This is a genomic window from Aequorivita flava (genome assembly GCF_038742595.1).
Taxonomy (GTDB): Bacteria; Bacteroidota; Bacteroidia; order Flavobacteriales; family Flavobacteriaceae; genus Aequorivita; species Aequorivita marisscotiae.
Genome location: NZ_JBANCF010000004.1, coordinates 115344 through 173014, shown reverse-complemented (window position 1 = coordinate 173014; position 57671 = coordinate 115344). Strand labels below are relative to the sequence as shown.

The following is a 57671-nucleotide window of genomic DNA, read 5'->3' as shown; positions in this document are numbered from 1 at the left end:
ATTTACAAACGCAACGCTATGGCAAGCCGCAATAGCTGCAGTTTCTGTACGTAACCTACTTTTGCCTAAAGTAACGGGTATAAAACCGTGGCGTTTTGCAAGTACAACTTCTTCGGTCGAAAAATCGCCTTCGGGGCCAATTAAAATTGTTACACGCTGTTTAGGAAGCAGTAGTGATTTTAACGATTTTCTATCGGTTTCTTCGCAATGCGCTATACATTTTAAGCCTTTTGATTTACTTTCTAAAATCATAAAATCTTTAAATGAAACTGCCGGGTTTAATAGCGGCAAGTATGCTTTAAGCGATTGTTTGGCAGCACTTTGAACAATTTTTTCATAACGTTCTGGTTTAATTACTTTCCGTTCGCTGTGGTCGCAAATAATTGGCGTAATTTCACTAATGCCAATTTCAGTTGCTTTTTCCAGAAACCATTCGTAGCGATCGTTGAGTTTTGTAGGAGCCACTGCCAAATGGAGTTGATAGGGTAAAGGTTGTTGTTTTTCTTCTGACAGAATTTTCACCAGACATCCCTTTGGATTCGCATTTAGGATTTCAGCATTAAAAAAAGATCCCTTACCATTGGTTATTTTAAATGTATGGCCCACTTTCATCCGCAATACTTTAACGATATGGCGACTTTCCTCCTTATCGAAAATTATCTCGTTTGATTTTTGGAAGGTTTCGGAATCTAAAATATCTGGATTATAAAAAAGTTGCATCTACTTTAATTTGCGTTTAAAACTTCATCCGTGCCGATGCCACTACATTATTTTCGGCAAAATTTTGGGCTTGGTATTTTAATTGACCCACTATGGCAATCATTGCTGCATTATCAGTGCAAAACTCAAATTTTGGAATATGGGTTTTCCATCCATATTTTGTTTCAGCTTCTTTTAAAGCATACCTGATACCGCTATTGGCTGAGACTCCACCCCCGATAGCAATTTCGTTAATCCCCGTTTTTTTTACAGCATTTTTTAGTTTATCCATTAAGTAATCTACAATTGTAAACTGAATACTGGCACAGATATCGGCCATGTTTTCGTGTATAAAATTGGGGTTTTTTTCCACTTCCTTTTGCACAAAATAAAGCACCGAAGTTTTCAATCCGCTAAAACTGAAATCCAATGGCGCAACTTTTGGTTTTGGAAATTTAAAGGCTTTTGGATTCCCTTTTTGTGCGTAGGTATCAATCAAGGGGCCACCTGGATAGGGAAGACCAAGAATTTTCGCGCTTTTATCAAAAGCTTCGCCTACGGCATCGTCAATGGTTTGGCCTATTATTTCCATCTCAAAATAATCGGTAACTTTTACTATCTGCGTATGGCCGCCACTTATGGTCATTGCTAAAAACGGAAAGTTTGGAGCTACTTGTCCTTCGGCTTTTATAAAATGTGCTAAAATATGCGCTTGCATGTGGTTTACATCAATTAACGGAATACCCAATCCTAAGGCCAAAGATTTTGAAAATGAGGTGCCTACAAGTAGCGACCCCATAAGCCCAGGTCCACGGGTAAAAGCGATGGCAGATAACTGTTTTTTATCGATATTTGCTCTTTGTAAAGCTTGGTGAACCACCGGCACAATATTTTGTTGGTGGGCGCGCGAGGCAAGCTCTGGCACCACGCCGCCATATTGTTCGTGAATTGCTTGTGTAGCAACAACATTGCTCAATATTTTACCGTTGTTAATTACGGCGGCAGCAGTGTCATCGCAGGAAGATTCAATACCGAGGATGTAGCAGTTTTTTTGGATCAAAGTGAAAGAGGTATATTTATTGGTTGTAAAAATAAAACATTAAAAGCGTATCAAAAAACTTCGCAAAATAATAGTTCGCTCCTTCGCAATCATTGTATTGCTGCTCGTGCTTTTAATAATTATTTTTTCCATTCCAGCAGTTCAAACTAAAGTAGCGAAAAAAGTAACTGATAATCTAAACGAAACATACGGCACCGATATACATATTGAACGTCTTGGCCTTAATTGGAAAGGTGAAGTAGATATCAGAGAGGTTTTTATTGCCGATCACCATAACGATACACTTATTTATAGCAAGGAAGTTCAGACCAATATTGTAAACTTTCAAAATTTAATCAATGGTGATCTCGGTTTTGGGGATATTGCTTTAAATCACGCAAAACTCTACGTTAAAACATATAAAAACGAAGAAACAGACAACCTATCCATTTTCGCAGATAAGTTTGATACCGGAAAGCCCAGCACCACGCCCTTTTCACTTTTTAGCAACGATGTACAATTATCTAATAGCCGCGTAAAAATAACAAATGAGAATCTGGAAAATCCAGAGATTTTTATTTTGGATAACGTAAACATTACTGCCAACAATCTTAAAATTTACGGACCAGAAGTAACCACCAATATTGAAAGTCTGTCTTTAGTTGCGTCACGAGGTTTTGTGATTAAAGACCTGCAAACAGATTTTGCCTATACCCGTACCAATATTATATTAAAGGATTTGTACCTTAAAACAACCGAATCTGAGATTAAAGGTGAAATAGACCTAGATTTTTCAAAAAATGGAATGGCAGATTTTGAAAATGATGTATTAATTACTGCACGCATTCAAGATTCAAAAATTGCCACTAACGATCTAAACGGATTTTATGATGAATTTGGTCCCGATCAAGTAATAGCATTGGATACCGAACTAAAAGGCACGTTGAATAATTTTTCTGCAACGAATGTGAAATTTGAAACTAGCGCTACAAATATTCAAGGAGAATATACTTTTCTGAACGTTTTAGATGCCGAAAAAAACTACGCCATAACCGCCAAAAACCATTATATAGCAACAAATTATTTCGACTTAAGAAGATTTATGCCTCGCGTTTTAGGCGATGTAGTTCCTGTGGAATTGAAGGAACTTAAAAACTTTTCCCTTACTGGAAACACTTCAATTATTGGCGACGAGTTAAATACCAAAAGTAATTTACAAAGTGCAATTGGGCAGGCAAAAGTAGATTTAAAGGTGGGAAATATCAATAATATTGATAACGCCTATTACAAAGGAAATGTAGTGTTAACAAATTTTAATTTGGGTAAAATTGCTAAAACTACTTCCCTCGGAAAAATGACAGCCAACCTAAATTTTGACGGTCGGGGCTTCGATAAAAACACGATAAACACTGAAGTTTCGGGAAAAGTGTCTTCTTTTAACTTTGAAGGTTATAACTATAAAAACATCGTTGTTTCCGGTAATCTTAAAAATCCACTTTTCAATGGTGAACTTTCCATAGACGATCCTAACTTAAAACTGGATTTTAAAGGGTTAATAGACGCTTCGGCCGAAACAAACCACTTAGATTTTGAAGCAGACGTAGCGTATTCAGATTTAAACAAATTAAATCTTATTACGCGCGATAGTATTTCTGTTTTTACGGGAAAAGTGGTTGTGGATATGGATGGAAAAACTATTGACGATGTGGTGGGTACCATAAATTTCAGTCAGACGTTTTATCAAAACGAACGAGACTATTACTATTTCGACGATTTTACGGTAACCTCCAGTTTTCGGGATTCTGTTAGGACCATTGAAATTAATTCGCCAGATATAATGAATGGCAAGATTACAGGTGAATTTTTAATTGAAGATATTCCCAATCTTTTTCAAAATGGTATTGCGAGTATTTATGCCAATTACATTCCACAGGAAGTAACTACAAACCAATACATAGATTATGAATTTGTAGTTTACAATAAAATTGTTGATGTTTTTGTGCCGCAATTAAAATTGGGTGATAATACCCGTATTAAAGGTTCTGTATATTCGGATGAATCTAAATTTGAACTCGATTTTCGCTCCCCGGAAATCCTTCTTTTTAATAATTACATAGGTAAACTAAATATTCAAGTAGATAATGATAATCCACTGTACAATACATATATAGCCGCAGATTCTATCTATACTGGGTTTTATAATCTTAAAGATTTAAATGTAATTAATAAAACTTTGAATGATACAATGTACGTACGTTCAGAATTTGCTGGGGGACCAAAGAAACAGGACCTATTTAATCTTTCACTTTATCATACCATAAATAAAGAAGGAAAATCGGTGATTGGGGTTAAAAAATCAGACATAACATATAAAGGAAACGTTTGGTATTTAAACGAAAATAACAACAGATTAAACAAAGTTGTTTTCGACGATAACTTTAGGGAAGTACGTATAGATTCGTTGGTGTTAAGCCACAATGACGAATTAATTCAGATGGCGGGCACGCTCCGGGATTCTACATATAAAGATTTAAAAGTTCGTTTTAGGGATGTAAATATCGGTAATATTACACCCGAGATTGACAGCCTACGACTTAAGGGTAATGTAAATGGCAAGTTCGATTTTATTCAGAAAAATGGAGCGTATTATCCCAATAGCTCCGTAACTATAGATGGTGTAGAAATTAACGAAATACCTTTTGGCGATTTAACTTTAAAAATTGATGGCAACGAAGACCTCACAAAATACCGTATTAATTCGTCGCTTGTAAATAACAAGATAAAATCTATTAATGCCGTGGGCGAGATTGATGTTTCACCCAAAAACCCTCAAATACAGCTTAATGTAGATTTAAATCAGTTTAATTTACAGGCATTTAATCCGTTTGGCGCCGATGTAATTTCAGATATTCGTGGGTTTATTACCGGGAATGCCCGGGTTTCTGGCAGTTACAAATCGCCAGATATTTTGGGGCGGTTTACCTTAGAGAATAGCGGGTTAAAGATCCCATATCTGAACACAGATTTCAATCTAGAAAATAATGCCCAAATTACGGTTACAAAAAATAAAATTGAAATAGAACGAACTAATATTAAAGACACCAAATTTGAAACATCTGGTATTCTTTATGGATACGCTTCACATACTAATTTTGACAAATGGGAACTAAATCTTCATATTGAAGCCCCCGAAAGGTTGGTGGCTTTAAACACACCTCCCGAAGAAGATGCCCTGTATTACGGAACGGCATTTATTAGTGGAAGAGCAGATATCTTGGGCCCTATAGATGAATTGGTAATTAATGTTGATGCTACGACAGAAGAAGGAACTACATTTAAAATTCCTATAAGCGATACAGAATCAATTGGCGACGATTCCTTTGTACATTTTCTTTCTCCAAAAGAAAAGGAGGCAAGAGTGAACGGTGAATCGGTAATTACAAATAACTCAAAAGGATTGTCGCTTAATTTTGAATTAGATATAAATAAAAATGCCGAAGTAGAAGTAGTTGTGGACCAAGAAAACAATTCAACATTGAAAGGTCGCGGTGCCGGAATTCTTCTAATTGAAATAAATACAAACGGTAAATTTCAAATGTATGGCGATTTTCAGGTTTACGAAGGAGAATACGATTTTAGATACGGCGGTATCATCCAGCGAAATATTGGGGTTGTTCCAGGGGGTAACATTACTTGGGATGGCGCTCCCGAACGAGCTAACTTAAGCTTGAGTGCGGTTTATAAAACGCAGGCAAATCCTTCGGTGTTATTAGACAATCCGTCTGTTAACACAAAGATTCCGGTTGAAGTTTACGTAGATTTGGAGGGTGAATTAGCACATCCCGAACTTAGCTTTAACATTGACTTTCCGCGTGTAAGTTCAACCTTAAAGAGTGAATTGCAATACAAATTGCAAAATCAGGAGCAGATGCAGAACCAAGCTCTCTTTTTATTGGCCTCCAATTCGTTTGTCAGTGAAAATTATGCGGGTTCAAATGCTTTTGCAGGCACGGTTGCCGACAGAGTTTCTGGCTTGGTAAATAACTTATTTGCAGATCAAGATGGTAAATTTCGCGTAGGTTTAGATTATTCAATCGGAAATAAAAGTCCCAATCAAGAAACTGCAGATCGTTTTGGAATCACTCTTTCCACACAAATCAATGAGCGTATTTTAATAAACGGAAAGGTTGGAGTGCCGGTAGGTGGCGCAAATGAAACTTCGGTTGCAGGAGACATTGAAGTGCAATGGTTAATAAATGAAGATGGTAGTTTGCGAATGAAATTTTTTAATCGCCAAGCCGATTTGCAATTTATTGGTGAAGATCAAATATTTGAGCAAGGGACCGGGATTTCATATTCTGTAGATTTTAATACATTTCAGGAACTATACAGAAAACTATTTAATAAAAAAGTAACCGTAGAAACCGAGCTGCCTGTAATTCCGGACGATAATAGTTATCCAGTAGATTTTAAACCACAAGGTGTAAATACGGAAGATGAAGAATAGCTATTTTATGCACTTCTAACTAGCATTATTTTTTTGAAAAAACAATTTTAAAGAGTGTCCGAAACCTGTAAACCGTAAAGTCTTTCGGCCAACGTTGCATCTAGCACAAACGGATTTGGTTTCCCCGATTGGTAAGATGCAATGCTATGGGTTCGCTCCAGCTCTAAAGCATCTACAGGATCTTGCTTATGCCAAATTAATAGAGTTTCTCGTTGCAATTCAAAAAATGACGCATCGGCTAAATTGGCCTCTTCTCGGTACATTGTATAAAAGTAAAATACAGCTCGTGCCACATTGCCCTTAAAGCTGTCCTGTGGTTCAAATTTGCCATTTCCCTCTTTTGCACAAATGGCATCCGTTTTGTCGGGTTTAGATTTGTATTTTTCGTGAGCAGTGTACCAAACATCGCATTCAGTATCTTGTACATTGCCAAACGGATGATTGTACCTAGAAACATTTACGCCCAGCCGCACGGGAAATAAATGGTGCATATCGCTTTTTGCGTTGCCACTACTGGCGCCTTTACTCTTAGGATAGCTGTGCTCAGCAATTATACTATTGAATACATTAAGTTTTAATAACTGTAAAACAGGCTTTTTTTCACTTTTAGAAAGTGGCAATTTGTATCCAGAATACATACAGCTTACAGAATCGTTTATGTTGTAAATTTGAGTGTACATAACCGCTCGGGCTTCGTCATAATTTAAAACCTGCTTTGGTTTATAATTTTCAACTAAGTTTTTTAACGGAATTGTATCCGAGGCAACAGCAACGGTTTTAAATACTGAAATTTTCTTTGTAAAAACTACTGAATCTACATCACACCTAAAACTTACATTATACTTGCAACACGCAGCCAGTGCTACGTTTCCGAAGAATAGGAAAGAAAATAATAGTAAGGGAATTTTATAAAGGGGTTTACTTTTCTTCAACTTGTAATTTTAAAAAACCTTTAAAAGGGCATCTAATTCTGAAGGACCTTTTAATTTTTTCTTTTTTAAACTTTTTTTCATCGCTACGGTAACCTGATCTAAAGTGGCATAAAACTGACGAATAAAAAATTCAAGCTCTGCTTTTCTATTTGCCATAGATTCCTGCTCATTTACCGAATATCTTTCTAGTAATGCTGCAACATCGCGTTCTTCCTGAGCGCGAAGTTGTTTTACATCATTAAACTTTATGTGCTGTTTTGCTTCAACAACAATTTGTTTGGCTTCTAACTCTTCAAAAATCTTTTTATACGCAGCAACTAATTCTGGCGCATCTTCAATAAAAATACCATTGTTGGTATCCATCATATAACTTCTAAATTCTGCATTCGCCGATCCTATGTAAATTGCGTCACCAAAAATTATAACTTTGGTATGAAGTGAAAATGAACTTATTTCTTCTTTAACGCTGCTCTGGTTTAAAAAATTGTCTATAACCTCTTGGGTTAACCTGTCTTTGTTGTATTCATAGTATTGAAACCTATCGGTATTGAACTCATTATTTTTTTGAAGTAAATATTGCATTTGTCTTCTTCCAATAAAATTTATAGGTGTTAAATCGGTAGTGCCAATAGAATTGGTATAAATTTTAAGCGTAACGTTGGGGCAGATGTTGCTGTTCATAAGTTTGTTCATTTCGTGAACTACCCCTTCAGTGGGCGAAAAATAACCTTGATGAATAATAACCTCTACGGGCTTATTTGTAACATTGCTTTTAGCGCAAGCGGCTTGAAAGGCGTCTTCCCATAACTTTTGAATCATTTTTCCATGTTCAATTTCTTGGTCATATTTAGAGCCAAATTTTCTGTCTTTTAAGTTTCCGCGTTTAAGAATAGTTAAATTATAAGGTACATTTTGAACGTAAAACATGGGTTGGTTCGTCAATGGAATTGCGTTTACTGAATGTAATGTGTTGCTTAAGGTGTTGTTTTGAATATAGCCGTTATTCGAGTCGAAAAGCGTCTCCAATTGCGTCCACTGTTTTGCGTTTGTGCTTTTATCTAAATAATTATCTTGATATGATTGCAAGTACTTTTCGTATTTAGCTCCCCATTCATTTTGCTTTTCTGCAACAAGTCCTTCGGTTCCGGATTCCATTAACTGCACAAAAATTTGAAGTGCACATCCTTGTTTTTCCAAATCGCTTAGATTCTTGGGGCAAGAAGCTTCCGCCATTTTTGTAGCTTTATTTATTAGGTATAAATAACCAATGGGAGCGTGTTTTTCAATGCTCGCAGTAGTGGCGACCATGGTAGTATAGTTCCAAAGTTCATCGTATGTTTTTTGCATAATATCGCCACCTCGGGTGTCTAAATCCATAAAAACATCGGTATCCATAAAAATATATTTCTTTTCCAAATTGTTTGGATGCATATGGTATGCATTTGCACAATTTCGGCCGCCCAATTGCGCTACCTCATTATCCGCCAAAATTAATTTATGGTGCGAATAATCGGTTATATAATCAATTTCGGGGTTGGTCATTAAAGGGCTATTGTCTAAATCCTTAAGTGAAAAAGGCAAAATTGTTTCCAAACCGTTTATAAAAGGTTTTAATTGTTCGCCGTAAAATAAGCCCATAATTGAAAGTTGAATTTGCGCTTTAATGCGTTCAGCGTTATTTCCCGTTTTGGCTGTCCAATACAATTTCATTACTTTCTTTAAGTTTTCCTTTACATCCTCAGTCATAGTAGGCGTTGAAGATGAGTTTTCTGCGAGGTTTTGCAATTCTCTTGCATACCCTAACTGAGTTGCAAACAAAAGCCCATTTGGATCTTTGGAATAAAACCCGGCCAAAAATATTTTAGCTTCCAAACTCATCTCCGCTTCGGCTTCTGGCAATAGTAAACTGTTGTATTTATTGAGATATCTCTGTTTTTCATCGGCGCAGTTTGGCGTTTTTCCGTTAATTCCGATTGTATCTCCGGCACAGCCAATTGTCATAAATTCGGCAAACTTTATTACTGAAACGGCAGGCCTGTTGTAAAACCGAACTTCAATTTGTTGAATTCCGTTCGGTTGTTGGTTTTCCATCCATCTAAAAAAATCGAGATTCTTATAATTCCATTGATAATCTACCAATAGCTTAACTCTGAAATCTGAATCGGCCTTAATTTTTTCCAAGAGTGCATGCGTCATAAAGGCTGTAGTTTCATCTAAATCGTAGATATAATATACCAGGCGCAATTCGTTTTTAGCATTTTTAATTATATCAATTTTTGAAGCAAAGGCCAGGTCGTTATCTTTTAGTACGAATGCTTTTTTAGCTGTAAATGCATTTTGTTTTAAATAATCTGGCGTAACGGCCAAAGGCGAAGTAATCAGTAATTTTTTACTACAACCAATAAAGGTGAGAGCCAATAGAAAAAGAAGTGTGAATCTGTAATTTAAAGCTGGTTGGGAGAACAATATTTTTCTTCGCATAAGAGGGTCTTTTAAAAATTAATAAACCTAGCTTTATTAGAAATTAATTCAATATTTCAGGACGTTACATAAATGCGTACAAACAAACACCTCTCTGTAGAGCGTAACCTTGAAAATTTTGAAATTAAATATATTGGGGAGACTCAAATATAACTAAAATGCGTTGTATATGAGCGAAATAGAATTGAAAATACCGAATGCCAAATAATAAATTACCAAATGCACAAAAATGATAATTTCACTTCACACGCAACCTAAGTATATTTGGCAATAAATAGACAATCTTTACAAGCCGAACGCTATGGTAACTTCACATTTTAAACAAAAAAGTTTTATAACGAAATTTAATTAATAAAGCCCAGACTCACTTAAAATATCGTAGAATAACTTTTATAACCTCTTTAAAGTGAAGCGATCACCGAAATCTCCACATTTACAAATTTTGGAAGGTTTGCCACTTCAACTGTTTCGCGGGCGGGAGCAGTGGCTTCGTTAAAATAGGTAGCGTACACCTCATTGATTTGGCTAAAATTATTCATATCGCTAATGAATATACTGGATTTCAAGACGTTTTCAAAAGTCATTCCCGCTTCGGTTAAAATTGCTTTTAAATTTTCCATCACCAGTTTGGTTTCGGTTTTAATATTGTCTGTTATTAAATTTCCAGTTTTTGGATCTATGGCAATTTGGCCGGAAGTATAAAGCATATTTCCTTTTAAAACGGCTTGGTTATAAGGTCCGATTGGAGCAGGGGCGTGGACAGTAGAAATTATCTTTTTCATAGGTTTTTGTTTTTAATAATTATAAATCGCAAGTAAAACGCTGTAGTTCGGCAGTTTATGGGTTTTAATATTTCCGAATTTTTATGCCTAACTTATTTAAAATATAAATTTACTATTAAATATATTACAACCTCTTATCGCTTTCTCTTCGTTTATCGTATTTAATATCGCTAAGCACCGAAGATTTTATTCCTATAAAGAAATACCACGCGGTGTTTATACTACCAATGGGCGTCCAGTTAAAACTCATCTGCCAGCTTTCGAGGTCGCGCTGAAAACGGAATTGCGTTAAGGTAACGCCTTTGTTCTTAAAATCGTAGCCCGAAGATACCCCAACGGTCCAACGCGGCGCCAATTCCATATTGGTGCTAACCATTAGCGATTGACTGGAAATTTCATTCTGCCGCTGACTATTGCCATAAGTAATGGTGTACGCCAACCGCATATCCCACGGAATAGAGTAATTATACCACTCTACATTTGTTTTATCTAATTCTTGGTCGTCGTCTTCGTTGTAAATTTGCCCGTCGTAAATATCGGTAGCCTCTCCAAAAAGATCGTCAGGACGCCCCCCGTTTCGAAAGGTTTCATTATCTATTCTATCTAAATCTTTTTTTCCGCTACCGTCAAAATCCTTGCTGGAGAACGAATAATTTATACTCACGTTGGCATTTGTTAATCTGAAGAGACTTCCGCCGTTGTTAATATTAAAAACGTCTATTTTATTATTGTTGTTGTCTAATGCATACGGATCTAAACTTCCGCTGAAGTTAAAATCCAACTTTGGAATTATAGGAATACTGCCCGTAAATTGAAGCGGACTCCATTGTAGGGAATCGCCTGCGAGATTATAAGCTGTTGAAAAGTTTAAATTGTTTAATAAGGTTACTTTTTTTGGCTCCACGGCAGTAGTATCGCGATCGCGCATTTTTGCTTCAAAAGTATTGCTAAGCGACATCCCGATGCTGCTGGAGTAAATCTTGCTCGGAGCGCCATAAAGCGTATTTTCAAACCGTGAATACTCCACTACTTGTGCAGCTTCATCGGCGGTTTGCGGGATTATAAATTCGTCGTAATACCTGTCAAAAGCAGGGTTAATGTTATAACCAATTGATGGGCGAACTACGTGGCGAATGGCTTGAATTTTTTTATCGTTTCCAAAGTTAAAAAGACCGTATAGCGTAGTTCCTAGACTGGTGGAAAAATTATAGGTTCTGTAGCTTTCAAATCCGGCAACTGTATCTTGTACAACGCCTCCCAAACCATTGTTTATAGTTTCGTCAAATCGTTTCCGAGTGCTTTTTAATACCCAGGTTTCACGGTAATTAGTTCCCGCGGAAGCACTTAAATACTTAAAAATTTTAAAATTGGTCGTCAACGGAATATTGTGCTGTGCCCCAATTTGCGCACTGTTGAACATTTCGGGTTTAAAGAAAAGTGAATCGGTAGTCTGAATTCTATTTTCGGCCGTTACATCGTACTGAAAATTGATGTTTTCAATAATTCCTTTTTTGGTGCCATCTTTTGGTGCGAAAGGATAAATTCGTGATACATTTACATTTAAATTGGGCAAAGACATTGATATAGCCTGCGTTTTTGTATTCTGCGAATGTGTTGCGGCCAGCGAAAGATTAACCTGTGGCTCGCCTTCAAAGGTTTTGGAATATGAAACAGAAGAACTCAAAGTGTTTACCAAAGCACTGGCATTATTGGTTTGGTTAATAGATTCTGAAAAATATTTACTGCTACCAATATTTACCGAAGCCGAAAAACGAGAGTTAGGGCTACTCTTCGGATCCTGTGAATGCGACCATCTAATGTTGTAAATACTTCGTTCGCCAAAACCGGGAAAACCTCTTTCTTCGTCTATTAGTTTTTCAAATCGCGCACTAACGTTTCCTCTAAATTTATAACGCAAGGAATACGAGGTTTCTCCCCGCAGCGCGTAACTTCCGTTTGTGTAATAATCTCCCAGCAAGCTAAAGTCTAAATATTCACTTATAGCAAAATAATATCCACCATTTTGAAGAAAAAAGCCCCTGCTGTTATTATCTCCAAAGGAAGGAATGATAAAACCCGAGGTTCGGTCTTCAGTTAGCGGAAAATAGGCAAAAGGCAGACCTACAGGCGTAGGAACATCTGCAATAAACATGTTGGTAAGACCCGTAACAATTTTCTTTTTAGGAACAAATTTTGCTTTTCGAGTATAGAAATAATATTCGGGATCGTCTATGTTTTTTGAGGTAGTAAACTTCACATTACGCAAATAAACAACCGAATCATTTACTTTTTTGGTGACTTCGGAAATTACTCTAAAACCATTCTGATCTGTTCGGCTATTAAACACCAAAGCTTTTTCCGAATCAAAATTATAGCGAATGGAATCTGGTTCTACCTTGTTTGTTGCCTGAACAAAAACGGGACGTTGGCTGTAAACGCCAGCACTGTCTATTCCTTTGGCATAAACTTCGTTTTTGTTGTAATCCAGAATTATTAATCCTGCATCAATGCGCATATCACCGTAGATTATATAAGCATTGTTATACATATATACTTTGTTTTCCTTTCGGTTCAGCAATACGTAATCTTCGCCGTAATAATCTACAATATTCGTTAATGTTTCTTTTGGCGGTTTTATAGAATCGGTCTTTACAGTATCCTGTACCAATTCATTAGCTTCTTCTAAAACAGGTTTTAAATTTACTTTAAGAGTGTCTTCCGGAGTAGTTTTTGGAAGGTTGGCCTCATTCTTCGGCGGAATGTCCTGCGCATGCAAAACTGCACTGCAAAGTAGCAGTATTGTTAAAAAGATTGTTAAGTAATGCCCGTTGGTCTGCAATGCGCTGATGCTATTATTTTGTAGATTTGGCTCAATATTTGAAACGGTCAAAAATAAACATATTTTTTCGGGTACGTTTTTTTAAATGACATTTTTGAGAAAAAGGATATAGCGAAATTAATAATTGGAACTAAACCGAAACTTTAGGACAATAAATTAACAGTATTTGTAGCTGTAATTTTTGTTTAAAAAGAAATTTTCACAAAGTTTCGTATCGCTGAAACATTAGTTTTCAGGGTTCGTTTTAAAATACTATTCACTAACAACAATCGTTAAAACATATATGTACACAAAACTTTTTGCTTCACTTTTAGTAATAGGAACCTTTTTACTTTTTTCCCTGAAAACAACTGCTGCAGAAAATCCTACAAAACCATTTGTAGTTGTATTGGATGCTGGTCACGGTGGGCACGATCACGGAAATAAAGGGAACGGGTATAAAGAATCGGAAATATCGTTAAACATTGTTTTAAAAGTAGGAGCGGAGTTAGAAAAGTTACCAAACGTAAAAGTAATCTATACCCGAAAAACCGATGTTTTTATTGAATTACGCGAACGTGCGGCCATTGCAAATAGGGCAGATGCCGATCTATTTGTATCTGTACATTGCAATGCCCATCACTCGAATGCCTATGGCGCTGAAACTTTTGTTTTGGGGCTTCATAAAAGCCAAGCAAACTTTGAAGTAGCCAAAAAAGAAAACGAGGTAATTTACTTAGAAGATAACTATCAAGAAAAATACGGTGGTTTTGACCCCAATGCACCAGAATCGCTGATAGGAATGGTTTTAATGCAGGAAGAGTATCTAGACCAAAGTATTTTATTGGCTAGCTTGGTTCAGAATAATGTAATTAACAACTTAAAACGAAAAGATAGAAGTGTAAAACAGGCGGGTTTTTGGGTGCTTCACAATACCTATATGCCCAGCGTTTTGATTGAAACGGGTTTTCTTACCAACAAAACTGAAGGTGCTTATCTAAATTCTGCCAAAGGACAAACCGAAATGGCTCGCGAAATAGGCAATGCTATAAAATCGTACATTAGTAGTCTCTCCATTTCCACCGAAAAAATTAGAGATCCACAAATTGAACAGATTCAAGTAGAAAAAACGATTGAAACTACAAAAGAAGATATTTACGAAAACGTAACCTTTAAGGTTCAATTGGCTGCAAGTGGTAAAAAACTGGATCCTAAGCCGCAGAACTTTAAAGGGCTTAACGATGTAACTCGCGAAAAGGAGGACGGACTTTTTAAATATTACTACGGTGAAACATCAGATTATAACAAAATTCAGGTAATGAAAACCTTTGTGCAGCAAAAAGGATATCCTTCGGCATACATTGTAGCTTTTAAAAAAGGAAGAAAAGTTAATCTACCGGAAGTGTTAAAATCGAAAGCCAATTAGCGTGCATTCTTTATATTTATCACTTAAATTTGTTCACAATCTAAAAATATACACTTGAAACTATCGAAAGAAGTTAAAACCGGAATTCTTGCCATTGGCGCTATCTTGCTGCTAATCTTTGGCTACAGCTTTTTAAAAGGCACAAATCTGCTCGAAAAAAATCGCGAATTCTATGTAAAATACGATAATGTAGAAGGTCTTGCCCAAGCTGCTCCGGTAACAATAAACGGACTTACAGTCGGAAAGGTTCAAAATATTTCTTTTGCCAATACCAAAGGTAGCTTGGTTGTAAAGTTTACTGTAGAAAAAGATTTCGATTTTTCAAAAAACAGCATCGTTAGAATTTACAGTACTGGATTAATTGGTGGGAAAGCATTGGGGATTTTTCCGCAATACGACGCTAATGTAGCCAAAAGTGGCGATACACTTCGCGGCGATGTTGAAGATGGTATGCTTACAGCGGTTTCAAAAGCATTGGGACCTTTGGAACGGAAAGTGAATAACACATTGGCAACTGTAGATACCTTATTGCTAAGCATAAATGCAATTATAGATGAAGACACACGCCGAAACCTCCAACAATCTATTGCAAATTTAAACACAACGCTAAATTCTTTTGCAGGGGTTTCAGAGAATTTAAATCAAATTTTGTCAAAAAATACCGGCAAACTGGACAATACGTTTACAAATTTAGACAAAACAGCGGGCAACCTTTCAAAACTTACCGATTCGCTTGCGCAACTTGAAACAGGTAAACTGGTTACCGACCTACAGAGCGTGGTAGATAAAATGGATAAAATAGTCTCTGGCGTTGAAAATGGCGATGGATCTATGGGAAAACTTTTAAAAGACGACAAACTTTATGAAAATTTAGAAGGCGCTTCAAAACAACTGGAGCAGCTACTTCAGGACCTAAAACTAAACCCGAAACGCTACGTGCATTTTTCAGTGTTCGGCAAAAAGAACAAAGAGTACGATCCACCAGCCAACCCAGACCAATAAACCATCATGCAGTACATTCCAAACATTTTATTTTTAATAGCACTTATAGCAGGTATTGGTTTTTTTACAATCAATATCCGCAAAATTATCCGCAATATTAAACTAGGTCAAAAGGTTGATGCCTCAGACCACAAAGGCGAGCGATGGGGCAATGTGTTTCGCATTGCATTAGGCCAATCTAAAATGGTTGTACGTCCCATTTCTGGGTTTTTGCATATAGTTGTGTACCTCGGTTTTATAATTATAAATATTGAAGTACTCGAAATTATAATTGACGGTATTTTCGGAACACACCGGATCTTCTCTTTTCTAGGAGGTTTCTACGGATTTTTAATTGGTTCGTTTGAAATTTTAGCCCTATTGGTTTTTGTATCGGTAACAATTTTTTGGTTGCGAAGAAACGCCTTAAAATTGCAACGTTTCTGGAAACCTGAAATGAAAGGCTGGCCAAAAAATGACGGAAATATCATTCTTTATTTCGAAATGGTTTTAATGGGGCTGTTCCTAATTATGAATGCTACAGACATTCCTTTTCAGGAAATGAATAACGGTAATATCGTTTCGGGATATATAGCTAATTGGTTCAGCAGTACTTCAGAAAGTACGCTTCATATTATTGAGCGAACCGCTTGGTGGCTGCATATTTTGGGAATACTTGTATTTCTTAACTATTTGTATTTTTCAAAACATCTGCATATTATGTTGGCCTTTCCGAATGTATACTTCGGAAAAGTGGTTCCTAAAGGAAAATTTAAAAATCTGGAATCAGTTACCAACGAAGTGAAAATGATGATGGATCCAAACGCAGATCCCTTTGCCGCACCTGCCGAAGGAGCCACAGAAGCCCCTGCCAAGTTTGGAGCCAGTGATGTAATGGATTTGAGCAGAATTCAGCTATTAAACGCATATACTTGTACGGAATGTGGCCGTTGCACAGACGAATGTCCTGCAAATAATACCCGTAAAAAACTCTCGCCACGTAAAATTATGATGGATACTCGCGATCGTTTGGAAGAAATTGGAAAAAACATAGATAAAAATGGCGAGTTTAAACCCGACGGCAAACAATTGTTAGACGATTATATTACGCGGGAAGAGCTTTGGGCGTGCACCACTTGCAACGCCTGTGTAGAAGCCTGCCCGGTAAGTATTGATCCGCTTTCTATTATTATGGATATGCGCCAATATTTGGTAATGGAACAATCGGCTGCTCCAACAGAACTGAATGTTGCAATGACAAATATTGAAAACAATGGCGCACCATGGCCCTACAATCAAATGGATAGATTAAATTGGAAAGATGAAAACTAAATAACTGAGCCTGGCGTTTTTTAACCCCAGCTGTATTCGTGTTCAAAAAAGTAGCGTATTATGAAAAAAGAAGAAGTAGAAAAAATGTTGCACGATAAAGTAGAAAAAGGCGAGCACGTTAGCCCAATTTTACCCGAAGGAATAAAAAACTACTTAATAGATATAGACGGAACCATAACCGAAGACATACCCAATGAAGAGCCAGAGCGAATGGCAACGTGTAAACCCTTTCCAGATGCACTAAAAACGTTGAATAAATGGTATGACGAAGGGCATATAATTTGCTTTTTTACTTCCCGCACCGAGGCCCACCGCCAAGTAACCGAAACGTGGTTGAGCAAACACGGATTTAAATACCATAGTATGCTTATGGAAAAACCCCGCGGCGGCAATTACCATTGGGTAGATAATCATTTGGTAAAAGCAACGCGCTACAAAGGAAAATTTACCGATTTGGTAGAAAAAGAAGTGACAATTGAAGTGTTTGAAGATTAAACCGAAAAAATAATAAGCACCCTGCGTATTCTATAAGGGGTGAAACCAGAAATAATAGCAAAATGAGTGAACCAATAAAAGTACCAACAATGGCCGAATATGCGGCCCAAGGCAAAATACCCGAAGTTCTTTTTTTCGTGGGTTGTGCAGGAAGCTTTGACGATCGCGCTAAAAAAATAACCAAAGCCTTTGTGAAATTGCTTCACAAAGCAAACATAGATTTTGCCGTGTTAGGAACCGAAGAAAGTTGCAATGGAGATCCAGCTAAAAGAGCCGGAAATGAATTTTTGTTTCAAATGCAAGCCATGACCAATATTGAAATACTAAACGGTTACGGCATAAAAAAAATAGTAACTACTTGTCCGCACTGTTTTAATACCATCGGTAACGAATATCCAGAACTTGGCGGAAAATACGAAATAATGCATCATACCCAATTTTTAAAAGCATTATTAGATGAAGGAAGATTAAAAGTAGAAGGCGGCAAATTCAAGGGTAAAAAAATAACCTTTCACGACCCCTGCTATTTAGGGAGAGCAAATAACGAATACGAAGCGCCAAGAAATTTACTCGAAAAATTAGAGGGCGAACTCGTTGAAATGCGTCGAAATAAAAAACACGGTATGTGTTGCGGTGCGGGTGGTGCGCAAATGTTTAAAGAACCCGAACCAGGTAATAAAGACGTAAACGTAGCACGCACCGAACAAGCTATGGAGGTTTCCGCAGATATAATTGCTACTGGTTGCCCATTTTGTATGGTAATGATGACCGATGGAGTAAAAGCTAAAAATGCTGAAGACAATGTTCAAGTAATGGACGTTGCAGAAATGATTGCAAATGCAGAAGATTTATAAATAATGTTGACAGAATTTAAAAACCTGCCCGATGATTCAAGAGTTTGGGTTTATCAGGCCAATAGAAAACTAAGTAACGACGAAGTTGCCGAAATTACAGAACTAACAAACGATTTTTTAACCAAATGGACCGCCCATGGTGCCGAGCTCGAGGCCGCTGCAGAAATAAAATACAATAGGTTTATTGTTATTGGGTTAAACCAAGCCAATGCCTCTGCATCTGGCTGTAGTATTGATGCTTCGGTACATTTTATTCAGTCACTGCAAGAAAAATTTGACGTGGATTTGCTAGACAAAATGAACGTTACTTTTTATACCGGCGAATATATAGCTTATAAACCTTTGACCGATTTTAGAAAAATGGCCAAGGATAAATCGGTTTCAAAAAACACCATTGTTTTTAATAATCTCGTAAACACCAAAGCAGAATATCTGGAAAATTGGGAAGTACCCGCACATGAAAGTTGGCACAATAGATTTTTATCATAAATAATGAATACTTATGAAAAATTTGTTGCTCACCTTCGTATTAGCGTTATTTTCAATCGCTGCCTTTTCACAAGATAGAAACCCACTAATTGTAAAGAAAGATTTTCAAAACCAAAAAAAATGGGTTGATAGTATTTTTGACTCCATGACTTTGGAAGAAAAAATGGGCCAGCTTTTTATGGTCGATATTTTTTCCAGCGATCCCAAAACCAAGACAGACAAAATAAAAGACCTAATTGCCAATTATCACATTGGTGGCGTTATCTTTTCAAAAGGAGGTCCCGTGCGCCAAGCAAAATTAAATAACGAATTTCAAGACCTTGCGAAAGTTCCATTAATGATTGGGATGGATGCCGAATGGGGACTGGCCATGCGGCTGGATTCTACCTATGCTTTTCCATGGAATATGACTTTGGGTGCTATTACTGACAATAAAATTGTTGAAAAAGTTGGCCGTAGAATTGGCGAACAATCTAAACGCCTGGGAGTGCATATTAATTTTGCACCTGTGGTAGATATTAATACCAACCCTAAGAATCCAATAATCGGCAACCGCTCTTTTGGGGAAGACAAAGAAAATGTTACCCAAAAAGCCCTCGCTTTTATGAAAGGTATGCAAAGCGCTGGCATTATGGGAAGTGCAAAACATTTTCCAGGCCATGGCGATACCGATATGGATAGCCACAAAACCTTACCAACCATTGATTTTTCTAGGGAGCGCTTAGATTCATTAGAATTGTATCCTTATAAAAAATTAATAAACGAAGGGCTTAATAGTGTTATGGTTGCTCATTTAAATGTTCCCGCTTTGGAAATTCAAATGAATTATCCTTCTTCGCTCTCTTCAAATATTGTAACCGATCTGTTAAAAGATGAACTCGGTTTTAACGGACTTATTTTTACCGATGCCCTAAATATGAAAGGGGCTTCTAATTTTAAAAATCCAGGCGAGATTGAACTAGCTGCATTTTTGGCAGGAAATGATGTTTTGTTAATTCCAGAAAATGTGCCTAAAGCAATGGATTTTCTTATTAATACGTATAACGACAAAATTATTACCGAAAAACGATTAGCCTATTCCGTAAAGAAAATCCTTTACGCTAAATATAAAGTTGGGCTAAGCAACTATACCCCTGTAAATATTAACTATTTATATGAAGATTTAAATTCGGTTTACGACAATTCGCTATACGAAGAAGCCATGGATAATGCACTAACGGTAATTAAAAACGACCGGGCCATTCTACCTATAAAAGATCTTCAAGAAAAAAAGATAGCCTATATAAATTTTGGTGATGATTCTGGCGAAGTTTTTTTAAACGAATTGAAAAAATATGGTGATGTAGATTGGGTAAAAGCAAACAGCCTTGACGATTATGTGCAAAAGTTGAAAAATTATAACTATGTAATTATTGGCTTCCACAAAAGCAACGAAAACCCTTGGAAAAAGTTTGAATTTTCTCAAAATGAAATTGTATGGCTTTATGAAATTGCACGGACCAATACAGTTATTTTAGACGTTTTTGCTAGGCCCTATGCGATGTTAGATTTAAAGACCACCGCCAATTTTGAAGGGGTAATTATGTCGTACCAAAACAGTGAAATTTCACAAAAACTCTCTGCACAACTTATATTTGGCGCCCGGGAAGCTAAAGGAAAGTTGCCAGTTTCATTAGGCGAAGATTTTCCGTTAAACACAAGTTATAAAACAAAATCGTTGCGAAGACTGCAATATGGCACCCCCGAAAGTGTGGGCGTAAATAGTTATAAATTAAGAAAAATAGACTCACTCGTAAATTTAGGGATGACCCAAGGTATGTTTCCCGGAGCGCAGGTCCTAGTCGCCAGAAAAGGGAAAGTTATTTATCAAAAGAATTTTGGATTCCACGAATACAATAAAAATATTGAAGTTAAAGACAGTACCATGTACGACCTCGCTTCACTGACGAAGATTTTGGCTTCGCTGCCCCTTGTAATGCAACTTGTAGATAACAAGGAATTGAGCTTAAATACCAAACTTTCTGAAATGTTACCCGCGTATAAAAACTCGAACAAAGCGAATATTACTTTAAAGGAAATGCTCTCGCACTACGCACGTTTAAAGGCTTGGATTCCATTTTATCGCTATACATTAAATGAATCAAAAACAAATGTTTCATCAAAATACTATTCTGATGTTGCGGGAAAAGACTTCAACGTACATGTGGCAGAAAACCTGTACATGCGTAGAGATTATATGGACACCATTTATAAAACCATTCGCGAAAGTGAACTCAATTCCAGATTAGAATACAAATACAGCGATTTGCCCTATTATATTCTAAAAAAATATTTTGAACAAAAGTTTAGCAAACCAATGGAAACAGTGGTTCAGGATAAAATTTATGAATCTTTGGGCGCCAATTATACTACCTATTTACCCTTGTCAAAATTTACTAAAGACAATATTACACCAACGGAGCAGGATAATATTTTTAGAAAACAGAAAGTACAAGGGTATGTTCACGACCAAGGGGCTGCAATGCTTGGTGGCGTTAGTGGTCATGCTGGATTGTTCAGTAATGCTAATGATGTAGCTAAAATTATGCAAATGTACCTCTGGAAAGGCTTTTACGGAGGTACACGGTATTTTAATCCCGACGTACTCGACCTTTTTAACACTTGCTATTATTGCAATAAAAACGTGCGAAGAGGAGTAGGATTCGACAAACCCCAATTAGGCACCTCAGGGCCAACCTGTGGTTGTGTGTCTATGACAAGTTTTGGGCACAGTGGTTTTACCGGAACGCTTGCTTGGGCAGACCCAGACGAAGAAATTGTATATGTTTTTCTGTCTAACAGAACTTTTCCGGATGCAGAAAACCGCAAGTTAATTAGAAGCGATCTGCGAAGTAAAATACAAGAAGCCATTTACGATGCTATAGATTATTGAGAGCATATTCATAAAAAATAAAAGAATGAAAATAGCAATAGTATGTTATCCAACCTTTGGAGGGAGCGGAGTAGTGGCCACTGAATTAGGTTTAGCCTTGGCAGAAGAAGGACACGAAATTCATTTTATAACCTACAAACAGCCCGTTCGTTTAGAACTGCTGTCAAAAAACATTCACTTCCACGAAGTTTCGGTACCTGTATATCCACTTTTTCACTATCAACCTTATGAACTTGCGCTTTCCAGCAAATTAGTAGATATGGTAAAGCTTCATAAAATTGAAGTGCTGCACGTTCATTATGCAATTCCCCACGCTTATGCGGGTTATATGGCTAAAAAAATGCTTGAGGAAGAAAATATCCATATACCCATGGTAACCACACTTCATGGAACAGATATTACCTTAGTAGGAAATCATCCCTTTTATAAGCCAGCGGTTACTTTTAGTATAAATAATAGCGATGTAGTTACGTCCGTATCAAAGAGTTTAAAGGAAGATACCCTTCACCTGTTCGATATAAAAAAGGAAATTCATGTTGTTCCCAATTTTATTGATATTCCAAAAAAAATAAATACATTTACTGAGTGCCAACGCGACTTAATGGCTAAACCCGAAGAACGTATTGTTACCCATGTAAGTAATCTTCGGCCTGTAAAACGCATTAAGGATGTAATTGAAATTTTTGATAACATTCAGAAAAAAATTCCTGCTAAATTAATTATCGTAGGCGAAGGTCCCGAACGCGAAGCTTCTGAACAACTTTGTACCGAAAAAGGAATTGAAGAAAAGGTGTTGTTTGTTGGCAATAGTAACGAAGTTGATAAAATATTGTGCTTTACTGATCTTTTTATTCTTCCTTCTGAAAAAGAAAGCTTTGGGCTCGCGGCTTTGGAAGCTATGGCGTGCGGAGTTCCAGTAATTTCAAGTAATGCGGGTGGATTGCCAGAAGTAAATATTGATGGGGTTAGCGGATTTTTAAGCAATGTTGGAAATGTTACTGAAATGGCTGAAAATGCTTTAAAGATTTTGGAAACCGATGAAACGTTAGCAAGGTTTAAAAAGCAAGCAATTGAAGCTGCAATGGTTTACGACACCAAAAGAATTGTTCCTATTTATGAAAAATTATACCAAGAAGCTATATTGCAAATTCGCTAAAGGATTTTTCTTTTTTATGGCCATCACTTTAGTATTTTCCTGTAAACCCACAGCTTATAAAAATAGTAAGTTGCAGAAAAATATTTCCTTCGAGGTGCTACTTAGTAATTCCCAAAGCAATATTGTAAAACAAAAGAATGTAATTCTTCAAACTTCAGAAGAATTAAAACAGATATTCAATTCTATTAACGCCACGCGAACCCCACATATTCCTATTCCGAAAGTAGATTTTAAAACGGAAATAGTTGCTTTTATAAATATAGGCGAAACCTCTACCGGAGGTCATTCTGTTGCCGTAAAAGAAATTATTGAAAAAGAAAATACGCTAGTAGTTTTTTACGAAGGTAATAGTCCGAAACCCGGTGAAAACGCCACGATGGTAATAACTACGCCTTTTACAATGGTTAAATTTAAAAAACAACCAAAATCTATAATCTTTAAAAGGGTTGTAAAATAGTTCTAAAACTTTTTAATAGTTCCTTTTTATAAATTCCATGGCATTTTCATGCATTACCCGTTCAACTATACTTTCGGCGCTTATTCTATTATAGGCATTTAGCTGGTTTATATTTTTTGATATATAATCGTTGGCGTGATTTAGCATTTCTTCGGCCAAATCTTTCATGTTTTCTGCGGTCCATAAACCGTTTATAGGATTTACGATACCGTCAAAATCACTTCCAATAGATTGTATTCCCCAGCAAAAGAGACCTTTGTTATCAAGCACTTCGGCAATATGCTGCACTTGCCGCCATACTAAAAGTGCCTTTTTTCGCAATTGTTTACGTTTGTTCGGGAAGTATATTTTACTTTTATTAATCGCCCTTTTGCTCCCAATACGGCGTTCATCCAGCTGAATTCCAAAGATTCCGTTGCTCCGCGCAATTCGTATTAATTCGTCGTCATATAGGTTAATATCAATATTGCAAAACCAATCTTCATGTGCACTAATACCGGTTTGTTGCCACTGTTCTATTGCGCGTTTGCCGTTACAGGCACCGTGGCTGGCAATAATTGGAATGTTTTCATTGCCGTACTTTGTTTCGAGTAAGTTGTAATAAGCCTTCCTGGAAGTTGTGCTTAAATGTTTTATATCTATTAAAATACGTTTATTATCGGTATTGTCTAACAGCAAATCTATTGCTTCTACTCCTAAATCCGTGAGACCCGAATTTAAACCCCGATTTTGATTTTTCTTTAATATTCCAATGGAAATGCTACTTGCATGTCCCGCAAGTTCATTGTAAAAATGGTGGGCAAGTGTTATAAAAAGTGGGCGATGTTCCCAATTTTTAATAACGTTAATGTTACCGATAACTTCTGTGCGGCTAGCCATATCCTTATCCATATCTAAGCCTGTATTAAAGCTATGCCCGCCTTCAATAGTTAGAATAATATTTATAATTTTTTTGGAATCTGTTTCCTGCGAAAAGTTGTCATCAATATCCTGAAAATTGCTTACCAAACGGTAGGTGTAGAATTTGCCGTCAATTTTTTCAACTTGATTGTGAAGCTGCTGAAAGTATTTATACTCATCCATTAAATCGGCGAAATAGTCGTAATTGCTACGTATATAATCCATACGCGATTGGCTGATACTCGCTGCTAGATTAACCAAAACATCGGTTACTCCTTTGATGCCAATTACCTCTTTTCCGAAAAAATGCTTTTCAAAAGGATAAAGGGCAACCACTACAACTTTTGCTTTAGATTTTGCCAGTGCGGTTAAATCAGTTTGCGTAAATTTTGTAAGGGTAACAATTCGGTTAACAAGCTTCTCTAAAAAATTTGGAGGACTGTAATGCCAAATAGAATTTTTTCTATTAGGATCTATATCATTGATTTTTCGGGGCTTGTATTTAAAACTTTTACTGAAAGGCTTTAATGAGGGATGGCAATGCAGATCTACATAATGCTTTTCCATTTTCGTGGTTTTTGTGAATTTTTAGTAAATACTATAAAATTGCACAAAATAATTTTCTTAAAAAACAGGGTTTTTCCTGTTTTTTATAAAGGAAAATGCCCCATAAAACTATGAGGCATGTATTACAAAAATTATGTTGTAATAATTAAAATTGATATCGCGCGCTTAATCCAACATCAAAACTTACATCGTCTCTATAGCCTAAATTAAATTGCGGTCGCATATCTAAAGAAAGGATAAGTGGTATGTCAAAATTATATTCAATACCTATATCGCCAGTAATAAACGCAAATACGTCTGTTTCGTTATCTCTAAACGGTGGGACGTCATCGTAGTCATAGCTCACAAATCCAATTCCCGCACCGGGACCTGCATACCAGTTAAAGCCGCCGTCTATGTTCCAAACCCATTGGTAAATACCAGTAAGTTTTACTGCGTTCCAATCGCTCTTACTGTGCCAGGCTAAACCCAATTCCAGCCTGTTGTTGTCGCCCAAATGTCTTTGATAATTAATCTCCGGTCCAAAACCATCACTATCTCCAAAGCGAAGTCCGATGGCATTTTTAGAAATTTCCTGCGAATTTGCCTGCCAAGTAAGGGCAGAAATGATGGTAAATAAAAAAATGACTTTTTTCATGATTTGAGTTTTAGTTAATACGAAGGTAAAAATACTTGTATTAACAGTAGCTTGTAGTTAAAGCAATGCCAATCTATACACCGTATTTTAAAATTTTATGTTAAGAAGTTTTTTACCTTTACACATGCTACTATGAAACACACATTACACAAATTCAAGGAAAATTTTAAAGGCGAATTATTTTCCGATCCCCTACATACAGCAATCTATGCTACAGACGCTTCGGTTTACCGAAAAGTGCCGCTAGCAGTGGCTTATCCTCAAAATAGTGAGGCAATTAAGCAACTTGTTCAATTCGCTGTAAAAAACAACACCTCGCTCATTCCACGAACAGCGGGCACTTCGCTCGCCGGACAATGTGTAGGCGATGGTATTGTAGTTGATGTTTCAAAACACTTTACCGATATAATTTCTTTAGATATTGAAAATAGAACCGTTACAGTACAACCCGGTGTTATTCGGGATGAATTGAACGCTTATTTAAAGCCCTACAGACTTTTTTTCGGACCCAATACTTCTACAAGTAATCGTTGTATGATCGGAGGTATGGTTGGCAATAACAGCAGTGGTACCACTTCAATCCAGTACGGCGTAACCCGCGATAAGGTCTTAAAGCTAAAAACTATCCTCTCTAACGGCGAAGAAGTTGTTTTTGAACCTCTTTCAAAAGAAGTGTTTTTAGAAAAAACCGCGCTGAATTCTCTGGAAGGAAAAATTTATAAAACTCTTTATAATGAATTAATTTCCGATGAAACACAGCAGGAAATTTGGAGGGAATTTCCAAAGCCGGAAATCCATCGTAGAAATACGGGCTACGCCGTTGACAGCCTGTTAAACACAACGGTTTTTGGCGATTTTAATGATGAATTAAATATTTGCAAATTGCTCTGTGGAAGTGAAGGAACCCTGGCATTTACAACCGAAATTACACTACAGTTAGATCCGTTGCCTCCAGCGTTTACTGCAATGGTAGCTACGCATTATCCAACCTTAGAGGCGTGCTTGCAGGATGTTGTAGTGGCTATGCAGCATAATTTACACACCTGTGAAATGATGGACGATCTAATTTTAGATTGCACAAGAAAAAGTAAAACATACGAACCGTACCGTTTTTTTGTACAAGGCAATCCGAAAGCCATTTTACTTCTTGAATTAAAAAGTGAATCTGAAGAAGATCTACAGCTGCAAATTTCATCACTATTAAAATCGATTTCTCTTTCAAAATATAGTTATCACAGTCCAATATTACGTGGAGAAGAAATAGAAATGGCTCTGGAACTGCGTAAAGCGGGACTGGGTTTGCTGGGCAATATGGTGGGCGACCAAAAAGCAGTTGCGTGTATTGAAGACACTGCAGTTGCTTTAGACGATTTGCCTAACTACATTCTAGAGTTTTCGGCACTGATGAAAAAATACAACCAACAAGCGGTGTATTACGCACATGCTGGAGCTGGGGAATTGCATTTACGGCCAATACTAAATTTAAAGGACGGAGAAGGTGTTGCCTACTTTCGAAAAATTACAACAGATGTAGCCAAACTTTGCAAAAAATACAAGGGTTCGTTTAGCGGCGAGCACGGTGATGGTATTGTACGGGCAGAATTTATTGCGCTGATGATAGGCGATAAAAATTATGAATTATTAAAACGAATTAAAACAACTTTCGATCCCCACAATATTTTCAATCCGGGCAAAATTGTGGATGCGTTTAAAATGGACAAATCCCTTCGTTATAAAACCAATAGAACGGAGCCAAAGATTGAAACGCTGATGGATTTTAGCGATTACCAAGGAATACTTCGGCTTGCCGAAAACTGTAATGGCAGCGGCGATTGTAGAAAAACAGCAGATGCCGCCGGAGCAATGTGCCCAAGTTATCACGCTACAAAAAACGAAAAAGATACAACTCGCGCACGTGCAAATGCGCTGCGCGAGGTTTTAACCAATAACGAAGCGGTAAATAAATTTAATTCGAAGGAATTAAAAGAAGTTTTCGACCTCTGTATAAGTTGTAAAGCGTGCGCCAGCGAATGCCCGAGCAATGTAGATATAAGCACCGCAAAAGCCGAATTTTTGTACCAATACAACAAAACTAATGGCGTATCTTTTTCAAATAAATTATTTGGAAAAAGCACTCAATTAAATAAAACGGCATCGGCCTTTCCAAAGGTTTCCAATTGGTTTTTTACCAACGGTTTTACTTCATCAATTATTAAAAAATTTGCTGGAGTTCATCAAAATAGAACGCTGCCAAAGGTTTCAATTAAAAGTTTTAATAATAGCGTTAAACATATTAAAAATGAAACAGATATAAATTATTCACCTAAAGAAAATTACCGTAAAAATGTATTGCTTTTTGTGGATGAATTTAGCAATTATTTAGATGTTGAAATCGCCGTGGATGCATTTGAGCTGCTAACGAAATTAAACTACCAAGTTACCGTAATTAATAATTTAGACAGCGGAAGGGCGCTACTGTCTAAAGGGTTTTTAGAAGAAGCCAAACTAGAGGTTGAAAAAAACATTTCATTTTTAAAAGAAAAGGTGTCTGAAAACAATGTTCTCGTAGGTATTGAACCTTCCGCAATTCTTTCGTTTCGTGACGAATATCTTCGACTGGCAGATGATAAACCTTCAGCAGAAGCCATTGCACAACACACTTTTTTAATTGAAGAATTTTTAGCAGCCGAAATTGAAAATGGAACTATTTCGGCGGCACAGTTTACCTTAGAAGAAAAAGCTATTAAAATTCATTCCCACTGCCATCAAAAATCATTGAGCAATCAAAAAGTAACTTTTACAATATTAAACCTTCCCAAAAACTACAAACCTACCATTATTACAACCGGCTGTTGCGGAATGGCTGGCAGCTTTGGTTATGAAAAGGAACATTATGAAGTGAGCATGAAAATAGGGGAGTTAAAGTTATTTCCGGCTGTTCGCAAAGCGTCGGCAGATACTGTTATTTCTGCTAACGGCACGAGTTGCAGACATCAAATACTCGATGGTACAGGGCGTGATGCACTACATCCGGTTACGATTCTTAAAAATGCACTTCTGTAGTTTTAACAGTTAGAACAGCCAAACGCTTTTAGGAACGATATACAAATGTGGCCTTTTCAGATTTTGCTTATTTTCTAATTATAAGCCAAAAAGTCTTTATTTTAAAGCATTCTTGTCCGATAAAAGTAATGACTAACTCTGGAAAACCCCATATTATATGTAGTTCCTACGGGACTAGGAATTGACGGGACTCTATTTTTTTACCCATATTTAATGCCTAACGGCATACTGCTCCAGCTGGGCAAAATATTGGTAATCAAGAGATCGCACCTAAACAAATGTCCCGTAGGGGAAAAACATGATTTTTAATCGGACAATACTGATTTTAAAGCTAAAAAAGTTCGTAGAACATTTTAGTTGTATTTCAAATTTCTTTTAAAAACTTGTTTCCGATTCGTTTTAATAGTTGTTTCGACTAATATTTTTGAAATATAAACTTTGAATATTTAAACCCGAAAGTTTACATTTGTTCAAAACACATGTATGGCGGGCAATTCCTTCGGCAAAATTTTTAAACTTACCACTTTTGGTGAATCTCATGGGATAGCTATCGGTGGAATTATAGACGGCTGTCCTGCAGGACTTTCCCTGGATTTTGATGCGATAAATACCGAAATGCAGCGCCGAAAACCCGGACAATCTGCAATTGTTACCCAACGAAAAGAAGAAGACCAAATAAAATTTCTCTCCGGAATTTTCGAAGGAAAAACTACAGGCACTCCTATTGGTTTTACAATTGAAAATACCGATCAAAAAAGTAAGGATTACAGCCATATAAAAGATATTTACCGTCCGTCTCATGCCGATTTCACCTACGATAAAAAATATGGAATTCGTGATTATCGCGGTGGCGGGCGATCCTCTGCTCGCGAAACAGCCTGCAGGGTTGTGGCAGGCGCTATTGCAAAACAATTACTGCAAAACTTACAAATTACTGCTTATGTTTCTTCCGTTGGTGAAATAAATCTCAATAAATCGTATTCAGAAGTAGATTTTTCCGAAATTGAAAAAAATCCAGTCCGTTGTCCCGATCCACAAATGGCGAAGAAAATGGAGGAATATATAAAATCAATTAAAAAGCAGGGAGATACTGTAGGTGGAATTATTACGTGTGTAATTAAAAATATGCCCGTGGGTTTGGGAGATCCAGTTTTTGATAAACTTCACGCCCAATTAGGCAAAGCTATGTTGTCTATTAACGCTGTAAAAGGTTTTGAATTTGGAAGTGGTTTTGCCGGCACGGCCATGAAAGGTAGCGAACATAACGATACTATCAATCCAGATGAAACCACGAAATCCAATTATAGCGGTGGTATTCAAGGTGGTATAAGTAACGGGGAAGATATCTACTTTAATGTTGCTTTTAAACCCGTAGCAACCATTATGCAAAAGCAGAAAACTATAGACAGTAAAGGAAACAAAGCAATAGCCGAAGGAAAGGGCCGTCACGATCCGTGTGTTGTACCCAGAGCCGTACCCATCGTAGAGGCAATGGCCGCCTTGGTCTTGGCTGATTTTTGGCTGTTGAATAAAATAACAAAACTTTAAATCTAATATCTCAAATCTAAGTATGAAAAAACTCGCACTACACTGGAAAATTATAATAGGATTAGTTTTAGGAATAGTTTGGGCTTTACTATCCAGTAAGTTAGGTTGGAGCGAGTTTACTATAGATTGGATTGCGCCCTTTGGAACAATTTTTATCAATTTATTAAAATTAATTGCGGTTCCCCTTGTTTTGGTTTCTATTATTACCGGGGTTGCTAATATTGGAGATCCCTCGAGCTTAGGTAGAATGGGAGGGAAGACGCTTCTCGCATATTTAATTACAACCTTATTTGCGGTTAGTCTTGGTTTAATTTTGGTTAATGTAATCCAACCGGGGAAACTTATTGACGAGCAGAGTAGAATAGACAACCGAATTAGCTACGAAATCTGGGCTTCCAATAATGGACACCCGCCAAAAGACGGAATTAGCTATTTGCAGGATCCTGCTTTTTTTGAACGTGCTAAAAAAATTACCGACCTGTCAAAAAGTGATTTAAAAGACGCCGCTGTTTCGGAAAAAATGCAGACTGCCGAAAAAACAAAGGACGCGACCCCGCTGCAACCTCTAGTAGATATTGTTCCCGAAAACTTTTTCTTTTCCTTGAGCAACAATGGTTTAATGCTTCAGATTATTTTCTTCGGAATATTTTTCGGGGTATGCCTACTTTTAATTCCGAATGAAAAATCGAAACCTGTTACGGACTTTATGGATAGCGCCATGGAGGTTTTTCTAAAAATGGTAGATTTGGTAATGCAGGCGGCTCCCTTCTTTGTATTTGCCTTGTTGGCTGGGGTGGTAAGCAAAATGGCAGGAGATGATATCGGGAAGGTATATGAAATTTTCAAAGGTTTGAGTTGGTATTCACTTACCGTATTTGCTGGATTAATGTTGATGATTTTTATTATCTATCCGCTATTTATGAAGTTGTTCGTAAAAAAAATTCCGTATAAAGGATTTTTTAAAGCTATGGCACCTGCGCAAACATTGGCATTTTCAACTTCCAGTAGTGCGGCTACTTTGCCGGTTACTATGGAATGCGTGGAAGAAAATCTTGGGGTCGATAAAAAAATTACCAGCTTTGTGTTGCCCATCGGAGCCACAGTAAATATGGATGGAACTTGTCTTTACCAAGCGGTAGCGGTGGTTTTTCTGGCACAACTTCATATGATCGATTTAACCTTAGGTCAACAATTAACTATAGTAATAACAGCCACCTTAGCTTCAATTGGCTCTGCTGCAGTTCCAAGTGCGGGATTGGTTATGCTAATTATAGTATTGGAATCGGTTGGATTAAACCCCGCTTGGATTGCCATCATTTTTCCTGTAGATAGAATTTTAGATATGTTCCGAACCATCGTTAATGTTACGGGAGATGCCACTGTATGCTCTATTATTGCAAAAGGCGAAAACATGCTGAATTATGAGCCACATGACAACCCATCACAAACTTTCGATATAGATTCTTAAAAGAATGTCTTTTTTGTTAATATTATAGAACATATTTTAATTGAACGAGATAAAAGTGTAGATTATTTATTTTTTTGGCTAAAAAGATTATTTTTATTAAATTAGAGCCCTCCCCGTTAAAGTATTCATATAAACTATTTTGAATAAGTTACTCCCCAGCTGTGTAAATACATAGTTATGAGAAATTTATTTTTACTTTTTGGAGCTACGTTCTTTATTACAAGTATGTATGGCCAAGTAGGTATTGGCACCACTAGTCCCTCTTCGGCATCAATGTTGGAAATTAGCAGCACCTCGGACGAAGGCGTCACCTACAAAGGATTGATGCCACCACGCGTGCCCAGCATCGCCGCCCGCAATGCAATTGTTCCCAATATTTCGGATGTTGGATTATTGGTTTTTGTAATGAATAAAGGAAATGGCGAAGCCGGTCTTCAAATATGGAATGGCGAAGGCTGGATTGAAATTATCTCCATTACCATTCCCTCTCCTGAAATTTGGATAAATGAATTTCACTATGACAATGCAGGAACTGATATAGGCGAATTTATTGAGATTGCAGGACCAGCCGGACTTAATTTAAATAACTTTTCACTTGAGTTATATAATGGAACTACAGGTACCAATTATAATACCGTACAATTAAGTGGTATTATTCCAAATGATATGAATGGCTTTGGAATCCTATCATTTGATATCTCGGGTATTCAGAACGGACCCAAGGATGGCATCGCTGTTGTAAAGAATGGGGTGGTAATTCAATTTTTAAGCTACGAGGGCACATTTACAGCAACCGGAAGCAATGCTAACGGAATAACCTCAACAGATATTGGTGAGTACGAACCCGAATCTAATCCTGTAGGCTATTCACTCCAACTTACAGGAACGGGAAATTCGTATAACGATTTTTTATGGAATGCTCCGTCCGTAGATACTCCCGGAGCTTTAAACACAGGCCAAATATTCAATTAACTACAAAAACTTCTTCTTTAAATCTGGAGTTGGAATCATACACTCATCCCTTTTACCAAACCATTTATAGCGGTTTTTGGCGATATAATCATAGACTGCATTTCTGATGAATTTTGGCACAACCATAAATCCAAAAAGTAGGGGATAAGCGCCTGAAAGGTATTTGGCTATACGAAGCGCCGCGGAAGATTTCTCGTAGTGTTTTTCGCCATCAATAAGAATGATGGAATCTACTTTTGAAGTATCTATATTGAATTTTGAAATTAGCTTTTGTCCAATTTCACTTTGAAGCGCAGCGAATTTGAAAACGTTCCTTTTATCACGCTCTATAATAAAAGTAACCGCGCCGTTACAAAGATTGCAAACGCCGTCAAAGAGTATTATTTTGTGATTGTTATTCATATTCTTTAAAAAAGCACCAAAAAACAAATCCCAAATAATACTCAATTTTGAAAAATTTAAAGGATTGAAGTTTATTTTGTTTTTTTCTTTTTTGAAATTTCAATTTTGTTTTTTATTTGGAATTTAGTGTTTGTGATTTGGAATTTTAAAAGCTATACTTTTTCCAGTTCCTCCAAACTTACATTTGTAGTAAACATCCCGTAATTCACGATTGCTTTATTCTTCTCAATAGTATCAATCGTTCCGATAGCTCGACCATCAATCATACGTACTCGGTCGCCAATTTTAAGGATAACTTTCGGTTTTGGTGGGGGTAACTTTTTAGCCTTTTCTTTTTCCTCTTTCTTTCGTTCGCGAATTACTTCCACCTTTTTTTCAACTTCCTGTATTACCTTTTTTTCTTTGGCTTTTACAGCTTTTTTAACCTTAGGTGCCAGCTTTTTGCGTTTGCTGTTCTCAATCATCACTAATCTCATCAATTCATCAATCAGCTGCTTTTTCTGCTTGTTGTTGAAATATTTTTCAGAAAGCACATCTACTTTTTTACCCAAACTGATTAGCTTTTGGTTGGCATCAAACAATTCCTGATAGCTTTCCAGTTTTTCTTGAACACGCGCATTAATTTCCTCCAACTGCTTACTCTCTATTCGTGCCTTTTGTTCTTCCGTTTTTAGCGATTCCGAGGTTTTTCGAAGATTAGATCGCTCTTTTTGAAGATTCGCGATAGTCTTGTCAAAACGTACTTTGCCGCGTTCAATTTTCTTTTTTGCCTTATTGATCAAACTGTACGGGATACCATTTTTTTGTGCAACTTCAAAGGTGTAACTGCTTCCGGCTTCCCCGAGATGCAGCTGGTACAATGGTTCCAACGATTTATTGTCAAACTGCATATTCGCATTTATAGCGTGCGGCAGCTCGTTTGCCAATAATTTTAAATTTGTATAATGGGTCGTGATTATTCCAAACGCTTCGCGCTCATAAAAAACCTCTAAAAATGTTTCAGCCAAGGCACCACCGAGTTCGGGATCGCTACCGGTTCCAAATTCGTCAATTAAAAAAAGTGTTTTTTTGTCGCACTTCTTTAAAAATTGATTCATCTTTTTTAACCGGTAACTGTAAGTACTCAAATGGTTTTCGATAGATTGATTATCACCAATATCTGTTAAAACCCTTTTAAAAAAACACATTTCACTTTGCGGTTCTGCCGAAATCAATAAACCGCTCTGCAACATTACCTGCAACAAACCTACCGTTTTTAAAGTAATACTCTTACCGCCTGCATTGGGTCCAGAAATCACAATAATTCGCTTCTCAGGCAATAACTCAATATGCTGCGGAAATGTTTTTTCTTTTCGTTTGTTATTTGAAACCAACAATAGTGGATGATACGCCTTTAAGAGCGAAATCTTCTTCTCTGAGACCAAAATTGGTAAAACGCCGTTTATTTTTAAAGCATATCTCGCCTTGGCGTAAAGTACATCCATCGTTATCAAATATTCCTGATAGCTTGCTAAAAGTGAAGCGTGCGGACGTACAAATTCGGTCATTGCCTTTAAAATTCGCTTTATTTCTTCATCTTCCTCGTAAATTAGGTTGCTTAATTCGTTTGCATAATCCAGTGTTTCCTGTGGTTCAATATAAACAATGCTTCCTGTTTTTGAACTGCCCAGAACTGCGCCTCTTACTTTTTTTCGATGCATTGCCTTAACTGCCAAAACGCGTCTATTTTCAACAACAGACTCACGAATTTCGTCTAAATAATCGTTTTGGGAATACTGTGAGAGCGCCTTGGTGAACGACGAATTTATCTTGCCTTTAACCACGTTCAACCTTCTGCGAATGGCGCCGAGCTCGGTAGAAGCTTCGTCTTTAATCTCACCGTACTTATCTACGCGTTTGTTTATTTCCTCAGAAAAAATTGATGTGTAATTTACTTCTTCAGAAAAAGAATTTAAATGGACATAAAACTCTTCATATTTTTTAAAGAATTTCAATAAAATACGCGTAGTTTCTGAAATTGACAGAATTTTTCGAAATCCGGAAACTTCCAAGGTACTGTTTTCTATATCCAACATTCGAAGTTCACGAAAAATAGGTTCGAAACCGTGATTTGGAATATGATTATCTCCCTCAAACGAAGCTGTAAATTCTTTAACGCGTTGTAATTCTGGCGCAATCTCATCAAAATTCCGAAAAGGTGTAATTGTAAAAACCTTTTCACGTCCAGGTTCGGTTACGCAAAATTCGGCAACCTGTTTTAGCACGGAGGGAAATTCCAGATCTTCTAAAGTTTTATTGTCTATACGGGCTTTCCGCTTTATTTCCATTAATTTTACTTTTTTCAGCAATCATGCAAAAGTAAGGATAATGAAGCTAACAATTGAGCCCGAGTGGCGGGCTATTTTAACAGAGGAATTTGAGAAACCATATTTTAAAAATTTAATTGAATTTGTAACAGCAGAATATGCTGCGGCAACCTGCTTTCCTCCAATCAATCAGATATTTTCAGCCTTTAACTACATGTCTTTTCAGGAAGTAAAAGTTGTGATAATAGGGCAGGACCCATATCACGGTTTCGGGCAAGCCCATGGTTTGTGTTTTTCTGTGGGTGAAAATGTAAAAATTCCGCCGTCCCTAAAAAATATTTTTGAAGAAATAAGAAGCGACATCGGCACACCTGTGCCAGAAAATGGACACTTGGTGCGTTGGGCAAAACAAGGTGTTTTAATGCTTAATGCAACTTTAACGGTTCGGGAAGGACATGCCGGAAGCCATCAAAAAAAAGGTTGGGAGAAATTTACAGATGCCGTTATAGAAAAACTTTCAGAAGAGAGAAGCGGTTTGGTGTTCTTGCTTTGGGGTGGCCCTGCCAAAAAGAAAGGCGCTAAAATAGATACCTCAAAACATTTGGTGCTGAGTAGTGGGCACCCGTCGCCATTGGCCGCTAATAGAGGCTATTGGTTTGGGAACAAACACTTCAGCAAAACAAATGAATTTTTAAAAAATAAAGGAGATACTCCAATTGAGTGGTAAATAGTAAGAAAAGAAATGGGGATATTTCTTGTTCTTATTCTTCTTCTGGAATTTCGGACTCTGTAGCATCGTTACAGCTAAACTGCAACAACAAAAAATTTGTGACTAACAACGCCCCCAGAACGATTAAAAAAGTAGTCATAATAGTTGTTTTTATATAAACAAGATGCAATTATACAGCTAGGGTTGCGTAAATATTAAGATATTTTTTAGAATTGATGTAAGATGCTGGTTTCCTGAATATTATTTTCAATTAAATCTAATTCAACGAGTTTTTCTTGAATATTTTCCAGTTCTTCTGAAGTTAATTGGGTGTTGCTCCACGAGGTAAGTGACAACCATTCCCGAACGTCTTCAAGTTTTTGGCCGTATCGTTCTGCAATCATTTCATCTATTTGTGGAATTTGTTTAAAGGTTTTGGTGGTTTTATTTATAATTTCCAAAATAGCCTGTACGCTTTCTTCATTTTCCAGTAAAACCTCATTGTGCACGGCGATAACAAAACTAGGCCAGGGCGTGGGAGATTCGCCAATTAAACGAAAAGTGCCATTATCTACGTGTGGTTTGGTCATAAACTTTTCCCACATAAAATAATCGCCTTTTCCTTTTGGCAGCCCTTCCAAAGCGCCTTCCAAATCCTGAATTACTTCAAACTTTAAATCGGTTTTTAAATTCCAATCGTGGTTTTCGGCATTTACATACGCCATTAAATGCGAGCCAGACCCGTAGCGACTAATGGCTGCGTTTGTACCCTTTAAGTCTAAAACCGCTTCAAAATCTGAATTGGCAGCAACGTGAATTCCCCATAACAAAGGCGATTTTACAAAAACCTGAACTATTTTACTATCGTTGCCATTAATGATGTCGCGTACAATTCCTTCGGTGAGAATTACGGCCATATCAATTTCCCTGTTGCGCAAAGCATGCGCCATTGCACCGGTTCCGCCGGGATAATCCTTCCAACGGAGGTTAATACCTTCTTTTTGAAATTCCTTATTGCGCAACGCGATATACCAAGGAAGGTTAAAATGTTCGGGGACACCACCAATTAAAAAATTCCTCATTCTGAAATTTTTCGAAGTGTGTATTGAATAAGGGCATCAATGGTTCTAGGGGCATTTTCGCTAAAGGTTCCCGATGCCCGATTAGCCACAATGGCATTCATAGAAATTGCTCGATGGCCCAATAGTTTTGCCATTCCGTACATGGTGGCGGTTTCCATTTCTAAATTTGTTATTCTTTTCTTTTTGTATCTAAAGGAGCTAAGTTTTTCGTTTAGATTTTCATCTTTCAATTTTGCGCGAAGCACGCGGCCCTGCGGTCCATAAAACCCCACATTGGTAATAGTTATACCCTGAAGTGTTTTTTGTTCCTCTCCATCCGTTGTTGAGGAACTAAGTTTTTTAAGCAAGCTTTTATCTGCTTCCACTGCGTACGGCACCGAATTATCTGGGTTCCATTGGGTATGATCTATAAAAGACTGGGCAAAATCGCGATTAAAAATTTTGTCTGTTTTATCGTAATAATGCATCACATTATCCAAACCAATTCCCAAAGTACTGATTAAAAAGCGATCAACTTCTACTTCGGGCGTTAAACCACCCGAGGTACCTATTCTGATAATATCAAGCGATGTAAGTTTTTTTTTGATTTGCCGTTTTTCAAAATCTATATTCACCAACGCATCAAGCTCGTTAAAAACAATGTCAATATTGTCGGGACCAATTCCCGTGGAAATAACACTTATTCGCTTTCCCCTATACGTTCCTGTATGTGTTTTAAATTCACGGTGTTGGGCGGTACATTCAATAGTGTCAAAATATTTTGAAACCATTTTTACCCGGTCGGGATCGCCAACGGTTATAATAGTTGGGGCCAATTGCGAAGGTGCAAGATCTAGATGGTATATTTTACCTTCGGGCGTTAATATTAGCTCACTTTGTTTGATTGTATGTCTCAAATTTATCTAATTTTTTAGCAGAAACGAATTGCAACAATTCCCGTCATATTATCCGCCAACCCGTTTCACTTTAAATCCTTTATCCTTTAAAAATTGCATGATTTTATCGCGATAATCGCCTTGAATAATAATTTGTTCATTTTTAAAACTGCCACCAACACTAAGCAACTGTTTTATTTCTTTTGAAAGTATTTTAAAATCGTGGTCCGCACCATTATATCCCTCTATAATTGTTATGGGCTTACCTTTTCTTTTTTCGTATTTACAAAGCAAAGGTTCGTCTTGAAGCCAAATTGAAGGTTCCTTCTTTTCAACAGGAACTTCACTCGGTTCGTGATCGGGAAAAAGATTTTTTAATTGGTCTTCTAAAGAATTCAATGTGTGTTTATTTTGAAGGTTTAATTCGAACGTGCCCTATCAGCAGTGGTTTTAAGGTGAATCTACTGTTTACTTTTTAATTAGTCCTATCTCTACCAATCGCTGGTGCAAAAATTGGCCTGCGGTTATATCTTCATACGCTTTAGGATGTTCATCGTCTATACATTCTGCTAAGCAGTTTAATTTCATATCGCTACGAGGGTGCATAAAAAATGGAATGGAATAGCGCGGGCTGCCCCATTGTTCGCGGGGTGGATTTACCACGCGGTGCACAGTAGATCGGAGTTTATTGTTCGTGAGTCTTTCTAGCATATCGCCAACGTTTATAACCAGTTCATCTTCGTTCGGAATTGCATCTATCCATTCCCCATCCTTTCTCAAAACTTGAAGTCCGCCGGCAGAAGCCCCCATTAATAAGGTAATAAGATTTATATCTCCGTGCGCTCCAGCACGCATGGCACCTTTAGGTTCTTCGGTAATTGGCGGATAGTGAATAGGTCGTAAAATACTGTTGCCATTTGCAGCCCAGTGGTCAAAATAAAACTCGTCTAAACCTATATATAGTGCCAAGGCACGTAGTACATAAACTCCGGTTTTTTCGAGCATTCTATAGGCCTCCATCCCCGTACTGTTAAAGTCCGGGAGTTCCTCTACTATTACATTGTCAGGATATTTTTCAGATAAATTGGCATCATCTGATGCCTCTTGCCCAAAATGCCAAAATTCTTTTAAATCGCCTTCTTTTTTGCCCTTGGCATGTTCCTTTCCAAAAGACACATAACCGCGTTGGCCTCCAAGACCGGGAATTTCATATTTTTCTTTGGTTTCAACCGAGAGCGCAAAAAAAGCTTTTATTTCTTTGTACAACTCTTCTACCAATTGCTCACTGAGAAAATGATTTTTAAGCGACACAAAACCAATATCTTCGTAGGCGGCGCCAATTTCATCAACAAACTTTTGCTTCCTTTTTGGATCATCAGAAATAAAATCGGCTAAATTTACACTGGGTATATTATTCATGGTTTGAATTTTAGTTTACAAATATACCAAATTACCAAAGTTTTTCCGAAGATAAAATTTCCTTTAATAATCCTTGTTACAATGGGTTTTTTTCTACTTTTGATACAGCAAATTTTTTATGATGAAACCAGACACTTCCCCCCAAATTTTCTTCGATTATAATCGAAAAGACCTTGATGACGACACTTTACTAAAACTGTATCGCGGTATGTTGAAGCCTAGGCTAATAGAAGAAAAAATGCTTATACTTCTGCGCCAAGGAAAGGTTTCAAAATGGTTTAGCGGAATTGGGCAAGAGGCCATTTCAGTGGGGATAACAGCTGTTTTAGAAAAAGACGAGTACATTTTACCAATGCATCGAAATCTTGGTGTTTTTACAATGCGCGATATCCCGTTGCACCGACTGTTTTCGCAATGGCAAGGAAAAGCAAACGGTTTTACGAAAGGACGCGACAGAAGTTTTCACTTTGGAACGCAGGAATTTCATATCGTAGGAATGATTTCGCATTTAGGGCCCCAGTTTGGCGTGGCAGATGGAATAGCACTGGGAAACAAATTAAAAGAAAACAATAAAGTATGCGCCGTATTTACGGGGGAAGGAGGAACGAGTGAAGGCGATATTCACGAAGCTTTAAACGTGGCTTCGGTATGGCAATTACCGGTGCTCTTTTGTGTAGAAAACAATGGGTATGGTCTCTCAACGCCTACTAATGAGCAATACAACTGCGAAAATATTGCAGACCGCGGAATAGGCTATGGCATGGAATCCCATATTATTGAAGGAAATAATATCCTGGAAGTTTATACCAGATTAAAAGATTTGGTTGAGAGTATGCGTACCAATCCACGGCCTATTCTTTTGGAGTTTAAAACATTTAGAATGCGTGGCCATGAAGAGGCTAGTGGTACTAAATATGTACCAACTAACTTAATAGATGAATGGGGCTTGCGCGATCCGCTCACAAATTTCGAAAATTATTTGTTAGATGAAGGGGTGCTTTCCGAAGTAAAGATTGAAACTTTTAAAACCGAATTTAAAAACGAAATTGATAAAAACCTCGACATTGCATTTTCTGAACCAGCGATTGAATTTAACAAAACAATCGAATTAAATGATGTTTACAAACCTTTTGAATATCAGGAAATTGCAGAAAAACAAAATAAAGAAAACATTCGATTAATCGATGCTATTTCCCAAGGATTAAAACAATCTATGGAGCGCCATGACAACCTTATAATTATGGGGCAGGATGTGGCAGAATACGGCGGGGTATTTAAAATTACAGAAGGTTTCGTGGAGCAATTTGGAAAAGAGCGCGTTCGTAATACACCAATTTGCGAATCGGCCATAATATCCACTGGAATGGGGCTTTCAATAAACGGATTTAAAGCCGTTGTAGAAATGCAGTTTGCAGATTTTGTTACTTCTGGTTTTAATCCTATAATTAATTATTTGGCAAAAAGTCATTACCGTTGGAACGAAAATGCCGATGTGGTAGTTCGTATGCCTTGCGGTGCTGGAGTAGGAGCGGGGCCATTTCACAGCCAAACCAACGAAGCTTGGTTTACGCATACTCCAGGTTTAAAAGTGGTTTATCCAGCCTTTCCGTATGACGCAAAAGGATTATTGGCTACAAGTATTGAGGATCCTAACCCGGTTCTGTTTTTTGAGCACAAGGCCTTGTATAGAAGTATAAGGCAGGATGTACCTACAGATTATTTCACCTTACCCCTTGGAAAAGCTTCACTTTTAAAGCAAGGGGAAGCTATAACTATCATATCATACGGTGCTGGGGTACATTGGGCTTTGGAAACTTTAGAGCAACAACCAGAAATTAAAGCAGACCTCATAGATTTGCGAACACTAATGCCATTAGATACAGAAGCTATATACAAATCTGTTAAAAAAACAGGGAAGGTAATTATACTTCAGGAAGACTCGATGTTTGGTAGTATGGCTTCAGATATATCGGCCTTAATTATGGAAAATTGCTTCGAGTATTTAGACGCTCCTGTTAAGCGAGTAGGCAGCTTGGAAACGCCTATTCCTTTTGCAGCAAATTTAGAAGCAGGCTATCTTCCTAAGGAAAAATTCAAAGAAATTCTACTGGATTTATTGTCTTACTAATAATTTAACATTCCTTGTTAAACTTTAGATAAAGGCTAATGCTAGCATAGAATAGTTATTTAATTTAGTGCCATACTAATCATTAAAACCATTAACTATGTTACGTTGGATCGTTATTTTTCTAGTCATTGCAATTATTGCAGCAGTTTTTGGATTTGGAGGCATCGCAGAAGGTGCAGCCGATATCGCAAAAATCATTTTTTACATTTTTATAGTGCTATTGGTACTTTCACTTCTATCTAGACTTTTTAGAAGATAGGCACTACTTAACCAATTTTAAAAAAATCAAAACTTATGAAAAAACTCCTCATTTTGGCTGTTATTGCAGCCACAACATTCGCTTGCGGTACACCGAAAACCGTACAGGAATCTCGAAAAGTAATTAAAGGATATTGGTCCTTAGACAATATTTCGTACGACTCATCGGGTACGTTTAATGTAACCCTATTTAACGATACCTCTGTGGAGTGTATGGAAGGTAGCTCTTGGAGATTTATTCCAAATAACAATACCGGTAATTACACTATTAATAATTCTAACTGTCCTACAGGGGAACGTAATTTTATATTTACAATTCAAGAAATTGACCCTGCTTCCGGACTGTATGATTTTCTTTTAAAACCTACAAATGCCAAAGGAAAATCCGAAACCAATGCCGGGTATAGATTGCGTTTAGCTCAGCTAGGCGAATCCTCAATGCGTTGGGAACAAACGGTAAGTTTAGACGGCAAGCCTTTTAAAATTAATATGAACTTCTCTAAAATACAGGAATAATAATTATGAAAACATTTAAAAATATTATAACAGTAGCCTTAGCTTTTACCTTTGTAGTAAGCTTAACAAGTTGCGAAGCCACTAGAAATGCTAATAACAAGCAAAAGGGCGCCGTGATTGGAGCCGCAGGTGGTGCCGTTTTGGGAGCCATACTTGGTAACAACGTTGGTAAAGGTGGTAATGGCGAAATTGGTGCCGTTATTGGCGGTGTAGTTGGAGGTACGGCTGGAGTACTTATCGGAGCCAAAATGGATAAGCAAGCGCAGCAAATTGAGCAAGAAATTCCAGGTGCTCAAGTAGAACGTGTTGACGATGGTATTGTAGTAACTTTTGACGAAAATAGTGGTGTTTATTTTGATACCGCGAAATACAATATTAATGCCAATTCACAAGCCACATTAGATAAATTGGCCAATGTTCTTAAAGAGTACAAAGACACCAATGTATTGGTGGTTGGGCATACTGATAGCGTAGGTGCAGATGAAATGAACATGACGCTTTCTAAAAACAGAGCCCAATCTGTTACTAATTACTTTGTTCAAACCAAAGGATTAAGCGCAAGTAGATTTACAACAAACTGGTATGGAGAAACCGCACCGGTAGCCGATAATTCTACTGCCGAAGGACGTGCCAAAAACCGTCGCGTAAACCTTGCTATTGTACCCAATGAAAAAATGAAGCAAGAAGCTCAACAGGAAGCTGGCGAGTAATAATAAATTTAATTTAAAAAGATCCCGTACCATTTTTGGACGGGATTTTTTATTTAGCTTTAAACCTAGATGGCTAAAATGAATAAATGGGACGTAATTATAATCGGTGGAGGACTTGCAGGCCTAACTACAGCACTTCACCTTGCCAATAATAATTGCGCTGTTTGCTTGGTTGAAAAAAACGAATACCCAAATCATAAGGTTTGTGGCGAATATGTGAGCAACGAAATTTTGCCGTATTTAAAAACATTAGGCGTGAATCCGTTTTCCGTTGGCGCGAAAAAAATTTCACAGTTTAAAATTACGGACGTTGATGGAAATTCCATTGCAGCTTCTTTACCTCTCGGTGGGTTTGGCATTAGCAGATATACGTTTGACGATCTGCTTTATTCGGCTATAAAAAGTAAAGTTCAAGTGCTGCTTGATACAGTTGAAACAGTTAATTTTAAAGAAAACCATTTCAAAATTACCACAAAAACAAAACAAATCTTAACAGCAGATTTCGTTGTAGGTGCCTATGGAAAACGTTCTAATCTCGATTCATTTTTAAATAGAAAATTTATGCGGCAAAGTTCGCCATGGCTGGCGGTGAAAGCGCATTACAATTATGATTTTCCGGAAGATACCGTGGCACTGCACAATTTTAACGGCGGCTATTGCGGCTTAAGCAAAACTGAAAGCAATGCTGTAAACGCCTGTTATTTAACAACTTTTAAATCGTTTAAAAAATATAAGAACATAGATGATTTTCAAAAATTGGAAATGTCGAAAAATCCGTGTTTACATAATTTTTTTACCCGTGCAACCCCACTGTTTAAAAAGCCTTTGACTATTAGCCAAATAGCATTTCACAAAAAGAATCCGGTTGAAAACCATATTTTTATGGTTGGCGATAGCGCTGGGCTTATCCATCCACTTTGCGGTAACGGAATGGCGATGGCAATAAAAAGTGCAAAAATTTTTTCTGAAATCTTTTTGAAATATTATCGAAAAAATAATTTCAATCGCCGTGATATTGAAATTGCATACGCCAAATGTTGGAAGCGCGAATTTGAAAGCAGACTTACCGCCGGAAGAACCATTCAACGAATTTTAATGAATCCAGTTGCTTCAAAAATAGGGTTTGCAGCAGCCAAGGCACTTCCGCAATTGCTGCCATTAATTATTAAAAAAACGCACGGAAAAACAATTACATGATAACTTTCAGCAATAAATATAGATCGCAGCAACCAGAGGTAATGGATAGTCTCGATTTTAGAGGTCCCAAAATGAAGGATCTCTTAAACGATTTAAAAATGGTAAACAAGTGGTTGGGAGGCAACAAAATCACCATAGACGCCCTACATATATTATTGCGAAATCGTGACAAAACGGCAAAAATCACCATAGTAGATTTGGGTTGCGGCGATGGTACAATACTTCGAAAATGCTCCGATTTTGGCAAAAAGTACAACTTCAACTTTGACTGTATAGGTTTAGACTTTAACGAAAACATCCTCCAGTTTGCCAAACAGCACAGTAAAAATTATACAAATATAAAATATCTAAAAGTTGATGTTTTTTCAGAAGAAAATTTAATTCCAAATTGCGATATTGCAATGTGCACACTATTTCTGCACCATTTCAGCAACAATAAAATTGAATACCTCTTAAAAACCCTATTAAATAAAGCGCAAATTGGTTTAATAGTGAACGATTTGCACAGAAGTAAGCAGGCCTTTACACTGTTTAAAATAGCGAGTAAAGTGTTTTTAAAAACGAAAACAGCCCGACACGACGGCTTAGTTTCGGTTGCAAGAGGCTTTAAAAAGGAAGAATTAAAACGGATTTCAAAAAATATTCCAAACCAGCAAAGTAGTATTCACTGGCGATGGGCTTACCGCTATCAATGGATACTCAAAAAAGAACTATGAGCGTAAAAATAGTAAAAGTTGCAAAACAACTACCTAAATACAGTCGGGAAACCGCAGAGATAATTCCGTTTGTAGAACAATGGATGCAGCATAAAGACAGGCGATTTCAAAGAAAAGTGATAAAAATTTTTGAAGGTGCAAACGTAGATAAACGCTATTCTATCATGGATCCGCTGGAAGTTTTTACCAACCCGAGTTTTGAAGCCCGAAACGATATTTATATTCGTGAAATTACGAAACTGGGAAAAGGCTGTTTAGAAAAAGCGTTACAAAAATCGGACTGGCAACCAACAGACATTGATTTTATAGTTACCGTAAGTTGCACGGGCATTATGATTCCTTCGGTAGATGCATATTTGATAAACGAACTTAAAATGAAACAAGATATAGTTCGTTTACCGGTTACAGAAATGGGGTGCGCGGCTGGAATATCCGGAATAATTTACGCAAAGAATTTTTTAAAGGCCAACCCCGGAAAACGGGCAGCCGTAATTGCTTTGGAAGCACCCACTGCCACCTTTCAACTCACAGATTTTTCAATGGCCAACATTGTAAGTGCCGCAATTTTTGGCGATGGCGCGGCCTGCGTGTTATTGTCCTCAAAAACAGAAGATAGCGGTCCAGAAATTCTTGCCGAAGAAATGTATCATTTTTACGACGCCACAACTTTAATGGGTTTTAAGCTGGTAAATACAGGCCTACAAATGATTTTAGACAAAGAAGTTCCCGAAAAAATAGCAGCGCATTTTCCTGCTATTATACATCCATTTTTGGAAAAGCACAATTTAAATATTGAAGCTATCAATCACCTAATTTTTCATCCCGGCGGACGGAAAATCGTAGAAACGGTGGCAGATTTATTTGGCAAATTGGGTAAAGACATAAACGATACCAAAGAGGTACTTCGTCTGTATGGCAATATGAGCAGTGCCACTGTACTCTATGTTTTAGAACGATTTATGGATAAAAACCTACCCGCGGAAGATTTGGGATTAATGCTCAGTTTTGGTCCAGGATTTTCGGCGCAACGCGTGTTGTTAAAATTTTAATTATGAGTGATTTTAAAGGCTATTGGGCAATAATTTTGGGCGGAAGTAGCGGTCTAGGTCTTGCCAGCGCCAAAAAATTAGCGGCAGAGGGAATGAATATTTGTATTGTACATCGCGATCGGAAAAGCAATTTACCCGCTTTTGAAAAGGAAGTCGATACCATAAAGGCGCACGGCGTTTTAGTAAAAACTTTTAACAAGGATGCCTTAAACAAGCAGGTGAGAGAAGAAATTTGTAATGAATTTCCAAAGCATAGCGTAAAAGTTCTATTGCACAGCATAGCCAAAGGCACTTTAAAAACAATGCATAGCCAGGACGACAATATACTCACAAAACAGGATTTTGAAATTACAATTCACGCTATGGCAATTAGCTGGTACGAGTGGGTACAAACATTATTGGCAAACAACGCCTTTACACCCAAAGCGCGAAACCTCGCTTTTACAAGTGAAGGAAATATACGCGTGTGGCCAGGATATGCGGCAGTTTCAGCAGCAAAATCGGTTTTGGAATCTTTAATGCGAAATATGGCCGTAGAATTGGCTCCTTTGCACATTACCAGCAATTGTATTCAAGCAGGAACTACCGATACACCTTCATTTTTGGCCATTCCAAATAGTAAAAAACTTGCCGAAATGGCAAAATATCGTAATCCATTTAACAGGCTTACGAACCCGAACGATGTAGCAAATGCGGTGCTTTTAATGTGTAAGCCAGAGGCAGATTGGATTAATGGCACCGTAATAAAAGTTGATGGTGGTGAAAGTTTAAGATAACATAACCCAAGTTAAAACCATAAATATTTCGAATTTGAAATCTGAAGAAATAATAGCAAAACTACCGTATTCCGAGCCTTTTTTGTTTGTAAACAACATACAATCTGTTTCGGCCGAGGGTATATGCGGCACCTATTTTTTTGGTGGAAATTCCTACTTTTATAAAGGTCATTTTAAAAATAAGCCCGTTACCCCTGGGGTTATTTTAACCGAATGTATGGCGCAGATTGGCTTGGTTTGCTTTGGAATATTTCTTTTTAACGAAAATCAAATTTCGGGGCATTCTAATTTTGCACTCAGCAATACCCAAATAGATTTTTTCGCACCGGTATTTCCCGAAGAAACAGTAAAAGTAATTTCTGAAAAAATATATTTTAGGTTTAATAAATTAAAATGCAATGTAAAAATGCTGAATAGCAAAAATGAAATTGTGGCAAAAGGTACTATTAGCGGTATGCTTTTAAATGAAACAAACCTTATATGAAAAATCGTGTGGTAATAACTGGTTTAGGGGTAGTAGCACCAAATGGAATAGGGCTTACTTCTTTTTCCGAAGCCATCAAATCTGGGGCATCAGGCATTACTTTTTTTCCTGAGTTGCGCGATTTAAACTTTTCGTGTCAGCTGGGCGCTAAACCTTATATTTCCGAAGAAAAAAAGAGAGAATACTTTTCAGAATTACAACTTCGTAACTTTAATAGCAGCGGTATTTTATATGGTGTAATTGCGGGTATGGACGCATTAAAAGATGCCAAAATTACACCCGCAAATCCTGAGGAAGATCCCCTATGGGATTTAGGGATAATCTTCGGAAGTGGCACCAGTGGAGTTGAAAAATTCCGGGAAGCCATTAATAAGATTGATGCTAAAAATGTTCGCCGTTTGGGAAGCACCTCGGTAGCGCAAACCATGACGAGCGGCGTGAGTGCGTATTTGGGTGGCCTCATTGGCGCGGGAAATATGGTAACCGCAAACTCATCGGCCTGCGCAACAGGTACCGAAGCGCTTTTAATGGGCTATGAACACATTGCAAATGGTATGGCAAAATTTATGCTTTGCGGTAGTACAAGCGATTCCGGCCCTTATCTTTGGGGTGGGTTTGACGCAATGCGTGTTACAACCTATAAACACAATCAGGAGGCAAATAAGGTCGCTGGTCCAATGAGCAGCGAGGCAAGCGGGTTTATTCCGGGCAGTGGTGCCGGTGCGTATTTACTAGAATCATTAACAAGCGCGCAAGAAAGAGGGGCTACTATTTATGCCGAAATTTTAGGTGGAGCGGTAAATAACGGCGGACAAAGAAACGGGGGAAGTATGACGGCTCCTAACAGTGTAGCCGTTCAGAAATGTATTAAAGATGCCTTACAGAACGCAGGCGTAGCTACCGATGATATTGATTATATAAACGGGCATTTAACGGCGACTATTAAAGATCCCGACGAAATTAAAAATTGGAGTCTAGCCTTAAATAGGAGGGGAGCGAAGTTTCCGTATATAAATTCACTTAAAGGAATGATAGGCCATTGCTTGGCTGCCAGTGGAAGTATTGAGATTGTTTCGGCAATACTTCAGTTGCACGAAGGGTTTGTGTTTCCAAATGTGAATTGTAAAAGAATACATCCGGAGATTGACGCGTTAATTGCTTCCGAAAAAATTCCGAAGCAATTGCAAAGAGTGCCCCTAAAAATAGTTGCAAAAGCCAGTTTTGGGTTTGGTGATGTAAACGCTTGTGCTATCTTTAAGAAAATTTAAATTACCTATGACTTCCAACGAAATATACGAAAAGCTCGAACCAATAATTATTACGTATTTGCCGGAGGATGTGGCGCCAAAGGCAGTAAATAAAGCCAGCGATTTAACCCGTGAATTGAATATAAATTCTGCGCATTTGGTTGATATTGTTTTGGATATAGAGGACGCTTTTAATATTGAATTCAAAAACGAGGATATGGAGCAACTTCGCAGTATTAATGATGCAATCTCCTTGATACAACAAAAAATTTCAGGTTAATAAAATGTTTTCATTTTCACAGAAAATTCAATTTTTGTTAAACCCGTATTTATAAGCCGTTAAATTGCGTTAAACCTATTGGCGACCCATTTCAAATTTATTAAATTAAAAAGTAAAAAATTTGAAAATCATGAAAAACGTAGTAGCAGTATTATTTCTATTTATAAGTATTTCGGCCTTTTCACAGGATCCATTTCTTCAAAAGTCTAGTCCTGAGGTGGAAAAAGAAGCTAAGGTAATTACAAACAAATATCTTCCCGAACTCGGAATGACGGGACAACAGGTATTATTGTTTCAACAAAAAGTAGCCGAGTTTTTAATTCGAAAAAATAAAATTGAAACCGAATTAAACGGAAAAGAAAAGCTTAACGCTCTTTATAAACTTCAAGTAGAGGAAACCGCAGAAATGAATGATATTTTAACGCAGCCCCAAATGGAAGTTTACAAAAAAGTTAAGCCTAAATTTCAACCTTTGGAAAAAATAGAAACTGAGTAATTACTTATTTTTTTCAATAAATTTTTCGTTCTCAGTATTACTTTCAATATCGGGCTCAGTGCCACTTGGCGTACTCTGCTTTAAACCTGCAGACTCTACTCCAAAGAACTCCATAATTTCTGGTGGATTGTCAATTTGCTTCGTCCGCTTACCCATAATAGCAATTGGTCTAGAAATAACCGAATCGTTATTTTGAATAATTTTTAGCCAATCATTCGAGTTAAAATTAGCAGTGCTTTCAGTGTCTATATCTAATTGGCGCTTGTCTACCAAATCGCCAATTTTAACCCCTAATGAATCTGCAATTTCTGCCCATTGGGTATCGGCTACTTTGGTTTTTGCCAAATCTATTGCCAAATAACGAGCATCTATTCCGGTTAAATAACTTAAGGTATGTATTCCCACACGGGTGTTGCTGCTGTAAATTAAGGTAAGTTGGTTTTCATCTCGTGCTATTACTCCCATATTTTTCATACTATTAGTGTGCTTTCAGTTTTTCTTTTCTTTTTTGAAGTTGTGATCTAAGTTCAGTTATTACTTTAGCAACCGAAGCTTCAAAAGAGGCGCTAGATGTTTCTGCGAAAATAGTAGCGCCCGGCATACTTAAGCGTACGCTACAGATTTTTCCCTTTTCAGGGTTAGAAGAGTTTTCCTTTTTAAAATATACGTCTCCACTAATTATAGAGTCGTATTTAGTTTCAATTTTATTCAGTCTTTCGGTAACAAAATCTTCCAATCTTTGGCTAGCCGCTACCTCGTGATACTCGAAATTTATCTTCATAATCTATTGGTTTTTATTATCAAATTTAAAGATACAATAGCATAAAAACCACACCAAACTTTTAATATGATTTTGTGAAATTAATCTTCATTAACCACCGGCGGATTGGGGTCTGAAATTACCATTGAGGCTACAATACCTGCGGCTAGGGATAATCCGATTACACCCAACGAGAGCCATTCGGGTATTTCAACATTGTGGGAGAGTATCATTTTTACGCCAACAAAGGCCAAAATTACCACCAGACTATAATTTATAAACCTAAATTTGGTAAGCATTCTTGAAATTAAAAAATACATAGAACGCAGCCCTAATATTGCCAAAATATTTGAGCTAAAAACAATAAATGGATCTGCGGTAATTGCCAGAATTGCAGGAATACTATCCAAGGCAAAAAGTATATCGGTAAGTTCAATAATTATTAAAGCAACAAATAGCGGGGTTGCCGCGCGAATTCCCATTCGTTTTATAAAAAATTTATCGCCGTCCATTCTGTAACTTACGGGGAATAGTTTTTTCATAAAACGGAACATTTTAGATTTTTTGGGGTTAAACTCCGTTTCCTTATGCGTTAGCATTCTAAATGCTGTAAATAGCAGGAAGGCACCAAACACGTATATTATCCAGTCGAATTTATTGATTAAGGCAACGCCAAAAAATATCATTAACGCCCTAAAAACAATAGCCCCCAAGATTCCATAAAACAACACTTCGTGTTGGTATTTCTGTGGAATTGCAAACGATGAAAATATTACTGCAATTACAAATACGTTGTCTATACTCAGCGAAAGCTCAATTAAATAGCCGGTAATATATTTAAGCGTTGCTACATCCGGAGTTAAATTTGTTGGGTTTTCTACGAGCCCTTCTTTAAAAAGCCAATAAATTACTCCTGAAAATCCAAGGGCTAAGGTTACCCAAACAGTAGTCCAAATTGCGGCTTCCTTTGTTTTAATAACGTGGGGAGTACGGTTAAAAACCCCTAAATCTAACGCCAAGAATAAAATAATAAACCCAATAAAAATTCCCCAAACAACCATAAATTAAAATTTTGCACAAAATTAGGAGGAAAGTACCTTTAAATATGATATGGAAATGTTAATAATTAGCAACTGCGTTAAATCTTCATTAAATTTTTTTTCCGCTAAACGAAAGCCATTACATTTAAAACAAAAAATATGAAAAATAGTACTACCGTAAACAAACAAACCCCTACAGAGCATCCTATTTTAGATAGCATTAAAAATAGATGGAGCCCGCGAACCTTTGCAGATACGCCAATTAGTGAATCGGATGTTCAGGTGTTGTTAGAAGCGGGGAGATGGGCGCCAAGTTCTTCCAATATTCAGCCTTGGCGTATAATCTGGGGTATAAAAGGTACCGAAACGTACGATAGAATTTTTGATTGCTTAGACGAATTTAATCAGAGCTGGGCAGGAAATTCACAGGTTTTATGGATAAACGCCTTTAAAAAAACAATGAAAGACGGTACTAAAGAAAACTTTCACGCGCTTCACGATTTGGGACTCTTTATGGGGAATGTAATTCACCAAGCAAACAGTATGGGGATTGCCTCACACCAAATGGCCGGATTGCAATTTAAAAAGGCGCAAAGTGAATTTAACTTTACCGAGGATTACCACGTGGCAACTGCCGTGGCTTTTGGCTATTACGGCGGTAGCTTAGATAATTTACCCGAAGATCTACAACGGCAAGAAGAGCAAAAAATGCGTAAAAGAAAAAATATTACTGAATTTGCGTTTAACGGAAATTTTAAAAATAACAGCTAATTATGGAAAAGAAGAAAAAGCACGCCGATTTTCAAGACGAATATAGAAAATCTTCAAATTTTGGGAAACTTCAACAGGAGGAAGATTTAAAAATTAAGGGCGATGGCAAATTAAAAGTTGAAAAAGACGATGCAATGAAATCACGCTCAGACCAAAAAACAATTTCAGAAACACTTAAAAAAATAAATTCTGAAGAAGAATAAGTAAATAAAAAAGACGATTTTTATGGTTGCACAACCTACCGTATATGCCTAAACCCAACCCCAGTAAAGCGGAACAACAAAGCAATATTGATGAAGAACTGGAAAACTCTAAGTCATCAGAGATAACCAGTACCAAATCGCACGGCGAAATCTTAAAACAGCAAATAATTGATGGGCAGGAAACTTATAATAAAAATGCTATAAGTATACTTCTAAGTTCGCTAACGGCCGGTCTGGAAATAGGTTTCAGCTACTTATTAATATGTAGCCTTTTTTTCTTTTTACAAGGAAAAGTTGAAGAAGACACTATTATAAAACTCTTGTCTGTGGTTTATCCGGTAGGCTTTATAATGATTATTTTGGGGCAATCCATATTATTTACCGAACAAACTTCACTATTAACGCTTCCGGTTCTAAATAAAAAAAGAAGTTTCCGAAGTTTATTAAAACTTTGGGGGCTGGTTATTTCAGGAAATTTAATTGGGGGCTACCTAATAGCATTTTTATTGGTTTGGATTGGACCACATTTAGGCATATTCAATTTATTAACTGTCGAAAAAATAGCGGTTCACGTAACCCATTACGATAATTCGGTAATTTTTGTCAGTGCCATTCTTGCCGGTTGGTTAATGGGGTTGCTCTCGTGGTTAATAGCAGCTTCAAAAAGTACGCTAAGCCGAATCGTTTTAATATTTATGATTACCGCAGTGCTTTCATTCACCGGGCTTCACCACAGTATTGTGGGCAATGTAGAGGTTTTTGCTGGCTGGATAAGTTCGTCTGCAATAACATTTGTAGATTATCTGTCCTTTATCCTTTTAGCGTTATTAGGAAATGCCTTGGGCGGAGCCATTTTTGTTGCTTTGCTGAAATATCGTGCCTTTGTTTACGATGTAAAAGGGTAGGTAGAGGAAGCAATTTTTAATTATAAACAACAATAAAAAAACCCTTTTTCAAGGGTTTTATTTTTAAATCTTTTAGCGAGTGGGAATATGTTAACCTGGATTAATATTTGCTCCAGGCTTAGGTTTCGCCTTTGGTTTTGCCGAAGCTTTAGCAGCAATTGGTTTTGCCGGCTTCTTTTTTTCTGTTTTGTTTTCTAGTTTTTTCCCCATGGCTATATTTTTTAGTTAACATATACTGTTTAAAGGTACTAAATTAACGAACACCCTGCCGTATTTAATCTAAATATTTCGCGCTTAGGCAAATGATTTTAAGTAACTTAGCGAAACTAACCGAAGAATATGAAGCTTAGTTCCTTTTTTAAGCAGTGCCACGAAAAGGAAGTCTTTAAAATGTTGTCTATTTATGTGGTTTCTGCGTGGATTATCTTACAAGTTCTCGCAGTAACTTGGCAACCATTGGGGCTTCCCGAAAAATCCGTTACTTTTTTAATTATAATTTTATTGCTTTGTTTTCCTATTTATATTTTTCTTCTTTGGAAATTCAGATTAGCCAAAATTCATCAAGCTGAAATCGCGCAAAGCGAAAAGAAACCCAAGAAAGAACTAGCCTTTCGGAAAACATATTTCTCGGCTCTCGGAATTATCGCTTCATTATGTGTAATTGCCGTATTCTTAATAGTAAACAAGAATTTTTTACCCGCTAACAATTCCCTGCCAAAAATTATTAGTAGCGATAAGATTGCTGTGCTAAAATTTGGTAATAATACGGGAGACCATAAATACGACATTGTAAGTAAAATGGCCTCAGACTGGATAATCCACGGCATTACCGAAAACCAAGTAGCGCAGGTAATAACACAAGATTTAGTAGATGAATATAGAACAATTTTAAAAGGAAAAAAAATTGAGGAAGACGAATCAACCATTGTACGTGAATATCTAAAACCCAGTAAAATAATTTCAGGAAATTTCTATCTCAAAAACGAAAAACTTCTCTTTCAAGGGATGTTGATAGATGGAAAAACCAATAAAACCATTATATCGTTTAAACCTACACAATGTCTTGCAACCAACCCCCTAGAATGTATTGAAGATTTAAACGAATCTATAACTGGCTATTTTATTACAAAAGATAAGCAAAAGTTAATGCTGCAAGAAACACCGCCAAAATATGAAGCGTACAAATTGCTACTTGAAGCTAAAAACAGCAACGAAAACGAAACTTATATTAACCTTTTAAACAGAGCAATAGCTTCAGATTCTACTTATTTTGAACCAAAAGTGCTCCGTGTGGCCCATTACTACAACCAACAAGATTTTAAAACGGCAGATTCTCTCTTAAACTTAATTAAACCAGATTCGTACACCAATAAACGACAGTTAAATCTGCTAAATATGTACGAAGCGCTTTTAAAAGGCGACAATCGTACCGTGTATAAAACGCTTTTAAACGAGTACAAAATTGCGCCATTCGATTTAACCACCAATAAAACCGCTATGGTGGTAGCGCTGCAGTTTGTTAATAAGCCGGAAGATGTTGAAGCTATTTACAAAGTGATCCCGATGGATAGTATAAACCTTCAAAACTGTTCAGATTGCGTGGCGCGGATTTATGTAAACGCCTATGCCAATATAGAATTGGGCAATTATACAGCGGCGCTACAAACCATTGAAGATGCACAAAATAAGTTTGACGCCAAAATTTTAAACAAACCGCTTGCTATTGCCTACGTTCGTGCCAATAAAATTGAGGAGCTCGACCAATTTCTTAGAAAAATAGAAATTACGAATTCCCCCGCCGAAGTAAACGACTTGTATTTACAGGTAGGGAAGGAGTTTTTATTGAAAAATAACAAAACCAAGGCCATGGAATATTTTAAATATATTCTAAATTCAGACTCCGCAATTGTGGCGCCGGTAATGCTTGCAGAAGCACTGTTTTATGCTGAAGCGTATGAAAAGGCCGAAAAGATTTTAAACACCCACTACGCCAATAATCCTACAGACGTTGAGGCATTGACAAAATTGGCAATTTGTAATTTTAAAATGGGCAACCAAATAAAAGCCGAAACGTACCTCGAAAATTTAGAAACGTTGCCTTTAAAATATCAATTTGGAAGTATAAACTACGCACTAGCACAGTATTATGCTGCCACAGAGAATCAACCTCAATTTCAAAACCATCTGCTGAAAGCGGTAGCTAACGGACATAAATACCATTGGAAGTTTTTCAAAAACGATCCTCAATTTTTGAAATACAGCAACACGGCAGTGTTTGAAGAAGCAATGAACTTTTGGAAATAGTATTTTGTTTTTTTGCACTTCCGTAATTTTAAAAATATGGCAAAATTAAGAAACGCGCACGCACTGTTAATTGGAGTGGGGAAGGACCTGCCCGAGTCTGCTACAGATGCCAAGGCAATTTACAATATCTTGGCAAGTAAGGAGTACGGAGGTTATTTCAAAAAAAATATAAACTTACTCACTAATAAAAAAGCTACACGAAAAAATATTCTCGACGCTTTCGAGAAGCTTTCACAAATTACAGATGAAAATTCTTCGGTATTAATCTATTATTCCGGTCACGGCGGCACATATAGCGATAATACTTTTATAAAAGACGAAGCGCTTAAAAAGCCAGAAACACAAAACCAAAAGTATTTTCATTTATGTCCAAATGATTACGACCCCAACAATTATAAAACCACCTGGGTAAAAGCAGAAGAAATTAAAGACAAAATTCAACAATTAAAATCCCGTCGCTTAATTTTTTTTCTAGACTGTTGTCACGCAGCGGGAATAACGGCGGGCGTTTCCAGCTTTGGAGCACGGCCCCAACTTACAAATGCAGATGGTCTGGCCCAAAATCTGGACGATGGCCGTGGTATGACGATTGTTTCTGCATGCCGCGCCAACCAACTATCGTATATTATGGAAGGGGATGAAAATAGCCTTTTTACAAAATGTATGCTCGAAGTTTTAAAAGGTGAAAACAAACAAGAAGACGATGAGCCATTGGTACGTATTTTTGAAGTAGTACAATATTTATTTAAAAAGGTACCTCAAGTACATCCAGAGCAAAACCCGTATGCTAACTTGCAGATATTTGAAGATTTTGTGGTGAGCTTTGCTTCAAATTCAATAAAAAATAAAACTGAAATAACTAAAACTAAAGCTTTAGAAAATTCACCTAAAATCACTACAAAAGAGCCTGTTACAAAATTTAGGGAAACTAAAAACGGCAATAGCGCCATTCTGTTTATTCACGGTTTTTCAGGAGATGCCGAAAATACCTTTTCCGAAGCCCCAATGTTGCTAATGAACAATAAGGCTTTTGATGGGTGGGATATGTTTCCGTTAGGTTACAGCAGCAATATTGTTCCCGAAATGGGCAAGAATATTTGGGCCTGTGCGAGCGATATTAAGCATAATTCAGATTATTTGTGTTCTTCGATTAAAAATAAGTTTTCAAAATACAAACGCATTGCCATAATTGCGCACGATTTGGGTGGCATTGTAGCCCAACAAGCACTAATTGCTTTAGATCCCGCAGATCTTGAAAGAATAAGCCACGTTTTATTTTTTGCTACCCCCAGTAACGGCCTCCCGGAACTTGCGCTCAAAGACTTTTTTACCTACGCCAATGACGAAAAGGAGTTAAGGGAGGGAAGTGTCTATATAAAAAATTTGCGGGAGCGATGGAATAAAGCTTTTAAACACGGCTATCCCTTCACCTTTAAAACAATTGCGGGCAGCAAGGATGAATATGTACCATTAAGCTCAAGTTTGGCGCCCTTTAACAAAAAATATCACGAGTTAATTGAAGGCAGTCATTTTTCGATAGTACAAGTTGAAAATGAAGCCGATGACGGGTATCAGGCTATTTTAAAAACCTTAACCGATAAAAGTTTTCTGAACAAATTCTCCAATAAAGAAGAAATTAACATTGCTTTGGGCGAATATAAAGCAGTAATAAATTCACTGCTTCCGAAGATAAAAACGCTGGATGGTAAAGGAGTAGAGCGATTAATATACGCACTGGAAGGCGCGGGTAGGGAGGAAGAGGCCGTAAAAATTTTGGAAGCACACCCGTTGGCAAAAAACAACTCAAATTTATTGGGAATACTGGGCGGCAGGTACAAACGGCAATATTTAAAAACGTTTACCGCCCACGATTTATCGATGACATATAAATATTACAACGATGCTTTAAAAATAGCCGAAGCTAAAAACGATTATTCACAAATTTATTATCACGCTATAAATTTGGCTTTTGTAAGTTTAATGAAAGGCGAGAGGCCCGAAATGACGGTATTTGCCAATAAAGCCTATGAGGCAACCATACTGGATCCGTTCCCCAGTCTCTGGAAGTTTGCCACCGTGGGCGAAGCGTATCTGTATAAAGGAGAATTTGAAAATTCGAAGAACAACTATGCAAAAGCCGCAGCAATGGCTGGATTACGCGAAAAACTGTCAATTTATACCAATGCGTATAACGCGTACACTAGCTTAATGCAAACCGATAATCCCAAAGATGTGTTTGTCAAATTCCTAAGAATGAATTTTTTATCGTAATTTAATGGCAAAATTAAACTTAATGTTGAAGTTTACCCAAAACAAGACCCCAAAGCTGAATTTCAAAAAAGCACTTAAAAAGCCTATACCCGTAAAATGTGTTCAGATAGACGAGCCATTTGAGGTAGAAACTATGGAAGGTGTAATGAAAGGCAAAGCTGGAGATTGGCTAATGATAGGCGTTAACGACGAAAAATACGTCTGCGATGCTTCCATATTTAAAAAAACCTAC

Annotated in this window: 50 protein-coding genes (2 of these 50 cut by a window edge); 33 read left to right on the top strand and 17 right to left on the bottom strand. The window is 37.1% G+C overall.

Annotated elements, in window-relative coordinates:
- Both VZD24_RS07690 and tsaD read right to left on the bottom strand, forming a co-directional pair.
- Positions 1–720, bottom strand: partial view of a 16S rRNA (uracil(1498)-N(3))-methyltransferase gene (locus VZD24_RS07690; RefSeq protein ID WP_279447922.1) — the 5' portion only. The gene continues 9 nt to the left of window position 1, outside the view; 720 of the gene's 729 nt are visible here — the first part of the coding sequence; it begins with the start codon at positions 718–720; its stop codon lies beyond the left edge, outside the window.
- A 16-nt stretch (positions 721–736) separates the two neighbouring features.
- Entirely contained in the window at positions 737–1759 is a 1023-nt protein-coding gene (gene tsaD / locus VZD24_RS07685; protein ID WP_279447923.1) for a tRNA (adenosine(37)-N6)-threonylcarbamoyltransferase complex transferase subunit TsaD, read from the bottom strand.
- A gap of 106 nt (positions 1760–1865) precedes the next feature.
- Between tsaD and VZD24_RS07680 the strand changes: the two genes are divergently transcribed.
- Positions 1866–6245 carry a translocation/assembly module TamB domain-containing protein gene (locus tag VZD24_RS07680; protein ID WP_342686413.1) on the top strand — a complete coding sequence of 1460 codons (4380 nt, stop codon included), beginning with the start codon at positions 1866–1868 and terminating at the stop codon, positions 6243–6245.
- A gap of 47 nt (positions 6246–6292) precedes the next feature.
- On the opposite strand, the gene VZD24_RS07675 is transcribed toward VZD24_RS07680, so the two are convergent.
- From VZD24_RS07675 to VZD24_RS07660, 4 genes are all read right to left on the bottom strand, one after another.
- On the bottom strand, positions 6293–7177 hold the full coding sequence (locus VZD24_RS07675; protein ID WP_342686412.1) for an endonuclease: 885 nt from the start codon (positions 7175–7177) through the stop codon (positions 6293–6295).
- Between the two features lie 9 nt (positions 7178–7186).
- Positions 7187–9658 (bottom strand): phospholipase D-like domain-containing protein, encoded by a 2472-nt coding sequence (locus tag VZD24_RS07670; RefSeq protein ID WP_342686411.1) that lies wholly within the window; start codon positions 9656–9658, stop codon positions 7187–7189.
- 401 nt (positions 9659–10059) lie between these two features.
- Positions 10060–10440, bottom strand: a complete 381-nt coding sequence (locus VZD24_RS07665; protein ID WP_279447927.1) for a Rid family detoxifying hydrolase — start codon at positions 10438–10440, stop codon at positions 10060–10062.
- 124 nt (positions 10441–10564) lie between these two features.
- Positions 10565–13330 (bottom strand): putative LPS assembly protein LptD, encoded by a 2766-nt coding sequence (locus VZD24_RS07660; RefSeq protein ID WP_342686410.1) that lies wholly within the window; start codon positions 13328–13330, stop codon positions 10565–10567.
- A 232-nt stretch (positions 13331–13562) separates the two neighbouring features.
- On the opposite strand from VZD24_RS07660, the gene VZD24_RS07655 reads away from it, so the two are divergent.
- From VZD24_RS07655 to VZD24_RS07615, 9 genes are all read left to right on the top strand, one after another.
- The gene (locus tag VZD24_RS07655; protein WP_342686409.1) at positions 13563–14684 is read left to right on the top strand and encodes an N-acetylmuramoyl-L-alanine amidase family protein; all 1122 of its coding nucleotides are present in this window, start codon (positions 13563–13565) and stop codon (positions 14682–14684) included.
- 54 nt (positions 14685–14738) lie between these two features.
- Positions 14739–15686 carry an MlaD family protein gene (locus VZD24_RS07650; protein WP_279447930.1) on the top strand — a complete coding sequence of 316 codons (948 nt, stop codon included), beginning with the start codon at positions 14739–14741 and terminating at the stop codon, positions 15684–15686.
- Positions 15687–15692: 6 nt separating this feature from the next.
- On the top strand, positions 15693–16997 hold the full coding sequence (locus VZD24_RS07645) for a 4Fe-4S dicluster domain-containing protein (RefSeq protein ID WP_342686408.1): 1305 nt from the start codon (positions 15693–15695) through the stop codon (positions 16995–16997).
- 60 nt (positions 16998–17057) lie between these two features.
- Positions 17058–17492: an LNS2 domain-containing protein gene (locus VZD24_RS07640; protein WP_342686407.1), complete on the top strand. Its 435-nt coding sequence runs from the start codon at positions 17058–17060 to the stop codon at positions 17490–17492.
- Positions 17493–17554: 62 nt separating this feature from the next.
- Positions 17555–18346, top strand: coding sequence for a (Fe-S)-binding protein (locus VZD24_RS07635; RefSeq protein ID WP_279447933.1), 792 nt, complete (start codon positions 17555–17557; stop codon positions 18344–18346).
- Between the two features lie 3 nt (positions 18347–18349).
- Positions 18350–18835: an ABC transporter ATPase gene (locus VZD24_RS07630; RefSeq protein WP_279447934.1), complete on the top strand. Its 486-nt coding sequence runs from the start codon at positions 18350–18352 to the stop codon at positions 18833–18835.
- Between the two features lie 13 nt (positions 18836–18848).
- Positions 18849–21767 (top strand): serine hydrolase domain-containing protein, encoded by a 2919-nt coding sequence (locus VZD24_RS07625; protein ID WP_342686406.1) that lies wholly within the window; start codon positions 18849–18851, stop codon positions 21765–21767.
- Positions 21768–21792: 25 nt separating this feature from the next.
- Positions 21793–22923 carry an N-acetyl-alpha-D-glucosaminyl L-malate synthase BshA gene (bshA, locus tag VZD24_RS07620; protein ID WP_342686405.1) on the top strand — a complete coding sequence of 377 codons (1131 nt, stop codon included), beginning with the start codon at positions 21793–21795 and terminating at the stop codon, positions 22921–22923.
- Positions 22924–22939: 16 nt separating this feature from the next.
- The gene (locus tag VZD24_RS07615) at positions 22940–23380 is read left to right on the top strand and encodes a protease complex subunit PrcB family protein (protein WP_342688782.1); all 441 of its coding nucleotides are present in this window, start codon (positions 22940–22942) and stop codon (positions 23378–23380) included.
- 12 nt (positions 23381–23392) lie between these two features.
- Here VZD24_RS07615 and VZD24_RS07610 read toward each other — a convergent pair whose 3' ends face one another.
- Positions 23393–24847 (bottom strand): membrane dipeptidase, encoded by a 1455-nt coding sequence (locus VZD24_RS07610; protein ID WP_342686403.1) that lies wholly within the window; start codon positions 24845–24847, stop codon positions 23393–23395.
- A 145-nt stretch (positions 24848–24992) separates the two neighbouring features.
- Positions 24993–25484, bottom strand: coding sequence for a hypothetical protein (locus VZD24_RS07605; protein WP_279447940.1), 492 nt, complete (start codon positions 25482–25484; stop codon positions 24993–24995).
- 132 nt (positions 25485–25616) lie between these two features.
- Here VZD24_RS07605 and VZD24_RS07600 point away from each other — a divergent pair, with 132 nt between their 5' ends.
- The 4 genes from VZD24_RS07600 to VZD24_RS07585 all read left to right on the top strand — a co-directional run bounded on the left by VZD24_RS07600 (position 25617) and on the right by VZD24_RS07585 (position 32535).
- Positions 25617–28547, top strand: coding sequence for an FAD-binding and (Fe-S)-binding domain-containing protein (locus tag VZD24_RS07600; RefSeq protein WP_342686402.1), 2931 nt, complete (start codon positions 25617–25619; stop codon positions 28545–28547).
- Between the two features lie 483 nt (positions 28548–29030).
- Positions 29031–30095 (top strand): chorismate synthase, encoded by a 1065-nt coding sequence (aroC, locus tag VZD24_RS07595; protein WP_342686401.1) that lies wholly within the window; start codon positions 29031–29033, stop codon positions 30093–30095.
- Between the two features lie 22 nt (positions 30096–30117).
- A complete protein-coding gene (locus VZD24_RS07590; protein ID WP_279447943.1) occupies positions 30118–31563 on the top strand; it encodes a dicarboxylate/amino acid:cation symporter in 1446 nt (481 codons plus the stop codon).
- A 177-nt stretch (positions 31564–31740) separates the two neighbouring features.
- Positions 31741–32535: a phage tail-like protein gene (locus tag VZD24_RS07585; RefSeq protein ID WP_342686400.1), complete on the top strand. Its 795-nt coding sequence runs from the start codon at positions 31741–31743 to the stop codon at positions 32533–32535.
- Here VZD24_RS07585 and VZD24_RS07580 read toward each other — a convergent pair whose 3' ends face one another.
- Complete coding sequence (locus VZD24_RS07580; RefSeq protein ID WP_342686708.1) at positions 32536–32937, bottom strand: thiol-disulfide oxidoreductase DCC family protein; 402 nt, start codon at positions 32935–32937, stop codon at positions 32536–32538.
- Positions 32938–33089: 152 nt separating this feature from the next.
- A complete protein-coding gene (locus VZD24_RS07575) occupies positions 33090–35264 on the bottom strand; it encodes an endonuclease MutS2 (RefSeq protein ID WP_342686399.1) in 2175 nt (724 codons plus the stop codon).
- A 40-nt stretch (positions 35265–35304) separates the two neighbouring features.
- On the opposite strand from VZD24_RS07575, the gene ung reads away from it, so the two are divergent.
- Entirely contained in the window at positions 35305–35970 is a 666-nt protein-coding gene (gene ung / locus VZD24_RS07570; RefSeq protein WP_342686398.1) for a uracil-DNA glycosylase, read from the top strand.
- Between the two features lie 209 nt (positions 35971–36179).
- On the opposite strand, the gene VZD24_RS07565 is transcribed toward ung, so the two are convergent.
- From VZD24_RS07565 to VZD24_RS07550, 4 genes are all read right to left on the bottom strand, one after another.
- Positions 36180–37034, bottom strand: a complete 855-nt coding sequence (locus VZD24_RS07565) for a substrate-binding domain-containing protein (protein WP_342686397.1) — start codon at positions 37032–37034, stop codon at positions 36180–36182.
- Complete coding sequence (locus VZD24_RS07560) at positions 37031–37930, bottom strand: nucleoside phosphorylase (RefSeq protein ID WP_279447948.1); 900 nt, start codon at positions 37928–37930, stop codon at positions 37031–37033. Before VZD24_RS07560 ends, VZD24_RS07565 begins: the two co-directional genes overlap by 4 nt.
- 48 nt (positions 37931–37978) lie before the next feature.
- Complete coding sequence (locus tag VZD24_RS07555) at positions 37979–38308, bottom strand: translation initiation factor (protein ID WP_342686396.1); 330 nt, start codon at positions 38306–38308, stop codon at positions 37979–37981.
- A 69-nt stretch (positions 38309–38377) separates the two neighbouring features.
- Positions 38378–39328, bottom strand: coding sequence for an isopenicillin N synthase family dioxygenase (locus VZD24_RS07550; protein ID WP_342686395.1), 951 nt, complete (start codon positions 39326–39328; stop codon positions 38378–38380).
- Between the two features lie 118 nt (positions 39329–39446).
- Between VZD24_RS07550 and VZD24_RS07545 the strand changes: the two genes are divergently transcribed.
- The 12 genes from VZD24_RS07545 to VZD24_RS07490 all read left to right on the top strand — a co-directional run bounded on the left by VZD24_RS07545 (position 39447) and on the right by VZD24_RS07490 (position 49185).
- On the top strand, positions 39447–41456 hold the full coding sequence (locus tag VZD24_RS07545) for an alpha-ketoacid dehydrogenase subunit alpha/beta (protein ID WP_342686394.1): 2010 nt from the start codon (positions 39447–39449) through the stop codon (positions 41454–41456).
- Between the two features lie 97 nt (positions 41457–41553).
- Positions 41554–41715 (top strand): DUF1328 domain-containing protein, encoded by a 162-nt coding sequence (locus VZD24_RS07540; protein WP_237602869.1) that lies wholly within the window; start codon positions 41554–41556, stop codon positions 41713–41715.
- 35 nt (positions 41716–41750) lie between these two features.
- Positions 41751–42230 (top strand): lipocalin, encoded by a 480-nt coding sequence (locus tag VZD24_RS07535; protein ID WP_342686393.1) that lies wholly within the window; start codon positions 41751–41753, stop codon positions 42228–42230.
- 5 nt (positions 42231–42235) lie between these two features.
- On the top strand, positions 42236–42940 hold the full coding sequence (locus VZD24_RS07530; protein WP_342686392.1) for a YiaD family glycine zipper/OmpA-like lipoprotein: 705 nt from the start codon (positions 42236–42238) through the stop codon (positions 42938–42940).
- A gap of 69 nt (positions 42941–43009) precedes the next feature.
- Positions 43010–44137 carry an NAD(P)/FAD-dependent oxidoreductase gene (locus VZD24_RS07525; protein WP_342688781.1) on the top strand — a complete coding sequence of 376 codons (1128 nt, stop codon included), beginning with the start codon at positions 43010–43012 and terminating at the stop codon, positions 44135–44137.
- Positions 44134–44853, top strand: a complete 720-nt coding sequence (locus tag VZD24_RS07520) for a methyltransferase domain-containing protein (RefSeq protein ID WP_342686390.1) — start codon at positions 44134–44136, stop codon at positions 44851–44853. Before VZD24_RS07525 ends, VZD24_RS07520 begins: the two co-directional genes overlap by 4 nt.
- A complete protein-coding gene (locus VZD24_RS07515; protein WP_279447958.1) occupies positions 44850–45902 on the top strand; it encodes a type III polyketide synthase in 1053 nt (350 codons plus the stop codon). Before VZD24_RS07520 ends, VZD24_RS07515 begins: the two co-directional genes overlap by 4 nt.
- A gap of 2 nt (positions 45903–45904) precedes the next feature.
- Positions 45905–46678, top strand: a complete 774-nt coding sequence (locus VZD24_RS07510; RefSeq protein ID WP_279447959.1) for an SDR family oxidoreductase — start codon at positions 45905–45907, stop codon at positions 46676–46678.
- Between the two features lie 34 nt (positions 46679–46712).
- Positions 46713–47162: a 3-hydroxyacyl-ACP dehydratase FabZ family protein gene (locus VZD24_RS07505; RefSeq protein WP_279447960.1), complete on the top strand. Its 450-nt coding sequence runs from the start codon at positions 46713–46715 to the stop codon at positions 47160–47162.
- Positions 47159–48430: a beta-ketoacyl-[acyl-carrier-protein] synthase family protein gene (locus VZD24_RS07500; RefSeq protein ID WP_342686389.1), complete on the top strand. Its 1272-nt coding sequence runs from the start codon at positions 47159–47161 to the stop codon at positions 48428–48430. Before VZD24_RS07505 ends, VZD24_RS07500 begins: the two co-directional genes overlap by 4 nt.
- A gap of 7 nt (positions 48431–48437) precedes the next feature.
- Positions 48438–48689 carry an acyl carrier protein gene (locus VZD24_RS07495; protein ID WP_279447962.1) on the top strand — a complete coding sequence of 84 codons (252 nt, stop codon included), beginning with the start codon at positions 48438–48440 and terminating at the stop codon, positions 48687–48689.
- Between the two features lie 130 nt (positions 48690–48819).
- On the top strand, positions 48820–49185 hold the full coding sequence (locus VZD24_RS07490; protein WP_279447963.1) for a hypothetical protein: 366 nt from the start codon (positions 48820–48822) through the stop codon (positions 49183–49185).
- Here the strand turns inward: VZD24_RS07490 and VZD24_RS07485 are convergent, their stop codons facing one another.
- From VZD24_RS07485 to VZD24_RS07475, 3 genes are all read right to left on the bottom strand, one after another.
- The gene (locus tag VZD24_RS07485) at positions 49186–49659 is read right to left on the bottom strand and encodes an arsenate reductase family protein (protein ID WP_342688779.1); all 474 of its coding nucleotides are present in this window, start codon (positions 49657–49659) and stop codon (positions 49186–49188) included.
- 4 nt (positions 49660–49663) lie between these two features.
- The gene (gene hpf / locus VZD24_RS07480) at positions 49664–49966 is read right to left on the bottom strand and encodes a ribosome hibernation-promoting factor, HPF/YfiA family (protein WP_279447965.1); all 303 of its coding nucleotides are present in this window, start codon (positions 49964–49966) and stop codon (positions 49664–49666) included.
- Between the two features lie 80 nt (positions 49967–50046).
- Entirely contained in the window at positions 50047–51006 is a 960-nt protein-coding gene (locus VZD24_RS07475; RefSeq protein ID WP_279447966.1) for a TerC family protein, read from the bottom strand.
- 138 nt (positions 51007–51144) lie between these two features.
- On the opposite strand from VZD24_RS07475, the gene VZD24_RS07470 reads away from it, so the two are divergent.
- From VZD24_RS07470 to VZD24_RS07445, 6 genes are all read left to right on the top strand, one after another.
- Complete coding sequence (locus VZD24_RS07470) at positions 51145–51756, top strand: nitroreductase family protein (RefSeq protein ID WP_342686386.1); 612 nt, start codon at positions 51145–51147, stop codon at positions 51754–51756.
- A 2-nt stretch (positions 51757–51758) separates the two neighbouring features.
- On the top strand, positions 51759–51959 hold the full coding sequence (locus VZD24_RS07465; RefSeq protein ID WP_279447968.1) for a hypothetical protein: 201 nt from the start codon (positions 51759–51761) through the stop codon (positions 51957–51959).
- 44 nt (positions 51960–52003) lie between these two features.
- On the top strand, positions 52004–52864 hold the full coding sequence (locus VZD24_RS07460) for a formate/nitrite transporter family protein (protein ID WP_279447969.1): 861 nt from the start codon (positions 52004–52006) through the stop codon (positions 52862–52864).
- 339 nt (positions 52865–53203) lie between these two features.
- A complete protein-coding gene (locus VZD24_RS07455; protein WP_342686385.1) occupies positions 53204–55168 on the top strand; it encodes a tetratricopeptide repeat protein in 1965 nt (654 codons plus the stop codon).
- A 36-nt stretch (positions 55169–55204) separates the two neighbouring features.
- Positions 55205–57439, top strand: a complete 2235-nt coding sequence (locus tag VZD24_RS07450; RefSeq protein WP_342686384.1) for a caspase family protein — start codon at positions 55205–55207, stop codon at positions 57437–57439.
- A gap of 4 nt (positions 57440–57443) precedes the next feature.
- Positions 57444–57671, top strand: partial view of a hypothetical protein gene (locus VZD24_RS07445; protein ID WP_342688778.1) — the 5' portion only. It continues 15 nt past the right edge of the window; the window shows 228 of its 243 coding nt (coding positions 1–228); the start codon lies at positions 57444–57446; the stop codon falls past the right edge of the window.

Excerpts from the sequence above, each read along its gene's own strand:
- VZD24_RS07670 (WP_342686411.1), bottom strand. The coding sequence starts at position 9,658 with ATGCGAAGAAAAATATTGTTCTCCCAACCAGCTTTAAATTACAGATTC.
- VZD24_RS07665 (WP_279447927.1), bottom strand. The coding sequence starts at position 10,440 with ATGAAAAAGATAATTTCTACTGTCCACGCCCCTGCTCCAATCGGACCT.
- VZD24_RS07655 (WP_342686409.1), top strand. The coding sequence starts at position 13,563 with ATGTACACAAAACTTTTTGCTTCACTTTTAGTAATAGGAACCTTTTTA.
- VZD24_RS07645 (WP_342686408.1), top strand. The coding sequence starts at position 15,693 with ATGCAGTACATTCCAAACATTTTATTTTTAATAGCACTTATAGCAGGT.
- VZD24_RS07640 (WP_342686407.1), top strand. The coding sequence starts at position 17,058 with ATGAAAAAAGAAGAAGTAGAAAAAATGTTGCACGATAAAGTAGAAAAA.
- VZD24_RS07635 (WP_279447933.1), top strand. The coding sequence starts at position 17,555 with ATGAGTGAACCAATAAAAGTACCAACAATGGCCGAATATGCGGCCCAA.
- VZD24_RS07630 (WP_279447934.1), top strand. The coding sequence starts at position 18,350 with ATGTTGACAGAATTTAAAAACCTGCCCGATGATTCAAGAGTTTGGGTT.
- VZD24_RS07625 (WP_342686406.1), top strand. The coding sequence starts at position 18,849 with ATGAAAAATTTGTTGCTCACCTTCGTATTAGCGTTATTTTCAATCGCT.
- bshA (WP_342686405.1), top strand. The coding sequence starts at position 21,793 with ATGAAAATAGCAATAGTATGTTATCCAACCTTTGGAGGGAGCGGAGTA.
- VZD24_RS07615 (WP_342688782.1), top strand. The coding sequence starts at position 22,940 with ATGGCCATCACTTTAGTATTTTCCTGTAAACCCACAGCTTATAAAAAT.
- VZD24_RS07610 (WP_342686403.1), bottom strand. The coding sequence starts at position 24,847 with ATGGAAAAGCATTATGTAGATCTGCATTGCCATCCCTCATTAAAGCCT.
- VZD24_RS07605 (WP_279447940.1), bottom strand. The coding sequence starts at position 25,484 with ATGAAAAAAGTCATTTTTTTATTTACCATCATTTCTGCCCTTACTTGG.
- VZD24_RS07600 (WP_342686402.1), top strand. The coding sequence starts at position 25,617 with ATGAAACACACATTACACAAATTCAAGGAAAATTTTAAAGGCGAATTA.
- aroC (WP_342686401.1), top strand. The coding sequence starts at position 29,031 with ATGGCGGGCAATTCCTTCGGCAAAATTTTTAAACTTACCACTTTTGGT.
- VZD24_RS07590 (WP_279447943.1), top strand. The coding sequence starts at position 30,118 with ATGAAAAAACTCGCACTACACTGGAAAATTATAATAGGATTAGTTTTA.
- VZD24_RS07585 (WP_342686400.1), top strand. The coding sequence starts at position 31,741 with ATGAGAAATTTATTTTTACTTTTTGGAGCTACGTTCTTTATTACAAGT.
- VZD24_RS07580 (WP_342686708.1), bottom strand. The coding sequence starts at position 32,937 with ATGAATAACAATCACAAAATAATACTCTTTGACGGCGTTTGCAATCTT.
- VZD24_RS07575 (WP_342686399.1), bottom strand. The coding sequence starts at position 35,264 with ATGGAAATAAAGCGGAAAGCCCGTATAGACAATAAAACTTTAGAAGAT.
- ung (WP_342686398.1), top strand. The coding sequence starts at position 35,305 with ATGAAGCTAACAATTGAGCCCGAGTGGCGGGCTATTTTAACAGAGGAA.
- VZD24_RS07565 (WP_342686397.1), bottom strand. The coding sequence starts at position 37,034 with ATGAGGAATTTTTTAATTGGTGGTGTCCCCGAACATTTTAACCTTCCT.
- VZD24_RS07550 (WP_342686395.1), bottom strand. The coding sequence starts at position 39,328 with ATGAATAATATACCCAGTGTAAATTTAGCCGATTTTATTTCTGATGAT.
- VZD24_RS07545 (WP_342686394.1), top strand. The coding sequence starts at position 39,447 with ATGATGAAACCAGACACTTCCCCCCAAATTTTCTTCGATTATAATCGA.
- VZD24_RS07540 (WP_237602869.1), top strand. The coding sequence starts at position 41,554 with ATGTTACGTTGGATCGTTATTTTTCTAGTCATTGCAATTATTGCAGCA.
- VZD24_RS07535 (WP_342686393.1), top strand. The coding sequence starts at position 41,751 with ATGAAAAAACTCCTCATTTTGGCTGTTATTGCAGCCACAACATTCGCT.
- VZD24_RS07530 (WP_342686392.1), top strand. The coding sequence starts at position 42,236 with ATGAAAACATTTAAAAATATTATAACAGTAGCCTTAGCTTTTACCTTT.
- VZD24_RS07525 (WP_342688781.1), top strand. The coding sequence starts at position 43,010 with ATGGCTAAAATGAATAAATGGGACGTAATTATAATCGGTGGAGGACTT.
- VZD24_RS07520 (WP_342686390.1), top strand. The coding sequence starts at position 44,134 with ATGATAACTTTCAGCAATAAATATAGATCGCAGCAACCAGAGGTAATG.
- VZD24_RS07515 (WP_279447958.1), top strand. The coding sequence starts at position 44,850 with ATGAGCGTAAAAATAGTAAAAGTTGCAAAACAACTACCTAAATACAGT.
- VZD24_RS07510 (WP_279447959.1), top strand. The coding sequence starts at position 45,905 with ATGAGTGATTTTAAAGGCTATTGGGCAATAATTTTGGGCGGAAGTAGC.
- VZD24_RS07500 (WP_342686389.1), top strand. The coding sequence starts at position 47,159 with ATGAAAAATCGTGTGGTAATAACTGGTTTAGGGGTAGTAGCACCAAAT.
- VZD24_RS07495 (WP_279447962.1), top strand. The coding sequence starts at position 48,438 with ATGACTTCCAACGAAATATACGAAAAGCTCGAACCAATAATTATTACG.
- VZD24_RS07490 (WP_279447963.1), top strand. The coding sequence starts at position 48,820 with ATGAAAAACGTAGTAGCAGTATTATTTCTATTTATAAGTATTTCGGCC.
- VZD24_RS07485 (WP_342688779.1), bottom strand. The coding sequence starts at position 49,659 with ATGAAAAATATGGGAGTAATAGCACGAGATGAAAACCAACTTACCTTA.
- hpf (WP_279447965.1), bottom strand. The coding sequence starts at position 49,966 with ATGAAGATAAATTTCGAGTATCACGAGGTAGCGGCTAGCCAAAGATTG.
- VZD24_RS07475 (WP_279447966.1), bottom strand. The coding sequence starts at position 51,006 with ATGGTTGTTTGGGGAATTTTTATTGGGTTTATTATTTTATTCTTGGCG.
- VZD24_RS07470 (WP_342686386.1), top strand. The coding sequence starts at position 51,145 with ATGAAAAATAGTACTACCGTAAACAAACAAACCCCTACAGAGCATCCT.
- VZD24_RS07465 (WP_279447968.1), top strand. The coding sequence starts at position 51,759 with ATGGAAAAGAAGAAAAAGCACGCCGATTTTCAAGACGAATATAGAAAA.
- VZD24_RS07460 (WP_279447969.1), top strand. The coding sequence starts at position 52,004 with ATGCCTAAACCCAACCCCAGTAAAGCGGAACAACAAAGCAATATTGAT.
- VZD24_RS07455 (WP_342686385.1), top strand. The coding sequence starts at position 53,204 with ATGAAGCTTAGTTCCTTTTTTAAGCAGTGCCACGAAAAGGAAGTCTTT.
- VZD24_RS07450 (WP_342686384.1), top strand. The coding sequence starts at position 55,205 with ATGGCAAAATTAAGAAACGCGCACGCACTGTTAATTGGAGTGGGGAAG.